The organism is Bacillus sp. EB106-04-04-XG123, from assembly GCF_058791855.1.
In genome coordinates, this window is record NZ_JBYTDZ010000003.1 from 396390 (window position 1) to 454060 (window position 57671).

General features: G+C 41.8%; 63 protein-coding genes (2 of these 63 cut by a window edge). 8 read left to right on the forward strand and 55 right to left on the reverse strand.

All coding sequences use genetic code 11. The annotated features are described in order from the left end of the window. Window positions 1-163, forward strand: partial view of a DUF2624 domain-containing protein gene (locus AC3WTB_RS12600; RefSeq protein ID WP_024423008.1) — the 3' portion only. 92 nt of this gene lie to the left of the window's left edge; only the last 163 of its 255 coding nucleotides appear in the window; its start codon lies beyond the left edge, outside the window; its stop codon occupies window positions 161-163. A gap of 48 nt (window positions 164-211) precedes the next feature. Here the strand turns inward: AC3WTB_RS12600 and AC3WTB_RS12605 are convergent, their stop codons facing one another. Both AC3WTB_RS12605 and AC3WTB_RS12610 read right to left on the reverse strand, forming a co-directional pair. Then, window positions 212-1105: a deoxyribonuclease IV gene (locus tag AC3WTB_RS12605; RefSeq protein ID WP_024427965.1), complete on the reverse strand. Its 894-nt coding sequence runs from the start codon at window positions 1103-1105 to the stop codon at window positions 212-214. A gap of 9 nt (window positions 1106-1114) precedes the next feature. Further along, on the reverse strand, window positions 1115-2434 hold the full coding sequence (locus tag AC3WTB_RS12610) for a DEAD/DEAH box helicase (protein WP_024423009.1): 1320 nt from the start codon (window positions 2432-2434) through the stop codon (window positions 1115-1117). A 155-nt stretch (window positions 2435-2589) separates the two neighbouring features. Between AC3WTB_RS12610 and vrrA the strand changes: the two genes are divergently transcribed. Continuing rightward, a complete protein-coding gene (gene vrrA / locus AC3WTB_RS12615; RefSeq protein WP_059374616.1) occupies window positions 2590-3294 on the forward strand; it encodes a VrrA/YqfQ family protein in 705 nt (234 codons plus the stop codon). 157 nt (window positions 3295-3451) lie between these two features. After that, entirely contained in the window at window positions 3452-4396 is a 945-nt protein-coding gene (locus AC3WTB_RS12620; protein WP_024423011.1) for a 4-hydroxy-3-methylbut-2-enyl diphosphate reductase, read from the forward strand. Between the two features lie 37 nt (window positions 4397-4433). On the opposite strand, the gene AC3WTB_RS12625 is transcribed toward AC3WTB_RS12620, so the two are convergent. The 25 genes from AC3WTB_RS12625 to rpsU form a co-directional block, all read right to left on the reverse strand. Further along, a complete protein-coding gene (locus tag AC3WTB_RS12625) occupies window positions 4434-5555 on the reverse strand; it encodes a Nif3-like dinuclear metal center hexameric protein (RefSeq protein WP_492333787.1) in 1122 nt (373 codons plus the stop codon). Continuing rightward, the gene (locus AC3WTB_RS12630) at window positions 5548-6264 is read right to left on the reverse strand and encodes a tRNA (adenine(22)-N(1))-methyltransferase (RefSeq protein ID WP_073979119.1); all 717 of its coding nucleotides are present in this window, start codon (window positions 6262-6264) and stop codon (window positions 5548-5550) included. The genes AC3WTB_RS12625 and AC3WTB_RS12630 overlap by 8 nt, the downstream gene beginning before the upstream one ends. Before the next feature lie 120 nt (window positions 6265-6384). Then, a complete protein-coding gene (gene cccA, locus AC3WTB_RS12635) occupies window positions 6385-6744 on the reverse strand; it encodes a cytochrome c550 (RefSeq protein WP_034280134.1) in 360 nt (119 codons plus the stop codon). Window positions 6745-7045: 301 nt separating this feature from the next. Continuing rightward, window positions 7046-8167 carry an RNA polymerase sigma factor RpoD gene (gene rpoD / locus AC3WTB_RS12640; RefSeq protein ID WP_008342392.1) on the reverse strand — a complete coding sequence of 374 codons (1122 nt, stop codon included), beginning with the start codon at window positions 8165-8167 and terminating at the stop codon, window positions 7046-7048. A 205-nt stretch (window positions 8168-8372) separates the two neighbouring features. Beyond that, the gene (gene dnaG, locus AC3WTB_RS12645) at window positions 8373-10202 is read right to left on the reverse strand and encodes a DNA primase (RefSeq protein WP_024423015.1); all 1830 of its coding nucleotides are present in this window, start codon (window positions 10200-10202) and stop codon (window positions 8373-8375) included. A 33-nt stretch (window positions 10203-10235) separates the two neighbouring features. Then, on the reverse strand, window positions 10236-10736 hold the full coding sequence (locus AC3WTB_RS12650) for a YaiI/YqxD family protein (protein ID WP_024423016.1): 501 nt from the start codon (window positions 10734-10736) through the stop codon (window positions 10236-10238). A 261-nt stretch (window positions 10737-10997) separates the two neighbouring features. After that, window positions 10998-11819, reverse strand: a complete 822-nt coding sequence (locus AC3WTB_RS12655; protein WP_008342399.1) for a pyruvate, water dikinase regulatory protein — start codon at window positions 11817-11819, stop codon at window positions 10998-11000. Window positions 11820-11844: 25 nt separating this feature from the next. Then, a complete protein-coding gene (gene ccpN / locus AC3WTB_RS12660) occupies window positions 11845-12483 on the reverse strand; it encodes a transcriptional regulator CcpN (RefSeq protein ID WP_039180035.1) in 639 nt (212 codons plus the stop codon). A gap of 167 nt (window positions 12484-12650) precedes the next feature. Next, on the reverse strand, window positions 12651-14696 hold the full coding sequence (gene glyS / locus AC3WTB_RS12665; protein ID WP_492333788.1) for a glycine--tRNA ligase subunit beta: 2046 nt from the start codon (window positions 14694-14696) through the stop codon (window positions 12651-12653). Then, a complete protein-coding gene (glyQ, locus tag AC3WTB_RS12670; RefSeq protein WP_012010611.1) occupies window positions 14689-15576 on the reverse strand; it encodes a glycine--tRNA ligase subunit alpha in 888 nt (295 codons plus the stop codon). The genes glyS and glyQ overlap by 8 nt, the downstream gene beginning before the upstream one ends. A 330-nt stretch (window positions 15577-15906) precedes the next feature. Beyond that, window positions 15907-16677, reverse strand: coding sequence for a DNA repair protein RecO (gene recO, locus AC3WTB_RS12675; protein ID WP_047202320.1), 771 nt, complete (start codon window positions 16675-16677; stop codon window positions 15907-15909). A 35-nt stretch (window positions 16678-16712) separates the two neighbouring features. Further along, window positions 16713-16856, reverse strand: a complete 144-nt coding sequence (locus AC3WTB_RS12680; RefSeq protein ID WP_003217288.1) for a YqzL family protein — start codon at window positions 16854-16856, stop codon at window positions 16713-16715. A 148-nt stretch (window positions 16857-17004) separates the two neighbouring features. Further along, window positions 17005-17910, reverse strand: a complete 906-nt coding sequence (era, locus tag AC3WTB_RS12685) for a GTPase Era (protein ID WP_007501305.1) — start codon at window positions 17908-17910, stop codon at window positions 17005-17007. Further along, window positions 17903-18301 (reverse strand): cytidine deaminase, encoded by a 399-nt coding sequence (locus AC3WTB_RS12690; RefSeq protein ID WP_008356263.1) that lies wholly within the window; start codon window positions 18299-18301, stop codon window positions 17903-17905. The genes era and AC3WTB_RS12690 overlap by 8 nt, the downstream gene beginning before the upstream one ends. A 113-nt stretch (window positions 18302-18414) precedes the next feature. Continuing rightward, the gene (locus AC3WTB_RS12695; RefSeq protein WP_048238914.1) at window positions 18415-18801 is read right to left on the reverse strand and encodes a diacylglycerol kinase family protein; all 387 of its coding nucleotides are present in this window, start codon (window positions 18799-18801) and stop codon (window positions 18415-18417) included. Beyond that, a complete protein-coding gene (gene ybeY, locus AC3WTB_RS12700) occupies window positions 18779-19258 on the reverse strand; it encodes an rRNA maturation RNase YbeY (RefSeq protein WP_024423021.1) in 480 nt (159 codons plus the stop codon). The genes AC3WTB_RS12695 and ybeY overlap by 23 nt, the downstream gene beginning before the upstream one ends. Continuing rightward, complete coding sequence (locus AC3WTB_RS12705) at window positions 19259-21370, reverse strand: HD family phosphohydrolase (RefSeq protein ID WP_492333800.1); 2112 nt, start codon at window positions 21368-21370, stop codon at window positions 19259-19261. It abuts the gene before it with no gap. A gap of 114 nt (window positions 21371-21484) precedes the next feature. Next, window positions 21485-22444 carry a PhoH family protein gene (locus AC3WTB_RS12710; RefSeq protein WP_099663454.1) on the reverse strand — a complete coding sequence of 320 codons (960 nt, stop codon included), beginning with the start codon at window positions 22442-22444 and terminating at the stop codon, window positions 21485-21487. 3 nt (window positions 22445-22447) lie between these two features. Continuing rightward, a complete protein-coding gene (gene yqfD / locus AC3WTB_RS12715) occupies window positions 22448-23638 on the reverse strand; it encodes a sporulation protein YqfD (protein WP_058839064.1) in 1191 nt (396 codons plus the stop codon). A gap of 18 nt (window positions 23639-23656) precedes the next feature. Further along, on the reverse strand, window positions 23657-23938 hold the full coding sequence (gene yqfC / locus AC3WTB_RS12720; protein ID WP_012010618.1) for a sporulation protein YqfC: 282 nt from the start codon (window positions 23936-23938) through the stop codon (window positions 23657-23659). A gap of 203 nt (window positions 23939-24141) precedes the next feature. Next, window positions 24142-24639 carry a YqfB family membrane protein gene (locus AC3WTB_RS12725; protein ID WP_064497619.1) on the reverse strand — a complete coding sequence of 166 codons (498 nt, stop codon included), beginning with the start codon at window positions 24637-24639 and terminating at the stop codon, window positions 24142-24144. A 31-nt stretch (window positions 24640-24670) separates the two neighbouring features. Beyond that, window positions 24671-25663: a flotillin-like protein FloA gene (gene floA / locus AC3WTB_RS12730; protein WP_024423026.1), complete on the reverse strand. Its 993-nt coding sequence runs from the start codon at window positions 25661-25663 to the stop codon at window positions 24671-24673. A gap of 27 nt (window positions 25664-25690) precedes the next feature. Further along, window positions 25691-27004 (reverse strand): NfeD family protein, encoded by a 1314-nt coding sequence (locus AC3WTB_RS12735; RefSeq protein WP_492333789.1) that lies wholly within the window; start codon window positions 27002-27004, stop codon window positions 25691-25693. Between the two features lie 141 nt (window positions 27005-27145). Further along, window positions 27146-27595 carry a GatB/YqeY domain-containing protein gene (locus AC3WTB_RS12740; protein WP_492333790.1) on the reverse strand — a complete coding sequence of 150 codons (450 nt, stop codon included), beginning with the start codon at window positions 27593-27595 and terminating at the stop codon, window positions 27146-27148. A gap of 14 nt (window positions 27596-27609) precedes the next feature. Further along, entirely contained in the window at window positions 27610-27783 is a 174-nt protein-coding gene (gene rpsU / locus AC3WTB_RS12745) for a 30S ribosomal protein S21 (RefSeq protein ID WP_003152957.1), read from the reverse strand. 182 nt (window positions 27784-27965) lie between these two features. Between rpsU and AC3WTB_RS12750 the strand changes: the two genes are divergently transcribed. Further along, window positions 27966-28895, forward strand: coding sequence for a Na/Pi symporter (locus AC3WTB_RS12750; RefSeq protein ID WP_492333791.1), 930 nt, complete (start codon window positions 27966-27968; stop codon window positions 28893-28895). 41 nt (window positions 28896-28936) lie between these two features. On the opposite strand, the gene mtaB is transcribed toward AC3WTB_RS12750, so the two are convergent. From mtaB to gpr, 12 genes are all read right to left on the reverse strand, one after another. Beyond that, the gene (gene mtaB / locus AC3WTB_RS12755) at window positions 28937-30295 is read right to left on the reverse strand and encodes a tRNA (N(6)-L-threonylcarbamoyladenosine(37)-C(2))-methylthiotransferase MtaB (protein WP_024423030.1); all 1359 of its coding nucleotides are present in this window, start codon (window positions 30293-30295) and stop codon (window positions 28937-28939) included. Next, on the reverse strand, window positions 30295-31065 hold the full coding sequence (locus AC3WTB_RS12760) for a 16S rRNA (uracil(1498)-N(3))-methyltransferase (protein ID WP_377970113.1): 771 nt from the start codon (window positions 31063-31065) through the stop codon (window positions 30295-30297). The genes mtaB and AC3WTB_RS12760 overlap by 1 nt, the downstream gene beginning before the upstream one ends. 23 nt (window positions 31066-31088) lie before the next feature. Then, complete coding sequence (gene prmA, locus AC3WTB_RS12765; protein WP_024423032.1) at window positions 31089-32024, reverse strand: 50S ribosomal protein L11 methyltransferase; 936 nt, start codon at window positions 32022-32024, stop codon at window positions 31089-31091. A gap of 22 nt (window positions 32025-32046) precedes the next feature. Then, window positions 32047-33180, reverse strand: a complete 1134-nt coding sequence (dnaJ, locus tag AC3WTB_RS12770; protein ID WP_024427952.1) for a molecular chaperone DnaJ — start codon at window positions 33178-33180, stop codon at window positions 32047-32049. A 165-nt stretch (window positions 33181-33345) separates the two neighbouring features. Next, the gene (gene dnaK, locus AC3WTB_RS12775) at window positions 33346-35184 is read right to left on the reverse strand and encodes a molecular chaperone DnaK (RefSeq protein ID WP_048238923.1); all 1839 of its coding nucleotides are present in this window, start codon (window positions 35182-35184) and stop codon (window positions 33346-33348) included. A 24-nt stretch (window positions 35185-35208) separates the two neighbouring features. Further along, complete coding sequence (grpE, locus tag AC3WTB_RS12780; RefSeq protein WP_058839059.1) at window positions 35209-35766, reverse strand: nucleotide exchange factor GrpE; 558 nt, start codon at window positions 35764-35766, stop codon at window positions 35209-35211. Between the two features lie 63 nt (window positions 35767-35829). After that, window positions 35830-36861 (reverse strand): heat-inducible transcriptional repressor HrcA, encoded by a 1032-nt coding sequence (gene hrcA / locus AC3WTB_RS12785; RefSeq protein ID WP_003217350.1) that lies wholly within the window; start codon window positions 36859-36861, stop codon window positions 35830-35832. Between the two features lie 81 nt (window positions 36862-36942). After that, window positions 36943-38082, reverse strand: a complete 1140-nt coding sequence (gene hemW / locus AC3WTB_RS12790; RefSeq protein ID WP_106025014.1) for a radical SAM family heme chaperone HemW — start codon at window positions 38080-38082, stop codon at window positions 36943-36945. 113 nt (window positions 38083-38195) lie between these two features. Next, window positions 38196-40034 (reverse strand): translation elongation factor 4, encoded by a 1839-nt coding sequence (gene lepA / locus AC3WTB_RS12795; RefSeq protein ID WP_024423038.1) that lies wholly within the window; start codon window positions 40032-40034, stop codon window positions 38196-38198. Window positions 40035-40175: 141 nt separating this feature from the next. Next, on the reverse strand, window positions 40176-40508 hold the full coding sequence (locus AC3WTB_RS12800; protein WP_058839057.1) for a YqxA family protein: 333 nt from the start codon (window positions 40506-40508) through the stop codon (window positions 40176-40178). Between the two features lie 13 nt (window positions 40509-40521). Then, window positions 40522-41730 carry a stage II sporulation protein P gene (locus AC3WTB_RS12805; protein ID WP_107163341.1) on the reverse strand — a complete coding sequence of 403 codons (1209 nt, stop codon included), beginning with the start codon at window positions 41728-41730 and terminating at the stop codon, window positions 40522-40524. Between the two features lie 66 nt (window positions 41731-41796). After that, window positions 41797-42912 (reverse strand): GPR endopeptidase, encoded by a 1116-nt coding sequence (gene gpr / locus AC3WTB_RS12810; protein ID WP_144494441.1) that lies wholly within the window; start codon window positions 42910-42912, stop codon window positions 41797-41799. Between the two features lie 198 nt (window positions 42913-43110). On the opposite strand from gpr, the gene rpsT reads away from it, so the two are divergent. Then, the gene (gene rpsT / locus AC3WTB_RS12815) at window positions 43111-43377 is read left to right on the forward strand and encodes a 30S ribosomal protein S20 (RefSeq protein ID WP_024423042.1); all 267 of its coding nucleotides are present in this window, start codon (window positions 43111-43113) and stop codon (window positions 43375-43377) included. Window positions 43378-43510: 133 nt separating this feature from the next. On the opposite strand, the gene holA is transcribed toward rpsT, so the two are convergent. Continuing rightward, the gene (gene holA / locus AC3WTB_RS12820) at window positions 43511-44530 is read right to left on the reverse strand and encodes a DNA polymerase III subunit delta (protein WP_047201921.1); all 1020 of its coding nucleotides are present in this window, start codon (window positions 44528-44530) and stop codon (window positions 43511-43513) included. Window positions 44531-44767: 237 nt separating this feature from the next. Here holA and AC3WTB_RS12825 point away from each other — a divergent pair, with 237 nt between their 5' ends. Continuing rightward, a complete protein-coding gene (locus AC3WTB_RS12825; RefSeq protein WP_012010638.1) occupies window positions 44768-44902 on the forward strand; it encodes a YqzM family protein in 135 nt (44 codons plus the stop codon). A 39-nt stretch (window positions 44903-44941) separates the two neighbouring features. Here AC3WTB_RS12825 and AC3WTB_RS12830 read toward each other — a convergent pair whose 3' ends face one another. From AC3WTB_RS12830 to AC3WTB_RS12840, 3 genes are all read right to left on the reverse strand, one after another. Then, window positions 44942-47269 (reverse strand): DNA internalization-related competence protein ComEC/Rec2, encoded by a 2328-nt coding sequence (locus AC3WTB_RS12830; RefSeq protein ID WP_330545456.1) that lies wholly within the window; start codon window positions 47267-47269, stop codon window positions 44942-44944. Continuing rightward, the gene (locus AC3WTB_RS12835; protein ID WP_058839053.1) at window positions 47262-47831 is read right to left on the reverse strand and encodes a ComE operon protein 2; all 570 of its coding nucleotides are present in this window, start codon (window positions 47829-47831) and stop codon (window positions 47262-47264) included. The genes AC3WTB_RS12830 and AC3WTB_RS12835 overlap by 8 nt, the downstream gene beginning before the upstream one ends. 65 nt (window positions 47832-47896) lie before the next feature. Further along, complete coding sequence (locus tag AC3WTB_RS12840) at window positions 47897-48526, reverse strand: helix-hairpin-helix domain-containing protein (RefSeq protein WP_330545317.1); 630 nt, start codon at window positions 48524-48526, stop codon at window positions 47897-47899. A 90-nt stretch (window positions 48527-48616) separates the two neighbouring features. Here AC3WTB_RS12840 and comER point away from each other — a divergent pair, with 90 nt between their 5' ends. Further along, complete coding sequence (gene comER / locus AC3WTB_RS12845; protein ID WP_260774366.1) at window positions 48617-49465, forward strand: late competence protein ComER; 849 nt, start codon at window positions 48617-48619, stop codon at window positions 49463-49465. Window positions 49466-49513: 48 nt separating this feature from the next. On the opposite strand, the gene AC3WTB_RS12850 is transcribed toward comER, so the two are convergent. Genes AC3WTB_RS12850 through AC3WTB_RS12885 form a run of 8 tightly spaced genes read right to left on the reverse strand, consistent with a single transcriptional unit; the run spans window position 49514 to window position 54532 of the window. Then, window positions 49514-50257, reverse strand: coding sequence for a class I SAM-dependent DNA methyltransferase (locus AC3WTB_RS12850; RefSeq protein ID WP_126681566.1), 744 nt, complete (start codon window positions 50255-50257; stop codon window positions 49514-49516). Beyond that, window positions 50254-50610, reverse strand: a complete 357-nt coding sequence (gene rsfS / locus AC3WTB_RS12855; RefSeq protein WP_003217467.1) for a ribosome silencing factor — start codon at window positions 50608-50610, stop codon at window positions 50254-50256. The genes AC3WTB_RS12850 and rsfS overlap by 4 nt, the downstream gene beginning before the upstream one ends. Window positions 50611-50623: 13 nt before the next feature. Further along, window positions 50624-51187 carry a bis(5'-nucleosyl)-tetraphosphatase (symmetrical) YqeK gene (gene yqeK, locus AC3WTB_RS12860; protein WP_048238932.1) on the reverse strand — a complete coding sequence of 188 codons (564 nt, stop codon included), beginning with the start codon at window positions 51185-51187 and terminating at the stop codon, window positions 50624-50626. Then, window positions 51177-51746 (reverse strand): nicotinate-nucleotide adenylyltransferase, encoded by a 570-nt coding sequence (locus tag AC3WTB_RS12865; protein WP_058839048.1) that lies wholly within the window; start codon window positions 51744-51746, stop codon window positions 51177-51179. Before AC3WTB_RS12865 ends, yqeK begins: the two co-directional genes overlap by 11 nt. 13 nt (window positions 51747-51759) lie before the next feature. Then, window positions 51760-52050 (reverse strand): ribosome assembly RNA-binding protein YhbY, encoded by a 291-nt coding sequence (gene yhbY, locus AC3WTB_RS12870; protein ID WP_008342507.1) that lies wholly within the window; start codon window positions 52048-52050, stop codon window positions 51760-51762. After that, window positions 52044-52886, reverse strand: a complete 843-nt coding sequence (aroE, locus tag AC3WTB_RS12875; RefSeq protein ID WP_492333792.1) for a shikimate dehydrogenase — start codon at window positions 52884-52886, stop codon at window positions 52044-52046. The genes yhbY and aroE overlap by 7 nt, the downstream gene beginning before the upstream one ends. A 21-nt stretch (window positions 52887-52907) precedes the next feature. Continuing rightward, a complete protein-coding gene (gene yqeH / locus AC3WTB_RS12880; protein ID WP_075611666.1) occupies window positions 52908-54008 on the reverse strand; it encodes a ribosome biogenesis GTPase YqeH in 1101 nt (366 codons plus the stop codon). A gap of 2 nt (window positions 54009-54010) precedes the next feature. Further along, on the reverse strand, window positions 54011-54532 hold the full coding sequence (locus AC3WTB_RS12885) for a YqeG family HAD IIIA-type phosphatase (protein ID WP_008356191.1): 522 nt from the start codon (window positions 54530-54532) through the stop codon (window positions 54011-54013). Between the two features lie 361 nt (window positions 54533-54893). Here AC3WTB_RS12885 and AC3WTB_RS12890 point away from each other — a divergent pair, with 361 nt between their 5' ends. Then, entirely contained in the window at window positions 54894-55034 is a 141-nt protein-coding gene (locus AC3WTB_RS12890; protein WP_003217327.1) for a sporulation histidine kinase inhibitor Sda, read from the forward strand. 135 nt (window positions 55035-55169) lie between these two features. On the opposite strand, the gene AC3WTB_RS12895 is transcribed toward AC3WTB_RS12890, so the two are convergent. From AC3WTB_RS12895 to AC3WTB_RS12910, 4 genes are all read right to left on the reverse strand, one after another. Then, window positions 55170-55319: a hypothetical protein gene (locus AC3WTB_RS12895; protein WP_162842499.1), complete on the reverse strand. Its 150-nt coding sequence runs from the start codon at window positions 55317-55319 to the stop codon at window positions 55170-55172. A 78-nt stretch (window positions 55320-55397) separates the two neighbouring features. Further along, window positions 55398-56126, reverse strand: a complete 729-nt coding sequence (locus AC3WTB_RS12900) for an SGNH/GDSL hydrolase family protein (protein WP_257218397.1) — start codon at window positions 56124-56126, stop codon at window positions 55398-55400. Between the two features lie 84 nt (window positions 56127-56210). Beyond that, window positions 56211-56951 (reverse strand): polysaccharide deacetylase family protein, encoded by a 741-nt coding sequence (locus AC3WTB_RS12905; RefSeq protein WP_047201930.1) that lies wholly within the window; start codon window positions 56949-56951, stop codon window positions 56211-56213. A 171-nt stretch (window positions 56952-57122) separates the two neighbouring features. Continuing rightward, window positions 57123-57671, reverse strand: partial view of a response regulator aspartate phosphatase gene (locus AC3WTB_RS12910; protein WP_041086294.1) — the end only. Its footprint extends 573 nt past the window's final position; the window shows 549 of its 1122 coding nt (coding positions 574-1122); the start codon falls outside the window, past its right edge; the stop codon is at window positions 57123-57125.

Sequence of the window (57671 nt, forward strand, 5' to 3'; positions counted from 1 at the left end):
AACGTCACATCAAGCAGCTGAGGTTGCCAAACTCATGAACGGGAAAAACATCAATATTTTTAATGATTCAGAGCGTAACCGGCTTCTTAAGCAAGTGGAAGCGATTACTTCTAAACAGACAGCACAGACTGTGAATGATTTGTTTAACCAGTTTACAAGTTAAGCAAAAAAGGGCCGCATTTAGCGGCACCTCATCATGTTGCATCCTTTTTTATTGACCCGTAATTTTATCTAGTAAGCCTTCATCAAATTGCTTTTCTTTCAGCATCGCAATTTCGAATTTGTAAGGTGGTTTTTTGTTCTTTTTATCTTCACCTACATAAGGCGTTTCTAGAATTTTCGGCACATCTTGAAGCTGGGGATGATGCACAATATAGCTCAGTGCATCGAAACCAATTTCACCAAAACCGATATTTTCATGTCGGTCTTTTCTTGCGCCTTGTACGTTTTTACTGTCATTAATATGAAGAACTTTGATTCGGTCAATGCCGACAATTCGGTCAAATTCTTCTAACACACCATCAAAGTCGCTCACAATCGGGTAACCAGCATCGTGCGTGTGACACGTATCAAAGCAGACAGAAAGAGCTTCGTTATGTGTCACTCCATCGATAATTTGGGCAAGCTCTTCAAAGCTTCTTCCGCACTCTGAGCCTTTTCCTGCCATTGTTTCAAGTGCAATTTGAACTTCTTGACCTTTCACAATGACTTCGTTTAAGCCTTCAATGATTTTTTGAATCCCTGCTTCTGCCCCTGCTCCAACATGCGCACCTGGGTGAAGAACAATTTGCCTTGCACCTAGCGCTTCCGTACGCTCGATCTCAGAGCGCAGGAAGTCTACGCCAAGCTCAAATGTCGCGGGATTCACCGTGTTTCCAATATTGATAATATACGGAGCATGGACGACTATATCTGTCATGCCGTGCTCTTTCATATGCGCTTGTCCAGCTTCAATATTGAGGTCCTCGATTTTTTTGCGGCGCGTATTTTGCGGTGCACCTGTATAAATCATAAACGTATTCGAACCATAAGAGGCAGCTTCCTCACTCGCTGCAAGAAGCATATGTTTTCCGCTCATGGATACATGTGAACCAATCTTTAACAATGTTTCCCCCTACTTTCCATTACGCTTTGACTTTCTACGTTCCTGTCTTTTGATTTTATCCATCTCACGTGTCATTTTCTTTTTATATCCAGGTTTGACGGCTTTCGGTTTTCTCACAAGACGTTTTGCTTTTTCTTCAATTTCATTTGGTGCTTTTTTACGTCTTTGACGCTTCAGACGGTCATCGGCATCTCGCCATTCGCCATGAACAATGGTTTTGTTTTCAAACACAACGCCCATTTTCTCAATTTGAATGAGTGCATCCTCATCAGCCAGTTCATAAATGGTCATAGCAATTCCAGATGAACCAGCACGAGCTGTTCTTCCAACGCGGTGCACATAAAAATCAAGATCAGATGGAAGTTCATAGTTAATCACGTGGCTGACGCCTTTAATGTCAATTCCGCGAGCTGCAAGATCAGATGCCACAATATAAGTGAACTCCAAATCTTCAATTTGTTTCATGACTTTTTTACGTTCGCGCGGCGTTAATCCGCCATGAAGCACACCGATTTTCATTCCTTTTTCTTGTAGGAACGATGCGATTTCATCAACAGTTGTTTTTGTATTGGCAAAAATGATCCCTAAATATGGCTGTACATTCGTCACCATTTCATGGAGCAATTTTAATTTATCACGCTGTTTAGATGGAACTAAAATATGCTGAATGTTTTCAGCTGTAATCCGTCTTGGTTCAACATGCGCATACTTTGGATTGTCCATATATTTTTTCAGGAAAGGCTTTAGTTTTTCTGGGATGGTTGCAGAGAACACAAGCATTTGCAGCTGTTCTGGCATTTGTGCACCAATACGGTCCACATCTTCTAAAAATCCCATATCCAGCATTAAATCCGCTTCATCAATGACAAGAGAGGTCGCTTTGTAAACATTCAGCGCCTGCTCATGAATGAGGTCAGCAATACGTCCAGGTGTGCCGACCACCAAATGCGGCTGGTTTTTTAGCTTTTGAATTGATTTCTGCTTGTCCGTTCCGCCAATGTAAAGCTTCGCTTTGATCTCTTCTTCTGGAGAAGCATTCTTTAAAATCGTTTGAGCTTCTTTGAAAATTTGATTGGCTAATTCTCTTGTAGGCGCAGTAATCACGACTTGTACCTGCTCTTTGCTTGGATCAATTGAATGAATCAGCGGCAGTAAGTACGCATGAGTTTTTCCTGTTCCTGTTTGTGACTGGCCAATCACGCTTTCTCCTTTTAAAACAGCAGGGATGATTCTTTTTTGAATATCAGTCGGCTCATAAAAGCCTAGTTCATGAATAGCATCTATAATAAAAGGCTTTAATTCATATGTCGTAAATTTTGTTTCTTTCATGTTTTCACTCCTTAAGGCAATGCCTTTTTGCTCATCTCCTCATTATAGCTGATTTTCAGTAAAAAAACCATGTCCGCTTTTCCTACAGGAAACCAATTGATGCTTCCTTGCATAACCTATGAAGAGAAAGAGAATGCAGTAAGGGAGGTACAAGTATGTTAGGGCAAAGGCCTATGGGCGATTTTCAGCCGCGCCGCCCCTCACGCCGGCACCTTGGAAATGGCGGACAGCCCCGAATGTTTCAAAGAGGGCAGCAGCCTCCTATCCAACAGCCTTTTCAAGGGCAAGGCAATCCATTTCAGCAAATGATGCCTCGCTCCCCGTCTGTACAGGGAGGCGGTTTACCCGGGATGGGCGGAATTCCAGGAGGTGAGAGCCGTGCACTAGGCGGCGGAGCAGGAATTAAAGGCATGCTCTCTAAATTTCTTCCTGGCGCAGGAGGAGCTGGAGTCTCTGGAGGTGGTGCGGGATTACAAGGAATCCAGAGCTTCACGAATCCTGCGACTCTCTCAAGCATGTTAGGAAATGTTCAAAAAGTGCTCGGGATGGCGCAGCAATTTACGCCAATGATTCAGCAATACGGTCCTTTAGTGAGAAACTTACCTGCAATGATTAAACTGTACAGCCAGCTTGGCAGTGCGGACGATGATGAAGCAAATGCAAATGACGATGATGCAGAATCAACGGAGACCAGCGCGGAAACAGAAGTGCCCGAGGAAGAAGCACAACCTGATGAAATAGAAGAAAATGTTGAACCCGAAGACATCCTTGTCAAAAAAGCAGCACCACACACATCACCTGCTTCTGAAGCAAAACCGAAAAAAAGATCTGGCAGCTCTGTTCCAAAACTATATGTCTAGTGATCTTTTAACGGCGAAGTGTTCACTGCGTATAACAATCTTTGATATATACGCTTACTTTGGCTATAATGGAAGCAAGAGAATGATAAAAAGCCGTTTTTTACGGCTTTTTATATTGTTCTTCTCTAGCAGCACTTCCCTACAGGAGGACGAATAAATGAATGTAATTAAAATATCGCCGCGTGGCTATTGCTATGGCGTTGTGGATGCAATGGTCATTGCTAAAAATGCCGCACTTGATAAGAATTTGCCACGCCCCATTTATATATTAGGTATGATTGTGCACAACAAACATGTCACTGATGCCTTCGAGGAAGATGGAATCTACACACTGGACGGACCAAACCGCTTAGACATTTTAAAGCAGGTAGAAAGCGGAACAGTCATTTTCACGGCTCACGGCGTTTCTCCTGAGGTTCGTCAAATCGCAGAAGAAAAGGGCCTTGTCGCCATTGATGCGACCTGTCCTGATGTCACGAAAACCCACGAACTCATTTCAGAGAAAACAGCCGATGGCTATGACATTATTTATATTGGGAAAAAAGGTCATCCTGAGCCAGAAGGAGCTGTCGGAGTAGCCCCTGACAAGGTACATCTTGTCGAAACAGAAGCCGATATTGAGGCGCTCGATTTAACATCAGAAAAACTTCTCATCACGAACCAAACGACGATGTCTCAATGGGATGTCCACGATCTGATGGAGCTGATTAAAGAGAAATACCCTCACGTCGAGTATCATCAAGAAATTTGCCTTGCGACACAGGTGCGTCAGGAAGCTGTCTCGCAGCAAGCTGGTCAAGCCGATTTAACCATTGTTGTCGGCGATCCAAAAAGTAATAACTCCAACCGTCTCGCACAAGTGTCAATGGAGATAGCCGGAACGCAGGCTTACCGTATTGGCGATTTAAGTGAACTCAAGCTGGAATGGCTGCAGGGCGTCAAAACCGTTGCTGTTACTGCTGGTGCTTCAACACCAACACCTATTACAAAGGAAGTCATTCGTTTCTTAGAAAACTATGAACCGGATGATGAAACGACTTGGAAGATTGAACGGACCGTTCCTCTTTCTAAAATTTTACCTCGCGTCAAAACAAAGAAATAAGAAAACGTCAGAGCGGATATGCTCTGACGTTTTTTGTTTACATAAATTGAAATGGGTTTGTGTTTGATTCAGAAACAAAGAGCTGTACGTCATACTTTTTATCTGCACATAGCGATTGAAGCTTCGCCTTTACGCCCTCTTTCATAATCTTTTCAGCATAATGCCCTGGGTCCACTACGTTCAGCCCAAGCATCATGGCATCATGCGCAACATGGAAATAAAGGTCTCCTGTCACATACACATCTGCACCCATTCTTTTCGCTTGATGGATGTATTTATTTCCGTCTCCGCCAAGCACCGCCACTTTTTTCACTACAGCGTCTTGATCTCCTACAAAACGAGCACCATTCACATCTAGCTTCGTTTTCACAAATTGTGTGAAATCTCTAAGTGTCATAGGCTCATTTAGCTCTCCAATACGGCCAAGGCCTTTTTGAATAGGAGGAAGATCTGTCGTGTGTACACTATAGGCGACTTCTTCATAAGGATGTGCTTTGATCATGTCGCGAATCACTTGTTTTTCTATACTTGCTGGGAAAATGGTTTCAATCCGCACTTCTTTCACAAATTCTAATTGACCCGACTCCCCAATAAACGGCTTAGCTTCTTCTGATGGCAAAAAGCTGCCTGTCCCTTCATTTGAAAACGCACAATGGCTGTAGTTGCCGATATGTCCTGCGCCCGCATTTCCTAAAGCTGTCCGGATGGCCTCTTCAAACTCTTCAGGGACATACAAAGCAAGCTGTTTGATTGGATCCTCGTATGTCGGCACTAACACACTTGTGTCCTCAAGCTCTAAAGCCTCAGCAAGCAAGTCATTGACTCCGCCATCAGCTACGTCTAAATTCGTATGTGCCACATATACCGCAATATCATGTTTGATGCATTTTTCAATGATCCGTCCAGCTGGCTGATCTGTCGCTACATGTTTTAATGGACGAAAAATCGGCGGATGGTGCGCAATAATGAGATCCACTTTTCGCTCGATCGCCTCATCTACTACATTCTCTAATACATCTAGGGTGATCATCACATTACTTATTTTTTTATTTAATGTTCCAATCTGGAGACCAATTTTATCAGCTTCCATGGCATATGCCTTTGGTGAAAATTGTTCAAACAATTGGATGATTTCATGCCCGTTTACTGTTTTAGCCAACAGTCAAAACCTCCTTTAACGTCTTTATTTTCGCATTCAGCTCTTCAAGGCGCTCTTTGTTTTCTTCTGTCCGTGCTGCCTGCTGAATTTGACTTTCTATCTTCTCCATATGCTGAAGCTCTTGCATCCACTTGCGCTGGAAGACATCATTTTGCTCTTTCGCAAGAAACGGACCAACGAGCATGCCTGCTTCAAGTGACATTCCTTCATAAGCTTTATCTTTATCGCCTTTTTCTGCGATGATGATTTCGTATATTTTGCCGTCCTCTTCTAAAATGACTTCATCCATCAATTCATACCCCTCTTGATAAAGCCATAAACGAATATGGTGGGCATGGATATTCGGCTGAAGAATGAGCCGCTCATGGCCTGCGAGCTTATGCCTTCCATCATTTAGAATGCTTGCGATGAGTGCCCCGCCCATACCTGCAATCGTCACTGCATTCACTTCGCCTTTTTCAATGACTTCAAGGCCATTTCCTTTTCTGACCGATATTTGTTCATCTAATTCAAGTCTATGTACTTGCTGCTGCGCCGATTGGAGCGGTCCATCGGTAATTTCACCAGCAATGGCTTTCACTGCTTTTTGATGCAGGATCGCATAGCATGGCAAATAGGCATGGTCTGAGCCGATATCAGCGAAGACTGCCTCATCTGGTAAAAAGTCTGCGACTTTTTTTAATCGTTTGGATAAATTCATTTCATTCATACGTATCACTACTTTTCTTTAATGTTCATACTTGTCTATCTTATATAAATTATGGACTTTTTAAAAGTCGTTTTCAAATGAAAAAAGCTCTTCTTTTGAAAAAGAGCTTTTTGTGTACGGTTATTTAATTTTAGATACCCATTCCGCCATTTCATCGAGCTTTTCATTCGGAATCAGCCCGCCTGGCATCCCGTTGCCGCCTTCTTGAATTTTCTTCTTGATGTCAGCTACTTCAAGCTTGTCTCCAACACCTTTTAAAGCAGGACCTGCTCCGCCTTCATAGTTTTCCCCGTGACAGCTTAGACAGTTCTGTTTATACAATTCTTCCGGCGTCGCATTTGCTGTCTCTTCTTGCTTTTGCTCTTTGCCCCCTGAGGCAATTTTTTCTTCATCTTTCAGCCCCTTCATTGATAAGAAAAAAGTGAGTCCAATACCTAAAATGGCAATCAATAAAAATGGTATAAGTGGATTCCGTTTCATTTCTTTCATCCTCCCCTTTGTGAAAACCCCTTTGAGACTATGCAAACAATTCTAATTCTACTTTAATTTTACAAAAAGTAAACGAATTATGATACAAAACTTTGGTCAAGTTCACAGATTAGACAAAAATGATTCAAGATGAGAAACGAAGCCTTCAGCACATTTAGATGTATTTTTTATACATCTTTTCTCTAAGAACGTTGCAAATTCATTTGTTATTCAGTAAAATATAATCAGATTGAAAAAAGCGTTTTCATTTTTGATAAGAAAGAACGGATCTCTTTCAAGATCCGTCCGGTTTCTACTCTAAGAAGTCTTTTAATCGTTTACTTCTGCTTGGGTGTCTTAATTTACGAAGAGCTTTCGCTTCAATTTGTCGGATACGCTCTCTTGTTACGCCGAACACCTTACCAACCTCTTCTAACGTGCGTGTTCTTCCGTCGTCTAGTCCGAAACGTAGTCTCAGCACATTTTCTTCACGGTCCGTCAGCGTGTCTAATACATCTTCAAGCTGCTCTTTTAAGAGTTCGTACGCAGCGTGGTCAGATGGAGATGTCGCCTCTTGGTCTTCGATAAAATCACCAAGATGCGAGTCATCTTCTTCACCAATAGGTGTTTCTAAAGATACAGGCTCTTGCGCAATTTTAAGAATCTCTCTTACCTTTTCTGGAGTTAAATCCATGTCTTCAGCAATTTCTTCAGGCGTTGGTTCTCTGCCTAAGTCTTGCAGAAGCTGTCTTTGAACACGGATCAATTTATTAATGGTTTCCACCATATGAACCGGGATCCGGATTGTTCTCGCCTGATCGGCAATCGCACGTGTGATCGCCTGTCTAATCCACCAAGTCGCATATGTTGAGAATTTATATCCTTTGCGGTAATCAAACTTCTCAACCGCCTTCATCAGACCCATGTTTCCTTCTTGAATCAAGTCAAGGAACAGCATACCACGACCGACATAGCGTTTCGCAATGCTGACAACGAGACGAAGGTTCGCTTCCGCTAATCTTCTTTTTGATTCCTCATCGCCCTCTTCGATCTTTTGAGCATACGTAATTTCTTCTTTAGCAGATAACAAATTGACGCGTCCGATTTCTTTTAAGTACATACGAACAGGGTCATTGATTTTGACACCTGGTGGTACGCTTAAATCATTCAGGTCAAATTCTTCTTCCGCTTTAGCCAGCTGCTGAACATTTGGGTCTTCTGTCTCTTCGTTTTCACTAATGAGCTCTACACCCTGTTCGCCTAAGTATTCATAGTATTCATCCATTTGGTCTGATTCAATTTCAAAGCTAGACATACGCTCTGCAATTTCTTCGTATGTTAAAACGCCCCGTTTTTTACCCGTTTCAGTGAGCTTATCTCTCACCTGTTCAAAGGTTAATTCAGTTTCGGTTTCGTGGGCTTGTTTATCAGCCATTATGGATCCCTCCTTCCAAAGCTTGCAACGAATTCTAAAGTAACTTGCGATTTGCTTCCGCCCTGCTTTTCTCTCTCTGTCAAACAGAAGACGAAGCAAATAGGAATAAAATAAATAATGATGAAGGCAAGATGCTTGCGGTCTTATGCTCCTCCCATAAAGGATTCATTGCCAGCCGTAAGTCCTGTCATTAATAATAGACGTATTACTTCAGCGAACGGTTCAACTGAATAATTTCTTTTGCAAGTGTTGCCGCTTTGAAGAAATCTTTTTGCCTCTCCGCTTCTGCACGTTCTAGTTCTTTTTCCTTTATCATTGACAAATTCCGATGATTCAACACTTTTTTTACATAATCACTTAATTCAGCTTCACTTAGTTCGTCTCCGACTTGAATCATCAATATATCCGTCAGCAGCTGATTCATGACATCATCTTCTATCCGGTTCATCAGATGCTGCGGCGTTGGTTCTTTGCCTTCTTCATACAAGGCATAAATGTACGTTGCCAGCGCCCTGTGCGAATCTATATTAAATTCAATCCCGATTCTGTCAAGTACTTTGCGGATCACGTCATCGCTTTTTAACATATGAGCAAGCAGCATTCGTTCTGCATTTTCATATGCCGGCCGCAGACGCTTTCTTCTCACTTGTGTTGACAGATGTGCACGCCGTTTTTCAAGCCCGTTTTCTTCCTGCGTGCTTTTGGTTTCTTGCCGCTGCTGCTTTTCAAACAGCTCCAGTTGTTCTTTTAATGAATCAAGTGAGATCGAAAACTCCCCAGCAAGCTGTTTCATGTAAATCTCTTGCTCCAAAGAGCCGTTTAACCGGCTGATTTCTCGGAGAACCTGCTTCATATAAGTAAGACGGTCTCCTTCGTCTGATAAGTTTTTTCCTCTTCGGAAAAAATTCATCTTAAACGTCATTAATGTCACACTTGCATCTATGATGTCATTCCTAAATTTCTCGCCGCCATATTTACGAATGTAGTCATCTGGATCAAGTCCATCTGGTATCATGGCAACGCGAACTTTACATCCTCTTTTTCCAAGCAAATCTGATGCTTTCATGGTCGCTTCGTATCCGGCCGTATCAGAGTCATAGCAAAGGATGATCTCTTCTACGTTCCGCCTGAGAAGCTTTACGTGCTCTTCTGTAAGAGACGTACCCATTGTTGCAACACTTTCACCGACACCTGATGTAACAGCTGAGATGACGTCTGCAAACCCTTCAAAAAGAACTGCGCGTTCGCGTTTGCGAATATGCATACGTGCGTCATGAAAGTGATAAAGCAGCTTACTTTTATGAAAAAGCGGCGTTTCAGGACTATTCATATATTTAGGCTGCTGATCACCAAGCGATCTTCCGGAAAAAGCGATGACCGTTCCATGATGATCATGAATGGGAAACATGACACGATCTCTAAAGCGGTCAAAAAAGCCTGTGCCGTTTTCACGTTGAATCAAAAGACCAGCCTTCTCCATCATCACAGGATCAAATCCTCGTTTTTCTAAAAACTTGGTCACGAAATCCCAAGAATCAAGAGCATACCCGATCTCAAACTTGGCAATTGTTTCATCCGTAAAGCCTCTGGACCGTAAATAATCGAGTGCGTTTTGACCTTCCTTTGTATTTACCAGCAAATGGTGGTAAAATTTCTTAAGAAGCTCATGGGCCTCAATCATTTTATGATCTGCTGTGTCCTCTTGCTGAGAGGAACTCATCTGAGCATTCGCCACCTGATCAGGCAGATCAATATGGTACTTATCAGCCACATGTGAAACGGCTTCAATAAATGAGTAGCCTTCCATTTGTCTGAGGAACGAAAACACATTGCCTCCTGCACCACAGCCAAAACAATGGAAGATTTGCTTATCTGCTGAAACAGAGAATGAAGGAGTATTTTCACCATGGAATGGACAAAGACCGAAGTAATTTCGACCTTGCTTTCTAAGCTGTACGTATTCTCCAATCACTTCGACAATGTCTGCGTTTTTTTGGATCTGCTCCAAAAGTTCATCTGGTATACGTTTGCTCATCCTAATAACACTCCGTCGTACATTATTCGCCTTTTAATTTAAAAATCCTTCATGATTCGACAGGATTTTTTGTAGTTGCGCCATAAATCGCTTCTTATCCTCTTCTAAAAGCTTTTTGGGACCTTTTCCGTATACACCTTTTCTTCGCTGTTTGCTGGAAACATGCCTGCGTTCCAAATCAAAATCAATTGTTTCGTTTGTGTACATTCGTCCTCTTTCAGACAGAACAATGACCTGTCTCGGAAGCAGTAAGGAGGCAAGACCAATGTCTTGGGTGACGACAATATCATGTGCGGCAGCTGAGTTGGCAATGACTAAGTCCGCTGCTTCCTTATGTGTATCTACAAACCGCCAATCTTCAAGTGGAGATCTTTTGGTTTGAAAATGCTCATATGAAGCAATGAATGTCACTGGTACTTGAAATTGAGATGCGACAGAAAGGATTTCGTCTTTTACAGGACAAGCATCTGCATCGACATAAATCGTCCTCTCTTTTTTACGTTCATTCAGGTGACTAATTCTCCATCCCTCCACCTTATTCCTGCTTTAGAGAAGCAAAAAGACCATACTTTTCCCCCATAAAGCAATCAACAGTAAAACTCATTTTGTCGAAAAGTTATGTTCAGAATCACTTGACTTCTGCCAATATTAGTTTATTCGTTCTTGACTTAACTTAAACCTAAAATCAATCATTTTATCACAATTTTTTATTATAATACAAATGCAGCAAATATGCTATTGTTTTTGTTTACCCGTTTCCCACCATAGGAAAAACCCAGGAGGAGCATCCTGAGTTTATTCGGAACCTCTTTTGGTCAGCATTTGATGAATGACATTTGCCGTTTCCTCAACTGCTTTATTCGATACATCAACAACTTGACAGTTAATGCGGTCAACCACTTTTTCAAAATACTCTAGTTCCTCTTTAATCCGCTCAATGTTCGCATAAATAGCGCGATCATTTAAACCAAGAGATTTTAAACGCTCTTTGCGAATATGATTTAATTTGTCTGGACTAATTTTCAAACCGATACATTTCTTCGGATCAACTGAAAATAGCTCTTCTGGCGGATCAACTTCAGGTACAATTGGTACGTTCGCTACCTTCAGCCGTTTATGCGCCAAATATTGAGATAATGGTGTCTTAGACGTGCGTGATACACCAATAAGCACAATATCAGCCTTTAGAATACCTCTTGGGTCTCTGCCGTCATCGTATTTCACAGCGAACTCGATGGCTTCTACCTTTTTAAAATAGTCCTCATCTAATTGACGTACACGACCCGGCTCATGTTTCGCTTCATTTCCATATGCCGTCTCCATTTTATCAATGAGTGGACCGATGATGTCATAATAAACAACACCGTTTGCTTCTGCTTCCTCGATTAAGAATTGGCGCATTTCTGGCACAACAAGAGTAAAGCAGACGATCCCATTATCTGCTTTCGCCAGTGAAATGACTTCTTTAATCGTACCAACATCCTCTACATACGGGATTCTTCTAATATTTGAATGGTCTGATGAGCCGCCATCAAATTGGCTAAGTGCCGCTTTGACCACGAGCTCTGCCGTTTCTCCTACTGAATCTGATACCACAAAAATTACGCGATTACTCATAACATCCCCTCGCAGTCTTCTGTCATTAGATTATTTCGTTCTCCGATAAGCTGACAAGTATTTTCGTCATGTTTGTTTTCGTGATTCTTCCGACCACTTCAAAGCCTTTTTCCGTATCTTTTATCACAGGAAGTGCATCTATTTGCTTTTCAATCAAGTGCTTCGCCACATCCATAATGAAATCTTCTTTGCGGCAAACGGTGATGTTCGGCATTCTTGTCATAATAATATGGACAGGGATAGATGGAAGCTCCTGTTTCCCTATACTTGCGCGAAGGAGGTCTTTTCTTGATAACACGCCTGTTAAAATAGAGTGATCATCCACAACGAATAATGTGCCCACATCCTCTAAAAACATCGTACAAATCGCATCATAAACCGAAACATTCTCATGTATCACCACTGGAATGGATTGAAAGTCTTTCACTTGAAGTTTTTTCAGCTTATCTGCGAGAAGCTGCGTGCCTGTTTTTCCTGTGAAAAAGTAGCCGACCCTTGGTCTTGCTTCTAAAAAGCCTGACATTGTTAAAATGGCTAAATCCGGTCTGAGGGTCGCCCTTGTTAAGTTCAGCCGATCGGCGATATGCTCTCCAGTGATCGGACCATTCTCTTTGACAATCTGTAAAATCTGCTCTTGCCGTTTATTTAACTCGATTGTACTCACCACCTTTAAATAGAGAGAGCGAAATCTTTATTTTATGTATATCATTTTCATAACTCATCATATTATAGCGCATCTTTGTCCGAATGAAACAAAAATCCACTCAAAAACCGTGAATTAAATGAGTAAAAAACGATTGCCCTTCGGAAAAGGCAACCGTTCTTAGGTATTTATTTTACAATTAAATTGTTCATATTCGCAAATGATTGAATCACTTTGGCCAGTTTGACCATCTGTGCCAAACGATTTCGCTTCAGTTTTTCATCATCCGCATGAACCATTGTGTGATCGAAATAATGAACGATCGGTGTTTTTAACGTATCCAGCGCCTCAAGTGCCAAGCTGTATTGTCCTGCTGCTACATGGTCCTTGACAGCTTTCTCTACTTGCTGATACGCCTCAAACAGCTTTTGCTCATGTTCATTTTCAAACAGTTCAGGCTGAATCTCTGTGTCTTCGCCTTTTTTACTGATTGAAATGACACGTCCCAATGCTTCAGCCGTTTCTTTGAAGCTTTCTTGTTTTACACTCTCTTCAAGAACAGCTGCTTTTTTGACGACTGCATATGGCTCAATATTTTCAACATCAAGCACTGCATCAACAACATCATGGCGGATATGCTCTGCTTGAAGAACATATTTTAAACGATGCGTTAAAAATTCAATTAGAGCAGCTTCATGTTCTGTCTTTACTTGAGCAAGTGCTAACAGCTCTTTAAATGAAATATTCCAATGACGGTCGAGCAGGATTTGAACGATACCACTCGCTTGTCTTCTAAGTCCATAAGGATCTTGAGAACCTGTAGGGATCACATCGATTGAGAAGAATGAACAAATAGAGTCGAGCTTATCTGCTACTGCCACAATCGCACCAATCAAAGTAGACGGCGCCTCGTCTCCAGCAAAGCGCGGCATATAATGCTCGTTAATGCTTCTTGCCACTTCTTCATGTTCACCAAGAGCTCTTGCATATTTCTCACCCATGATTCCTTGTAATTCAGGGAATTCATAGACCATTTGAGTCACAAGGTCAAACTTCGAAATACTTGCGGCTCTAGCCACACGTTTAGTTGTTTCGTCATCTGCTCCGACATGCGCCGCTAGACGGGTTGCAATGTCTGTCACTCTCTTCAGCTTGTCGCCGATTGTTCCAAGTTTCTCATGGAATACCACTTTATCAAGCTTTTTAATATTGTCTTCAATCACTAGTTTTTCGTCTTCTTTATAGAAGAATGCAGCATCCGATAAACGTGCGCGAAGTACTTTTTCGTTCCCTCTTGCGACATTTTCCAGCGCCTCACTGTTTCCATTTCTGACTGTAATAAAATGCGGCAATAATTCTCCTTGCTCATTTTTCACAGGGAAGTAGCGTTGATGCTCTTTCATTGTTGTCACCAATACTTCTTCCGGCAATGCAAGAAACTCCTCTTCAAAGGAACCAGACAGCACAGTTGGATATTCTACAAGATCGTTCACTTCTTCTAGAAGTTCAGGATCAACAGGAATGACCCAGCCTTTTTCTGAAGATAGTGCATTTAGCTGTTCAGTAATTAATTGTTTTCTTTTATCTGAGTCTGCAATCACAAATTGATCGCGCAGAGTTTGTTCATAAGAAGCAGGTGAGTCAATGCTGGCTGTCGTACCAAGGAAACGATGTCCTCTTGTTTCACGGCCGCTTTTCACCCCGGCAATTTCAACAGGTACAATCTCTTGTCCAAATAAACAAACAATCCATTTAATCGGACGGATATAGCGTAAATCTTCGCTTCCCCATCTCATGTTCTTTGGAAAGCTTAATGAAGCAGCGATCTCACCTAACGCTGGGAGAAGGTCTTTGACTTGCTTCCCTTCTTGAAACTTTTGGACATGGACATAATCCACTCCTTTGATCTCTTTGAAATAGAGATCATCTGTTGAAGCACCTTGGCCCCGGGCGAAGCCTTCAGCAGCTTTTGTCCAATTGCCTTCAGCATCTTGGGCAATCTTTTTAGCTGGACCTTTTGCTTCTTCTTTGATGTCTTCTTGTTTTTCTGCAACACCTTTCACAAGTACAGCAAGACGTCTTGGTGAGTTGAATAAAGCAGTCTCTTCGAATGAAATATTTTGCGTTTCAAACCATGCTTTTACTTTCTCACCTAGCTGTTTTGTGCTTTCTGGCATGAAACGAGCCGGCATCTCTTCTAAGCCGATTTCAAGTAATACATCTTGTTTATTCATGAGAAGCCGCCTCCTCTTTTAGCATAGGGAATCCCAATTTTTCGCGTTCTTCATAATAGGTTTTGGCTACTTTTCTTGCTAACTGACGCACTCTTCCGATATAACCAGTCCGCTCAGTCACAGAAATAGCGCCCTTTGCATCGAGCAGGTTAAACGTATGAGAGCATTTGAGGACATAATCGTATGCCGGGTGAACAAGTCCTTTGTCCATTTGACTGTGTGCTTCTTTCTCATAGGTTGTAAATAGCTCGAACAGCATGTCAGTATTAGATGTTTCAAATGTATAAACAGAGTGCTCATATTCAGCCATTAAGAATAAATCTCTGACCGTAAATCCGTCTGTCCATTCAAGATCGAAGACATTTTCTTTGTCCTGGATGTAAGAAGCAAGACGTTCAATACCGTATGTGATTTCAACAGAAACGGGCTTACATTCTAATCCGCCGACTTGTTGGAAATACGTGAATTGCGTAATTTCCATCCCATCAAGCCATACTTCCCAGCCAAGTCCTGCACAGCCAAGAGATGGATTTTCCCAGTTATCTTCCACAAAACGAATGTCATGTTTCAGCGGGTCAATGCCAAGTGCTTTCAATGATTCAAGATATAGTTCTTGAATATTGTCAGGTGATGGCTTAATGATCACTTGAAATTGATGATGCTGATACAATCTATTTGGGTTTTCTCCATATCTGCCATCAGCTGGGCGTCTTGAAGGCTCTACATATGCTACCTTCCATGGCTCTGGGCCGATGCTTCTGAGGAACGTGTATGGACTCATCGTTCCGGCACCTTTTTCTGTGTCATAAGCCTGCATTAATACGCAGCCTTCATTTGACCAATGCTTTTGCAGCGTCAAAATCATGTCTTGAATATTCAATGATCGCACCTCCATCTTTTCTACACCAACCGCTATGTATGGCGGGTGGGATTAGAACCTTGTAAGAGAACACAAAAACTCCCGTCTCTATGCTCGCAAGGTTCTTTGCAAACATAGGGACGAGAGTTTTTCCCGCGGTTCCACCCTATTTGCTGGTGTCGTAGCATCCAGCCGCTTTGTTTTACGCTGCTCAAGAATGCCTTTCGTTACGCCTCCATCCTTAGCTCACACCGCCCTAAGGTCGCTTTTTATGGATTTTACGTAAGTACTTCTTTCTGTCAATGCAACATATTTTATCTTAGATGATCTTACAAAAAGTCATGGGAGATGTCAACTTTTGTTTTCGTCACCCATTAGCTTTTTCATGGATTCCATCTGATTCATGAATTTTTTTGATTTTAAATAGAGGCCGGAATATTCGTCATAGTAGTGATCAAGCACTTGACGAATTTCTTGTTTCGTCTGAGGCTTCACATCAACCTGACCAAGCCTTGATAAATCAAAATAATGAAACAAACGGAGCAGCCTTGCAGCTGCGGGGGATAAGGGCAGTTTATATGGATCTTTCGAAAAACAATTTTGACAAATAAAGCCGTTATCTCTTATCGAGAAATGGAACTGCCCTTCTTTTTGACCACAGTGAACACATTGATCAAGTTCAGGCTTCATCCCCATCACTGATAACATTTTAACCTCTACGATAAATAAAATAATATCAGCATCTGTGCCTTCGTTGAGATGACGCAGAGATTGAAGCAGAAGCTCAAACAAATAAGGGTTTGGCTTTTTTTCTTCTGTCCCTTTATCAATCAATTCCGTCATATATGCGGCATATGCGGTCAGAAATAAATCTTCCCGAATGGCCCGCATACTTTCAATCATTTCGCCTTGCTGGAGCGTTCCAAGTCCTGTTGATGATTGGATAAGAAAGGTGCCGTATAAAAACGGCTGGCTTATGGCTGACAGGCGGCTGTTTGATTTTTTTGCGCCTCTTGCCATCACGCCAATTTTTCCATGTTCTCTAGTGAGCAGCGTGACAATTTTGTTTGTTTCGCCATAATCTGTTGTTCTAAGGACGATTCCTTCACTTTTAATGAGCATTTGTCTACACTCCGAGCGCTGGAGGGGGTCAAGAATTATAAAATTGGAAAATCAAATCGTGCTATTTCTTCTTCAAGTACATCGGGTCTTTCCAGGTTCTCCTTTTCTAACTCTTTGAAAAGCAGATACGTGTCAACGCTTCCTGTTTGTGAAAATACGTTCCATGTAAAATTCAACATAAAAACCCCACCTTTCTTTATTAGAAGCAGCAACGCTACATCCAACATATTAATTTTATCTTGACCAGGCTACCTCCATTTCATGATAAACAATTTTTACTAATCGAACCGCACCATTGTCAGATTTACTGACAAATGCAGCGATTTTTTAATATTCGTCTTCTCTAAATCCGAAGTCACGAAGGTGAGTGGATTTATTACGCCAGTCCTTCTGAACTTTGACCCAAAGCTCTAAATACACTTTTGAGCCTAGAAGTGCTTCAATATCTCTGCGCGCTTTTTGTCCCACTTCTTTTAACAAGCTGCCTCGTTTACCAATGACGATCCCTTTTTGCGAATCACGTTCTACGACAATGGTTGCCGCGACATGGATCTTGCCATTTTCATCTGGCTTAATTGATTCAATCGCAACCGCAATACTGTGCGGAATCTCTTCTCTCGTTAAATGCAGCACTTTTTCACGAATTAATTCAGAAATAATAAACCGTTCTGGATGATCTGTTACTTGATCTGCCGGATAAAATTGAGGGCCCTCTGGAAGATAACCTTCAATCTGCTGAAGAAGCGTGTCGATATTGTTTCCTTCAAGAGCTGAAATTGGCACAATTTCCTTGAATGGATAACGTGTGCGGTATTCATCAATTAAAAGGAACAGTTCATCTGGATGAATTTGGTCAATTTTATTCACGACAAGGAACACCGGTGTAGATGTTTGCTTTAGTCGTTCAATGATGAATTCATCACCTTTGCCATAGCCTTCCTGTGCGTTGATCATAAATAAGATCAGGTCGACTTCCTTCAGTGTATTTTGAGCCACCCTCATCATAAAATCACCAAGCTTATGCTTAGGTTTATGAATCCCCGGTGTATCGATAAAGATCGTTTGTGATGTGTTCGTTGTCAGGACACCTTGCACTTTGTTTCGCGTCGTTTGGGGCTTATCGCTCATGATGGCGATCTTTTGTCCAATAACACGATTAAGAAAGGTTGATTTCCCTACATTTGGTCTTCCAATAATTGATACAAATCCTGATTTGAAGCTTTCGTTAGTCATTTAAATCCTCCGGTGAAAATGCTCCTGGCAATAGTTCGTTTACTGTTGTTTCGTATATATGTCCTTTTAAGTTCGTTAGAATCACTGGCATGTCAGGTGCACATAGCTCTGAAATGACCTGTCTGCATGCGCCGCACGGCGAAACAGGACGGTCTGTATCAGCCACCACTGCTAACATTTGAAAAGATGTAATGCCTTCTGAATAGGCTTTAAAAAGTGCTGTTCTTTCCGCACAATTACACATACCATATGCTGCATTTTCAATGTTGCAGCCGCCATACACTTTTCCATCATTCGACAGTAACGCTGCACCGACTTTGAATTTAGAATAGGGTACATATGCAAAATCTCTTGCTTTGATTGCTTCTGAAATCAACTCTTGTTTGTTCATTCCTAGTTCCCACTTTCAGAAGAAATGGTACCACTGTCACATTTATATTTTACATAATTCACGTGACATTTTCACGCCCATTTCTAAAAATGTTAATAAATAGTAATATTGTTCTATTGCATGATCTTCGGTAAGAAGATGATCAACCCAATCATAACCGAAATCGCGGCGTAAACGCAAACAGCGCCTGCCGCAGCGTCCTTCGCTCTCTCTGCAAGCGGGTGTCTTTCTTCTGTCATCAGATCCACTGTATGTTCAATGGCTGTATTGACAAGTTCAAGCGCAAACATCCCCCCGCATAGAAGAAGAACGATCAGCCATTCAAATGGTTCAATGCGGAACCAAAAGCCGCAGATCACCACGATGATGGCTGCGACTGTGTGAAATCGAAAATTCCGTTCATTCAAGAAAGTTCGCCATATTCCTCTAAATGCATAATAAAAACTCCGAAAAAAACGGGCGAGCGGCCTTCTTTTCTTACGATGATCTCGAAAGGCCATAATCATCCAAGATTTTTGTCTGTTTGGCGAACATTTCTTTTTCATCTTCCTCTGTCATATGATCATACCCGAGCAAATGAAGGAAGCCATGAATCGTTAAGAATCCAAGCTCTCTCATAAAGGAATGTCCATATTCCTCCGCCTGCTCTTTCGTTCGATCCACACTAATGATAATGTCACCAAGTACAGGCGGGATATCATCCGCTCCAATGATTTCAATCTCCCCTTCTCCTTCTTCTTCAAGTGCAAAGGAGATCACATCCGTTGGTGCGTCTTTTCCGCGGTATTCTTTATTGATTTGATGAATTTCTTCATTCGAAACAATCGTCACTGATACTTCCGCTTGATCCTTGACCTCAAGTTCGTCTGCAGCAAACTGAAGAAGCTTTTCCACTTCTTCAAGCTGCTCTTTTGATACTTGTCCTGTTTCATCTATTAAATCGATTAACAATGTCATTTACTTCACCTTCTGCTTCGGGGCATCTGGATATTCAATCCGAGAATGAAAAATCCCCTTTAATGTTGTACAAATCGTTTGGCTAATAATATTTAATTCTTTAAATGTCAGGTCACATTCACTAAATTGCCCGTCCTGCATTTTATCTGAAATAATGCCTTTGACAAGCTTTTCAATCCGCTCTGGATTTGGATTATGCATGGAACGAACCGCCGCTTCAACGCTGTCAGCCACAGAAATAATCGCTGCTTCTTTTGATTGCGGCTTTGGACCAGGGTAACGGAATTCTTCTTCTGTCACCTGATCATCACGCTCTTTTGCCTTATAGTAAAAGAACTTTAAAAGAGACTTTCCGTGATGCTGTTCTGCAATGTCAACAAGCTCTTCAGGAAACTTCTTTTCTCTCAGCATATCAGCCCCATCTGTCGTATGGGCAATAATAATATTTTTACTCAGCTGAGGAGAAAGCTTGTCATGCGGATTATCAATGTTCATTTGGTTTTCGATAAAGTATTGCGGTCTTTTCGTTTTTCCAATGTCATGATAATAAGCGCCGACCCTTGCTAAAAGACCGTTTGCACCGACTGCTTCACATGCAGCATCCGCTAAATTCGCCACCATGACACTATGATGATATGTACCTGGTGTCTCGGTTAAAATCTTTTTGAGCAGCGGATGATTTGGGTTAGATAATTCAATCAGCTTCATTGTGGAAAGAATGCCAAACATGCTCTCAAAAACAGGCATTAACCCAATGACCAAGATAGATGATGCAAACCCTGACACTATCGCCATTATGAGGTTCACACCGATTTCAAGCCCTGATGGTGAAGAGTTTTGGATCAGTGTAATGGATAAAACCACAAGTACATTCACCAGCGCCACCAAAAGCCCCGCCTGCAATATTTTTGATCTTGCATTATGTTTTCTTAAAAATAAAATACCCGCCATCCCGCTCATCAGATAATAGGCGCAGATCACATAGTTAAAGACGCCGGTTACTCCTTGATTAAACATCATACTGCCGCAAAGAGCAAATACAAGACCGGAGAAGATTGCTAACCGCTCATTAATGAGCAGTTTGATCAGCATCGTGCCAAGTGCCACTGGCACAACATAGCCTATCGTTGTATATTTCGTTTCCTGGAAGAGACTGAACACTTCCATAATAATTAAAATAATCGTAAAAATAAGCGAGTAGAGCAGTAATGACTTATTCTTATGGACAAGCGACTTTTTTCTCGATTCAAGGGAATGAATAATCGCTGCTAAGAACAGGCCAATTAATATGAAAAGACCACTTATAGGCTTAAATAAATTTGAGCTGTTTAATAGACCCGTGAGTTCTAATTTGCGATAAACTTCCCGGTCGATGAGCTCTCCTTCTTCAACTAAGATTTGCCCTTGCTTAATTTGCACTGGCTGAATATTATCAGCCGCTTCCTGTCTTTTCTTCTCTGTTGCCACTGGGTCAAATACATAGTTTGGGATGATCGCAAATTCACCGATTTCTTTCGCTGCATTTAAGTATTTTGATGGAATCGAATTGTTTTCAAGCTCTGTTTTGACTTGTTTTTTCTCATCTTGTAATTTCGCTGCTGTGATTTCTTTACTCATCAGTGAATTCACCACTGTGATGATGGAATCTTTAGTAAATGAGAGATTCTCATCACTTGCCTGAAGCAGTGCTTTGATGGATTGATCCGAAACAGCTTCCTGCATATCTGTTGTGAGCTTTTCTTTGACACGCTTGACCATTTCTTGATCTGATGGCGCTTTCTCTTTATCATCAGCTGCTTTCTTCTCTTCTTTAATGGCTTCAAAGAGGGATGAGATGAGGTCTACACGATTATCAGAATACGCTTTTTTGAGCGTATATTGATCTTCTACTTGATCTGTTGCTTCTTGTTTCTTTTCTTCTGTTGCTTCTTGATCATCAACAGTTGACGGAGAATAGATGGTCTGTTCGCTCACAGAAAATAAATCTAAGTCGAGCGATTCAGGCTTTACATGGAAGAAGAGCACCACGAATAAAATGGCTGCTAAAGCAGCGTACAGCAAAACATTTAAATAACGTGAGCGCTCCATTTTCTGAGGTTCTTTTTTAGACAGCAGTCTTTTGCGCTTACTGCCTTTTTGATTCTTTCTCAAGGAAAGTACCTCCTTTTTTACTTTAAACCACGATCGAAACAAAATGACCCGATGAAGACGATCGGGTCACTCAGTTCATTTTTGCTTTTCGTATGCGCCAATGATCTTCGCCACAAGCGGGTGTCTGACCACATCTGTCTGGTCTAATTCAATAAATGAGATGCCCTTGATATCTGCAAGCATGTCCTTTGCAGCCGCAAGACCTGACTGCATGCCCTTTGGCAGATCAATCTGTGTAATATCTCCTGTAATGACCATTTTAGAACCAAAGCCAAGTCTCGTCAAAAACATTTTCATTTGGGCAGGTGTTGTATTCTGCGCTTCATCTAAAATAACAAATGCATCATCAAGCGTCCTGCCTCTCATATAGGCAAGGGGCGCTATTTCAATCACGCCGCGCTCGATTAAACGTTCCGTATGATCACTGCCAAGCACATCATGCAAGGCATCATATAGTGGTCTTAAATAAGGATCTACCTTTTCCTTTAGATCGCCTGGTAAAAAGCCAAGACTCTCTCCTGCTTCAACAGCTGGTCTTGTCAGGATAATCCGTTTCACATGTCCATTTTTCAGTGAATGTACCGCATTGACGACTGCCAAATACGTCTTCCCTGTACCAGCTGGTCCAATTCCAAAGACCAGGTCATCTTTTTTCATCGCCGCAGCATATTCCCGCTGGCCGATTGTTTTCACCCTGATCGATTTTCCTTTGGCATTTTTCGTAATTTCATCTTCATACATATTTTCAAAATAATTCAGCTTGTTTTTTTGCGCCATTTTAATGGCATAGACGACATCCCGTTCAGATATCTCAATTCCTTTACGGATGAGATGTAAAAGAGATGTGATCAAACGGCTTACTGTATCTCTTGATGCTTCCTCACCAGAAACATACACTTTTTCTCCACGCGTAATAATGGAGACGTTCAGCTCGTTTTCCATTAGTTTCAGATAAGCATCTTGATTGCCAAATAAAGCAATCGCTTCGTTTGGACTATCCAATTTTTGTTGAATCTCAAGTAAATGTTCTGTCATTCTCTAGTCTCCCTGAACAATAGGTGTTGGTTGAACAATATCTTCTATTACTTGGTAAAGGATGATTAACTTAACTTTACCATTCCCTGTTGTCTCGTGCAAAACTTTTTCACTTTTCACCTCTCCTGTTTGACCTAGCTTCTCTTCTAATTCTTTTTTACCCATTTTAATCCCTGCTTGAACCGCTTCTTTATTTGTGTATTCTCGATTTATTTTCTCACTTTCGCGTGTGATTTCCTTTTCATAAGAGAATGGGAGCTGCATGTTTAAGAAATGAAGCGGATGAACTTCTGTTTCTGTTTTTGGCTGCTTAAAATCATCCTTTTTAAAAGAAAAGCCCCAAAATGGCAGTGAGCCTCCAAATGCGGAGAGCTTGTGCTTTGTCTTCATTTTACCCGTAAAGACGTCAAAAGATGTTCGAAGAGGGACAGAAACTTCAGAACGATACCACGTTTCACCATAGATTTTCGCTTTGGCTCCTACCGTTTTCTGCTGATCTTCGCTGCCAATGAGTCCAGAGACAAGCATCTGTCCTTTCTTTACATGTTCATCAACCGCGGCGAGCGGCTCCCCTTTTTCTACATACATTCTCGTGATGACAGCCTTTTTCTTGGCGACGATATGCTGAGGACTCGTGTATTTTTCTTTTTCGGGTTCATTTTTTTCCACAACTTTCATTTGAAAGGTTGTGCCGTTTAGTTCAACGCCGACCCATGTGATGCTTTGAATATTGGTTGTCAGGGATTTTTGAATTTTTTCAGGTGTTCCCATTAGAAACTGAAAACGTCCTTTTTGCACCCCAATGTCGTCTAAATGCTTTCTCATTTGATGTTCAGTTTCTGGATTGGCTCCTTTAATATCAATTTTCCATACCATGTTTGAAAGAGCCAATATCGTCACTAGAAAGCATACAATCCCAAGGGTAAATCCGATATTCTTCCTTGACCAAAGGAGTAGAAACGGAAAGCCCTTCTTTTGATGAAATGAACATGTCACATCATGATGTCTGCGTACCTTTCTGAAGGCATGTACATCTGATAGGCGAATAAATAAGCGCACGCTGTCTTGACGGCGGCTCACTTGAAACATTGTGATCCCCTGCCTCGTGCACTCATTGATGAGCCGCTCAATGCCATTTCCTTTGATCTCCACTTCCACTCTGCCAATAAAATAGCCGAACCATTTATTCTTCACGCTTCTCCCCTCCGTCAGTTAAGAATCAATATAACGGACCTCATCGATTTTCCCTTCCAATAAAATCTCTTCTGGCAAAATCGTTTTAATCACAAAATCTTTCCCTGAAATAATGCATTGTCCCTGTTTGAGCATCAGCCTTACCTCTTGATCACTGAAAAGCAGAAGCCCTTTATGGTTCTCTATGTAAATGTGGAGTCTGCCAACCATCGTAATACGGGGAAGATCCATCATCACGTCTGGAGGGATTTCAAGTGTTCTTGTCAGCCATGCTTTAAGTCGATTTTTTCTTTTTCCCATTCAATAAGAACCCCTTCCCACCTCATGTGTATGAGATCAAACTGAAAGATGGTGAGACTGATGAGAAAGCCTCTATATCATCCTATTCCTCAGGGGTTCATATCATGCTAATGAATCCCGTAAAAGAGCCGTTTCAGCATTTTCTTTATGAAAAATCGTTATCAGACAAAAAAAGCCCCCTTTTTTGAAGGGGACTTTCTTCTTTATCTTTTATATGGCCGTTTCATCGTTCTGTGCGGCTTTTTCGCGCGCGGCTCTCCAAATACTTCTCCAAGGATCATTCCTTGAACAATTGTATCTTGGTTCAGCTTCTCAATGATTTTTGGCCTCACTTCAGCAGATGCAGCCTTTGGCCTTGTCAGCTCTCTTTCAAGCGATTGAAACTCTTTGTTCAACTCGTTTTTTCTTTCTTCCATTTCGGCAAGTGTAGCCGTATAGCGATCTTGTAAGGACTGAGAAGTTTTTTTCTTCATCCCGCCATGATCATGTACATCACCGAAATCGTCCAGCTGATCCGTCACGACTGGATCTGGACTTGTTTGCTTTGTTTGTTTTTGGGCCACCGGCTTACGCTGAGGAGCGGGCTTCTTTTGCTGATTCTTCTCTTCGTTCTCCTCTTGTTTGCCGATTTTCCCAAAGACGGCAGAGATGATACCGATGATAATCGCAATTAGTAGCGGATTTTCAAATAGAATGTCCAATGGGCTCCCTCCTTAAAGCGTGAGAGGATGCTTATTTGTTTTCATTATCAGATGGACCTTTTGTCATTTTACCAAATGAATCTCTCATATCCGTATCAGCATCGATATTTTTAATGTTCATGTAGTCCATGACACCAATATTGCCTTCACGTAATGCTTCAGCCATTGCAAGTGGTACTTCAGCCTCTGCTTCTACTACTTTCGCGCGCATTTCTTCAACTTTCGCACGCATCTCTTGCTCTTGTGCAACAGCCATTGCGCGGCGTTCTTCTGCTTTCGCCTGTGCAATGTTTTTGTCTGCTTCTGCTTGGTCTGTTTGCAGAATCGCCCCGATGTTTTTACCGATATCCACATCTGCGATATCAATCGAGAGAATTTCAAATGCAGTACCTGAATCTAATCCTTTACCAAGAACCGTTTGAGAAATCATATCAGGATTCTCAAGAACCTTTTTATGATTATCTGATGAACCGATTGTGGAGACAATCCCTTCACCTACACGGGCAATAATTGTTTCTTCCCCTGCACCACCGACAAGACGGTCGATGTTTGCACGAACTGTAATACGTGCTTTTGCTTTGACTTCAATCCCGTCCATCGCAACACCAGAGATAAATGGTGTTTCAATGACTTTAGGGTTTACACTCATTTGAACTGCTTCTAGTACATCACGTCCTGCTAGGTCGATGGCTGCACAGCGAGCAAAGTTCAATTCGATATTCGCGCGTTGAGCTGCAATTAATGCGTTCACAACTCTGTCCACGTTACCACCTGCAAGATAGTGGCTCTCCAGCTGGTTAATCGTCACATCAAGACCCGCTTTATGTGCTTTGATGAGCGGGTTGACCACTCGGTTTGGAATGACTCGGCGCAGTCTCATTCCTACAAGTGTAAAAATGCTCACTTTTACGCCAGCCGCTAGGGCAGAAATCCACAGCATCACCGGTACAAAGGTGAAAAAGATCGAAAGAACAATCAAACCTGCTGCGATAATCACAAATAATAGTAAAGTAGATGGATCCATTTTATTCCTCCTCTAAAATCAGTATATCTATACTTTCCTCACGACAATGCGTGAGCCTTCCGCTTTCACAATTTTTACTTGTTCATCCTTATCGATAAATGCACCTTCTGACACAACATCAATACGCTCATCTCCGAATACGATCGTACCAGATGGACGAAGTGCGGTTGCTGTCACTGCGATTTGTCCAACAAGATCTTCTCTTGTTTCATTTGAGACATAACCGCTTTCCTTATTGGTTGAATCGGTTAAAATGAACTTTTTAAAAAATTTCATACGTTTCCCCAACACCTTTGTCAATAAAATAACTGCTATGATTGAAACAGCAGTGGCAATCAAGATGGAAATCGCCATTTCTGTAAAGCTTCCAGCTGCTAAAAATAAGCTGACAACGACACAGATCAGTCCAATGACACCTACGATTCCCCCTGGCAAAAACAATTCCAGAATGATGAGTGCAATCCCTGCTAAAAACAGGAACAACGTCTCATATCCTGCAAAACCTGCCACGAGATGACCATAAAAGAATAGAAGAAGCGCTGTCACTCCCATGGTGCCTGGTACCCCAAAGCCAGGAGAATAGAGCTCAACAATTAACCCTAAACTTGCAATGGATAAAAGGATCGGAATGACAATTGGGTGCGTAAGAAAACGCGCAACCTTTTCAGCAAAGCTCACTTCATCGTATTGAACAGAAGCGTCTGTTAATTTCAGCTTCTGAAGCAAGTCATCCATATTTTTTGCTTCACCTTCTGCATACCCGAATTGAAGCGCCCGGTCTGTGTTAAAGGTGAGCAATTCCCCTTTTGGTGCACCGGCTTCTTTTGCGTCTATATCTACATCCGCCATGGCAAGAGCATACTTTGGATCACGCCCCTGCTTTTCGGCAGCATCACTCATTTCAGCAAGCCATAGAGATTCAGATTTTTGATCGGCAGCATTGCCTTCTCCATCAATGATCGCAGCAGCCCCCATCTTTCCATTCGGGGTCATATAAATTTGATCGGCATTTAGCGCGATGAAGGCCCCGGCTGAAAGCGCTCTATGCTTGACAAACGCTGTCACTGGGATATCGGAAGCACGAATAGTATCTGCGATCTCAAGCGCTGCATCGACTGCACCACCCGGTGTATTGATGTCGAGAATAATATGCTTCGCCCGCTCCGCCTTTGCCTGCTCAAACGAACGTTCAATGAATTTAGAAAGTCCTTTTTCTACTGTATCTTCAATTGGGATAACATGAACTTTCTGATCTGCTGATTTCGCGGTCAATTGAACCCCTAATAACAAGCATATTATAAAACAACTGAAGAGAGCAATAGAAATTTTTATTTTTTTCATCTATTTGGTGATCCCTCCTCTCTTTCTTCCATTTTACTGTTCCTTTACATACGTTACAAATGTATCATAGGTTTCATTTTTATATGACAGAATCATGAGGGCATAAAAAAAGTACCCTTCTAACAATAGAAGGATACTTTTTTATTGAGACAGCTGCTCGCTGACAAGTCTGTTAATGACAGCTCCATCAGCTTTACCTTTTACTTTTGGCATAATAGCGCTCATCACTTTACCCATGTCAGCCTTTGAGGAAGCACCTGTTTCAGCAATCGTTTCTTTCACGATCGTTTGCAGTTCTTCTTCAGAAAGCTGTTCAGGTAAATAAACGTCTAATATGTCAATCTCTTTTTGAACTTTATCTACTAAATCTAAGCGATTAGCTTTCGAAAATTCATGGAGGGAGTCTTTACGTTGCTTAATCTCGCGGGAAAGGACGGTTAGTTCCTCATCGCCGGTCAAACTGTCTTTCTTAAGCTTAATTGCTTCATTTTGCAGCGAAGCCTTTACCATACGAATGACAACAAGCTTGTCTTTCTCACGGTTTTTCATCATATGCTTCATATCAGAATTTAATTGCTCAAGAAGACTCATAAAATCCACCCTCTTTAGAATTTACGTTTTCTAGCAGCTTCAGACTTTTTCTTGCGCTTTACGCTAGGCTTTTCATAAAATTCACGCTTTCTTGCTTCTTGCAATGTTCCAGTTTTGGATACACTGCGTTTAAAGCGACGAAGAGCATCTTCAAGCGATTCGTTTTTTCTAACGACCGTTTTTGACATTCTCTTTCCCTCCCTCCGAATACACCAATCGACTGCATTAAAAAAAGATATACATGCAAAACATGTACCTAGACATTATAATATAAGCCTTGTGTGAGGTCAACTAAGTGATTTGGAAATATATTTTCGTCATGAGCAGGTAGACAAGTCCATATATTCATTGGTAAGAGGAGGACTTTTCTATGATGGCGATCATTTATTTTTGTGCACTTATTTTCATTTTTTTATGGTCAATGGGTTTGCTGAGAAAAGGATTAATGGCGCTTGCGTCGTCTCGTATTGAGAAATCACTTCTTCTCTTTACAGATCACCCGGTCAAAGCATTCTTGGTCAGCATTGTGTTTACAGGGGTTCTACAAAGCAGTTCGGCATTTATGGTCATCGTCATTGGCTTTGTCAGTACAGGCATTCTCTCTTTTAAAAAATCAATCCCTATGATTCTTGGAACCAATATTGGCTCCACGTTTACGACAGAATTTATCGCCATTAAAATGGACGTGTTCATGTGGGTTTTGATCATAGCCGGTCTTGCATGCATCCTTTTTGGCAGGACATCTTTTAAACATGCAGGAAAAAGTTTATTTGGGCTCGGAATGATCTTTTTTTGCATTCAAGGCTTTTCAAAAATTGCAGGGATGATGACAAGCCAGCCTGAGACATTGCGCTTTCTTGAAATGATGCAGCATTCAGACTGGACAGCGCTGCTTTCGGGTACCATTTTCACAGCGATTGTTCATTCGAGCTCCGTCTGTATCGGTATTTTAATGGGATTTATGAATGAGGGAACTGTGGCACTTCAGGAAGGCATCAGCTTTGTGTTGGGGTCCAATATTGGGACATGTATTACGGCTGTGATGGCTGCGATATCTGGCGGCTACGCAGCACGTCAAACGGCTTATGCACACGTCGTGTTTAATGTGCTCGGTGTTCTTTTATGCCTTCCGTTTCTCGCTCTGATTACAGAGGTTGTCGCCCTTCTCGCAAGCTCACCCGCCCAGCAGATTGCGCATTTCAGCCTGCTGTTTAATGTGGCAAGCTCTCTCCTCTTCTTCCCGTTCATACGCCCTTTTCACGCATTGATCTTGTGTCTCATGCCGAGTCAGACAAAATAAAAGAAACCGGCTTGCCCTTTTGGCTGCCGGTTTTTTATCTATTATGAGGTCATTCTCACTTTGTCTGGCTGCACATCATCGCTGATACGAACGAATTGTCCTTCGTTATAAGGATAACCCGCTTTCGTAATTTTCACTTTGACCAATCGGCCGATCATGTCCTCTGTCCCTTCGAATACAACCTTCATATAGTTATCGGTATAACCAACATAAAGATTGTGGTTTCCTTCTTGTTCTTTGAAGGATTCTTCCGGAATAATTTCTAGCACATCACCTTCATATGCTGATGCATACTCTTTCGCAAGCTGGTCAGAAAGAGCGATCAAACGGTGAACACGTTCGTTTTTCACATTTTCATCCACTTGATCTTCCATTCTTGCAGCCGGTGTACCTGTACGTTTGCTGTAAGGGAAGACGTGCAGCTCAGAGAATTGATGGTCTTTGACAAAATTGTATGTTTCCAAGAACTCTTCTTCTGTTTCCCCAGGGAATCCTACGATTACATCAGAGGTGACAGCAAGTCCTGGCAATGCTTTTTTCAGCTTTGTTAAACGCTCTGCAAAGAATTCCATCGTATATTTACGGCGCATTCTTTTTAGCACAGTATTTGAGCCAGATTGAAGCGGGATGTGTAAGTGTCTGACAATTTTATCTGATTGATCAAGCACTTCAATCACTTCATCTGTAATTTGACTAGCTTCAATAGATGAAATACGGATTCGTTTTAAGCCAATAACACGTTCATCTAATTCTCTCAGAAGCTTCGCAAAGTTATAATCCTTTAAGTCTTCTCCGTATCCGCCTGTGTGAATACCTGTAAGCACAATTTCTTTATAGCCTGCATCAACAAGCTGCTGCGCTTGATTGATGACTTCTTCTGGATCGCGAGAACGAAGAAGGCCGCGTGCCCAAGGAATAATGCAGAATGTACAGAAGTTGTTACAGCCTTCTTGGATTTTTAATGAAGCGCGCGTTCTGTCTGTAAAAGCAGGAACATCAAGTTCTTCAAACACACGTGCTTTCATGATATTGCCAACCCCGTTGATCGGCTGTCTTTCTCTGCGGTATTCTTCTATATAACCTAGTAATTTATGTCTGTCCTGTGTTCCAACCACAATATCAACACCAGGAATCGCCATGATTTCTGCTGGAGATGTTTGCGCATAGCAGCCGGTTACACAAATGACACCATCCGGGTTATGACGAATGGCTCTTCTAATGACTTGGCGGCTTTTCTTATCGCCTGTATTCGTGACCGTACATGTATTAATGACATATACGTCTGCTTTTGATTCATACTCTTTTCTTTCATAGCCAGCTTCTTTAAACAGCTGCCAGATCGCCTCTGTTTCATAGTGGTTGACCTTACAGCCAAGTGTATGGAACGCTACTGTTCCCATCATGATTCACCTCTTAATAACTCTGTTTGATAAGATATAGCGGAAAGCGCGTATAAAGGAGCGGTTTCCGTTCTTAAAATGCGTGGTCCGAGCCCGCAAATGACTGCACCAAGCGTTTCAAGCTCTTCAATCTCCTTTTCTGCCAAACCGCCTTCAGGGCCAAAAACCACTAGCAAGGTTTGTCCGCTTTTCATCTGTTGAAGCACAGTTTGAAAGCGGCTTTGCTCTCCTTCTTTCGATGATTCTTCGTATGCAACGACACATTTATCGAATTCACCAGCTAATTGCGTCAGCTCTTTAAACGTTGATACCGAATAAACACGCGGAATGATATTCCGGTAGGACTGCTCTGCTGCTTCTTTCGCGATTTTCTCCCAGCGCTCTCGTTTTTTATGTGACTTTTTTTGGTCAAGCTTTGTAATAGAACGAGCCGCTTGAAATGGGATAAAAGCACTTGCGCCAAGCTCTGTGCCTTTTTGGATAATGAGCTCAAGCTTATCTCCTTTTGGAAGACCGCTTGCGATCGTCACCCGAATTGGAAGTTCTCTGTCTTGATTTGTCCAGCTTTCAAGGTGACAAATCACTTCTTCCTTTGTTATTGTATCAATTTTACTGAGCGCTTCAAAGCCGTCTGTCGTTAAACAAAGGATTTCCTGCCCTGCTTTCATCCGCATGACATTGGAAAGATGGTGTACATCTTCACCTTTTATGACGATGGCTCCCTTTGCAGTCACTTCTTCTTTCGTGAGGTCGATAAAATATCGTTGCATACGTGTCCTGACACCTACTCGCTTTATTTTTTCGCTATAATGCTGACCCAATCTTCCATTGACAGCACTTCAACAATATCAAAACCTGCTTCTTCTAATGCTGTTTTGACTTGTAATTTCTTTTGTCCAATGATGCCTGATGTAATGAAATAGCCATCTTTCTTCAATAGGTCATAGGCTTGATCTGTAAAGCGCAAAATCACTTCTGCCAGAATGTTGGCGACAATCACATCACGCTCACCTGAAATCCCATCAAGCAAGTTGTTTTGTTTAACCGTCACTTGGTCACTTACACCATTTAGTTCGATGTTTTGCTTCGCACTTTCTACCGCAACGGTGTCGAGATCAAAGGCTTGAATGTCCTTTGCACCAAGCATTGCTGCTGCCACACTTAAAATTCCAGAGCCTGTTCCAACATCAATCACCGTATCGTTTTCCTTTACATAGCGCTCAAGCGCCTGAATACAAAGGACGGTTGTGGGATGCGTACCTGTTCCAAATGCCATTCCAGGGTCCATTTCAATAATCAGTTCATCAGAATGAACCGGTGTATATTCTTCCCACGTTGGAACGATGGTGAATTTTTCAGAAATTTTCACAGGATGATAGTATTTCTTCCATGCGGTGGCCCATTCTTCTTCATTTACTTCACAAATTGACAGTGTATTGCGTCCAAGGTCAATATCGTATAGAAGAAGATTGTTGATGGCTTCTTTGATCTCATCTACCGTTTCCATCAAAAAGCTGTTCATTGGAAGATAGGCTTTGACAATGACACCTTCATCCGGATAGTCATTCGGATCGAGCTGGTAGATCTCACCGTATACATTTTCACGTTCCTTGACTAAATCAAGCGGGTCCTCAATCACGACACCACTTGCACCTGCTTCATGCAAAATATTGGTGATCGGTTCCACCGCTTCATTTGTTGTATGGACGCTAATTTCTGACCACTTCAATACTACCAACTCCTTATCCGTCTTACTCGCCTTTAAATGCGCGTTTTACCTTATCGAAAAAGCTCATTTCTTGTTCGTCCGGTTTATTTCCGCTCACTTCAGCAAATTTTCTAATGATATCTTTTTGATTGTCTGTTAAATTTGTCGGTGTGACGACACGTACAACAATATGCTGATCGCCTTGGCCGTAGCCGCGTACATTTTTCACACCTTTTCCTTTAAGTCTAAACTTCGTGCCAGTTTGAGTGCCAGCAGGAACTTTTAATTTTACTTTTCCGTGTAATGTCGGCACTTCAATTTCGTCACCTAATGCAGCTTGGGCAAAGGTGAGCGGCATCTCGCAGTAAATGTCATCTCCATCACGTTCGAAGAATTCATGCGCACGCACATGGAATACAACGAATAGATCGCCTGGAGGTCCTCCATTTACACCTGGTTCACCTTGACCAGATACTCTGAGCTGCTGACCATCATCAACACCTGCAGGGATCGTCACGTTAATTTTCTTACGCTTACGCACTTTGCCAGATCCGCCGCATGTTGAACATTTATGATCAATTTGTTTCCCTGTTCCGCTGCAGTAGTTACATACTCTGCGGTTGACCACTTTACCAAACGGAGTGGATTGCTCAACATTTAATTGACCAGATCCTCCGCAATGTGAACAGGTTTTCGCCTGCGTACCAGGCTTTGCACCTGATCCATGACATGTTTCACAAGATTCTTCACGAGGGATTTCAATGGTTGCTTCTTTTCCAAATGCCGCTTCTTCGAATGAAAGCGTCATTGTATATTGCAGGTCCGCTCCTTGGCGTGGTGCATTTGGATCTCTTCTTCTCGCTCCGCCGCCAAAAATACTAGAGAAGATGTCATCAAAGCCGCCGAAGCCGCCAAAGTCTCCTCCTCCACCAAAACCGCCACCGCCAAAGCCTTGGTTTGGATCGGTATGACCGAACTGGTCATAATGCGAACGCTTTTGATCATCAGAAAGGGTTTCATAGGCTTCTTTTACTTCTTTGAATTTCTCATCTGAGCCAGCTTCTTTATTAATATCAGGGTGATACTTTTTTGAAAGCTTGCGGTATGCCTTTTTGATTTCGTCCTTTGAGGCGCTCTTACTTACGCCAAGCACTTCATAGTAATCACGCTTACTCATCTCTTCACACTCCCGATTTTCTCACATAAATACGATTGTATCATTTTGATTTAACTTTTTTCAATTCCTTTCATCGTTGAAAAGAAAAAAAGTCAAAGCCAAGAGATCCTGACTTTGACTTTCTGACGAGTACGTTTCAGCAGTCTTTTTCAAAAGTAAAGGTGATTATTTTTTCTCTTGATCGTCGTTTACTTCTTCGTATTCTGCATCCACTACATTGTCATCTGCTTTTTGAGCACCTTCAGCGCCTTCTTGCTGAGCTTGTGCTTGTTTTGCAGCTTCTTCATAGAGCTTTGTCGTTAATTCTTGAACGATTGTTTGCAGCTCATCTTTTTTCGCTTTGATGTCTTCAAACTCGCCTTTTTCGATCGCAGCTTTTAGTGCATCTTTCGCGTCGTTTGCTTTTTTCACTTGCTCTTCATCGATTTTGCCTTCTAGATCTTTTAATGTTTTTTCAGTTGTAAACACTAATTGATCTGCTTCGTTGCGCACTTCGATTTCTTCTTTTTTCTTCGCATCTGCTTCAGCATTTTCTTCTGCTTCTTTAACCATTTTTTCGATCTCATCATCAGAAAGACCTGAAGAAGATTTGATTGTGATGTTTTGCTCTTTGCCTGTACCCATATCTTTCGCACGTACGTTGACAATACCGTTTTTATCGATATCAAATGATACTTCAATTTGTGGTACGCCGCGTGGTGCTGGCGGGATATCAGTCAATTGGAAGCGGCCTAATGTTTTGTTATCTGCAGCCATTGGGCGCTCACCTTGCAAGACATGGATATCTACAGCTGTTTGGTTGTCAGCAGCCGTTGAGAATACTTGAGATTTACTTGTTGGAATTGTTGTATTACGTTCAATCAGCTTCGTGAACACGCCGCCCATTGTTTCAATTCCTAAAGAAAGTGGTGTTACGTCGAGAAGAACAACGTCTTTGACATCTCCTGTGATCACTCCACCTTGGATCGCTGCACCAAGTGCAACAACTTCATCAGGGTTTACACCTTTATGAGGCTCTTTGCCTGTTTCTTTTTTGATTGCTTCTTGTACTGCAGGAATACGAGTTGATCCACCTACAAGGATGACTTTATCAATCTCGCTAGCAGATAAACCAGCATCTTTTAGTGATTGACGTACTGGTGTCATTGTACGCTCTACAAGATCTGCAGAAAGCTCTTCGAATTTAGCACGCGTTAACGTTAATTCAAGGTGAAGAGGTCCTGCTTCTCCAGCTGTGATAAATGGCAGTGAAATTTGTGTAGAAGATACACCTGAAAGATCTTTTTTCGCTTTTTCAGCAGCATCTTTTAAACGCTGAAGCGCCATTTTATCTTTAGAAAGATCAATGCCATTTTCTTTTTTGAATTCTGCCACTAGGTGATCAATGATGACTTGGTCAAAATCGTCTCCACCTAGACGGTTGTCCCCAGCAGTTGAGCGCACTTCAAAGACGCCGTCTCCAAGTTCAAGAACTGACACGTCAAATGTACCGCCGCCAAGGTCGTATACAAGGATCGTTTGATCTTCATCTGTTTTATCTAAACCATACGCAAGTGCAGCTGCTGTTGGTTCGTTGATGATACGTTCTACTTCAAGACCGGCAATTTTACCAGCATCTTTTGTTGCTTGACGTTCTGCATCGTTGAAGTAAGCAGGAACAGTGATAACTGCTTTTGTTACTTCTTCGCCAAGATAGCCTTCAGCGTAAGATTTAAGGTGTTGAAGAATGATTGCAGAGATTTCCTGCGGTGTATAGTTCTTGCCTTCAACTTCTACTTTATAATCTGTACCCATATGTCTTTTAACAGACATGATTGTGTTTGGGTTTGTAATTGATTGACGTTTTGCTACTTCACCCACTTGGCGCTCTCCGTTTTTAAAAGCGACAACAGATGGTGTTGTACGTGCTCCTTCAGCGTTTGCAATGACTTTTGGCTCGCCGCCTTCAAGTACTGCAACACATGAGTTTGTTGTTCCTAAGTCAATCCCAATGATTTTACTCATATTCGATGACCTCCCATTATGTAGTTATTGATTTACTTTTACCATTGATGGACGAATAACTCGATCTTTGAGTTTATAGCCCTTTTGCAATTCTTCTACAACGATATTTGAATCATAATTTTCATCTTCAACTTGCATGACGGCTTGATGAAGGTTTGGATCGAACTCTTTGCCGACAGCTTCAATTGGTTCAACGCCTTCATTTTTCAACGCTTCTACCAGCTGGCGGTAAACCATTTGCATTCCTTCTAACAAACTTTTCGTCTGCTCATTGTCTGGATCAATTCCAAGCGCTCTTTCAAAGTTATCGAGAGCTGGGAGAAGATCACTGACAACATGTTGAGAACGATATTTTTGCACGGTCTCCACTTCAGTTCGAGCACGGCGTTTATAGTTTTCAAAATCTGCTTGAACACGCAGAATTTTGTTTTCTTTTTCATCTAGAAGCTGTTGCAATTCATCGATTTTTTCTTGGAAGGCAGACTGTTCATCATGTGTTACTTCCTCATTATCTGCTTGAACTGCTTCTTCTTGTGCTTCAACCTCTGCTTCTTGCTCAGGTGTCTGTTTTTCTTCTGACATTGTGTTCACCTCCCTCAAAAGATTCAAAAATACGAAGGGGCTATGCCCCTATCTTTTATCACCCTACTCATCATACAAATTGGAAAGTGCGTTTGACAAGTCTTTTGATACATGATGCAAGAGACTGACAACCCTGCCATAATCCATACGGGTTGGACCGATGACAGCAATGGAGCCGAGTGATTTTTGATCAATCGAATAAGTGGCTGTGATTAAGCTACAGTTCTCCATCGCTTCCAAATTGTTTTCTGAACCGATTTTAATGGTGATTCCTTGCTGATTTGGATGAAACAGCTGCATGACATCATTCTTTTGCTCAATAAGCATCATGAGTGAACGAATGCGGTCAATGTCATGAAACTCTGGCTGATTCAACATATTAATCTTCCCGCCAAAGAAAAGTTTTGATTCATTTTGAGTCGATGTAAATGTATTGCCGAGCGCATCTAAAATATGATCATAATCTTTTAAATGCGTGCGAAGAAGCATCACAACTTCTTTATACATTCTGTCCTTCAGCTGATCCATCGGGACTCCGGCTAGGCGGCTGTTTAAAATATTCATCAGCTTCTCAATATCGGAGACATCGAGATGCTCAGAGAAGGTAATGGTTTTGTTTTCAACATGTCCGCTGTCTGTAATCATGATTGCCACTGCTTTGTTCGGCTGAACAGGGACAAGCTGAATTTGCTTTAATCGATTTTCACTTAGCTTTGGACCAAGCACAATCGATGTATAGTTTGTGAGATCTGATAAAATTTCCGCCGATTTTTGAACCGTCTTTTCCAGCTCAAAAATTTTCTCCTGAAAGGCCGACTGGATGAGCACAAGCTCTTTAGACGACAGTTTTCGCGGAGAGAGCAAATGATCTACATAATAACGATATCCTTTTTCGGAAGGAATTCTTCCTGATGAAGAATGGGTCTTTTCAATAAAACCAAGTTCCTCCAAATCAGCCATTTCGTTTCTAATCGTCGCAGAGCTGAATGTAATGTCTTCTTTTTTAGAAAGAGTCCTTGATCCAACTGGCTGCGCCGAACGAATAAAGTCATTAATGATGACTTGCAGAATCAAAAGCTGACGATTTGTTAACATCATCATCACCCCTGTTAGCACTCTCTTTCAACGAGTGCTAATTGTATAAACAAAATTACCAAACTCAAATTAAAATGTCAATTATAACTCACCGAGAAACGCTTGAAATACTTCATTCCCTAACAATTTTCCTTTTCTTGTTAAACGGATCCCAATGTCATCTTTTACAATGAGGCCTTTTTCTTCTAATTCTTCAAGAACAGTGGGAAAAAGTGCTTCTGGTGCAGTACCATATTTTGCTTGGAAATCAGCACTTTTCACTCCTTCGATCTTTCGAAGACCTAAAAACATTTCTTCTTCAATTTGCTCTGCTTTTGTGACCTGATGTGTTTCCTTATACGGGAACCCTGTTTGGTCAATCAGCTCCAAATAATGTTTCACCGGCCCTGCGTTCACATTTCGGACGCCATCTACATACCCGTGTGCGCCTGCACCAAAACCGAAGTAATCTTCATTGCTCCAATAGGTCAGGTTATGCTGGCTTTCAAAGCCAGGTTTGGCGTAATTGCTAATTTCGTACTGCTTTAATCCATGGCGCTCCATTTCATCCATCACAAGCTCATACATTTCAGCCTCACGTTCTTGCGGCGGTAAATGAAGTTTTCCCTTTTGCATTAAGTTGTAAAAAACGGTTTTCGGCTCGACGATGAGTGAGTAAACCGAATAATGCTCTGCCCCCAGCGAGAAAGCCGTCTCAAGTGAATTCATCACATGATGCTTTTCTTGATGCGGCAAGCCAAACATGAGATCGAGGCTAATATTGTCAAATCCAACCGCTCGAGCTCGCTCAAAGGACGTAAGGACATCCTTTTTTTGATGAACTCGTCCGATTTTTTTGAGCAAATCGTCTTCAAAAGTTTGAACACCAAAACTCAGCCGATTGACACCGGCTTCTTTTAACACATGCAGCTTCTCGAGTGATAATTCATCTGGGTTCGCTTCCACTGCAAATTCAATCAGGTTTTTTGTCGGCTTTAATACACGGTGAATGCTGTTCATGAGCTTGTCTAGCTGGCTGACAGTCAGTGATGTCGGGGTTCCCCCGCCAATAAAAATCGTCTTGAGTTCCTGCTCGCCCTTTTGTTCGATTGTATGCTGCATCTCTTTTTCAAGAGCCGCTAAGTATTCATCGACTGGCTGCGTTTTAATGAAAAATTTATTGAAATCACAATAGTGGCAAATGTGCTCACAAAATGGAATGTGAATGTATGCTGCTTTCATTTGATGACACCTTCTTTACAGGTAAAGAGCCGCAGTTTATCGCTGCGGCGCCTTTGTTTGTTATCGACTATAAACGTCAAGGCGGACATTGTAAAGCAAGCAGCCTTGAGGTGTTATTTTTTCGGTGTGCTGTCATCCATCTTCAGCACGGCCATAAATGCTTCTTGCGGGACTTCAACAGAGCCCACTTGCTTCATGCGCTTTTTCCCTTCTTTTTGCTTCTCAAGAAGCTTTCTTTTCCGGGAAATGTCTCCACCATAACATTTGGCAAGCACGTTTTTACGCATCGCTTTAATGGTGGAACGTGCAACAATTTTTTGACCGATTGCCGCTTGAACTGGCACTTCAAAGTGCTGGCGTGGAATCAGTTCTTTTAGCTTTTCTACGATGATCTTGCCTCGTTCATATGCATAATCGCGGTGAACAATAAAGGAAAGGGCATCGATTTTTTCGCCATTCAGCATGATATCCATCTTCACTAATGTCGATGGACGATAGCCAATCAGCTCATAATCAAAGGACGCATAGCCTTTTGTGTTGGACTTTAGCTGATCAAAGAATTCATATACGATCTCTGCCAAAGGAATTTCGTACACAATGCTCACGCGGTTCGCATCAAGATACTGCATATCAATGAAATTTCCGCGCTTTCCTTGGCAAAGCTCCATCACAGAGCCTACATAATCGTTCGGCACCATCATTGTTGCTTTTACATATGGTTCTTCAATTCGCTCAATCTTTTGCGGATCAGGCAGATTGGACGGGTTATCTACGACGATTTTTTCTCCATCTGTCATATATACATCATAAATAACACTTGGCGCTGTCGTAATCAGATCAATTTTAAATTCACGTTCAATCCGTTCTTGGATGATTTCCATATGAAGCATTCCAAGGAAGCCGCAGCGGAAACCGAAGCCAAGTGCTTGGGATGTCTCTGCCTCATATTGAAGTGAAGAATCATTTAATTCAAGCTTTTCTAACGCTTCACGTAAGTCATTGTATTTCGCTGTATCAATCGGATAAAGTCCGCAGTATACCATTGGGTTTAGCTTTCTGTATCCTGGCAGCGCTTCTTTCGCAGGGTTTTCCGCACTTGTGATCGTATCCCCTACACGTGTATCACCGACATTTTTAATCGCAGCTGTTAAGTAGCCAACATCCCCAACAGTTAGTTCGTCTGTTGGCATGGCTTTTGGTGTGAATACGCCGACTTCAAGGACTTCAAATTCTTTCCCCGTCGCCATCATTTTAATTTTCTGACCAGGTCTGACGGTTCCTTCAACAATTCGTATGTACGCAATAACGCCGCGATACGCATCGTAAAGAGAATCAAAAATAAGGGCTTGAAGTGGTGCTTCTGGATCTCCAGCAGGTGCCGGCACCTTTTCAACGATTTGTTCTAAAATATCCTCGATTCCAATACCCGCCTTAGCAGAGGTGAGAACAGCTTCAGACGCATCCAACCCGATGACATCTTCAATTTCTTCTCTTACACGCTCAGGCTCTGCACTCGGCAGATCGATTTTATTGATAATCGGAAGAATTTCTAAGTTGTTATCAAGAGCTAAATAAACGTTCGCAAGTGTCTGTGCTTCAATTCCTTGTGCTGCATCTACTACGAGAATCGCACCCTCACAGGCAGCTAGGCTTCGAGATACCTCATAGGTGAAGTCGACATGCCCTGGTGTATCAATCAGGTGCATGATATATTCTTCTCCATCCTTCGCCTTATACTTCAGCTGGACAGAGTTTAGTTTAATCGTTATGCCGCGTTCACGCTCTAAATCCATGGAATCAAGTAATTGTTCTTTCATTTCCCGTTGAGTAATCGCCGCTGTTTTTTCCAAAATACGGTCCGCCAATGTGGATTTCCCATGGTCAATATGGGCGATAATGGAGAAATTTCGAATTCTTGATTGCCGTTCTAATCGTTTTTCTTTATCTGTCACAATCTATCACTCCTACTATAAAACGCGGGTTGCGCTAGGTTAGATTATATCAATAGGGCTGTAAAGATTCAATCGAAATCAAGAAAAGCCGCTTATCGGTCAGCGGCTTTGATTAAAAGGGTGATATCTCATGAAATTCGTTTATTTCCCATTCACCCAATCATAAAGAGAACGGGCTGCATTTGTCATACCATCAGACAGGGCTTTTCCTGCTTTGGAAAAGGCATTAAAGCCTTCTATTTCCTCGAGCTGCTTTTGTTTTTCGGCAAGATCCTTTTCTGTAACAGCCGTTCCTAAGATAGAAGCTTCCTTTTCTTCATCGTCGTTCATTTGAATGGAGAAAGCTCCTTTTAATTGCGGATCATGGTAGCCCTTCATTTGCAGCATGCCATTATTCGCTTGCTGCATTCCTAAAAAGACACCAAACAGCAAGACCAATCCTAAAATAATGGTTTTTCCAATAAATGAGCCCATACCCGTCACCACCTTAAGAGCGTTTTTTCTCATCCTTTGCTTTGCCGTCCACCTTTTCCGCGTCCCAGAAAATGTCGCTGAATACATCAGCTGCTGCATTGGATGCATTTCTTAATTCTTCCATATTATTATCTACTCCGCCAAATTCTAAAAGAAGGGCTTTGTCAGATAAATCTTGATTATAGATTCCATTATCGCCAATTTCTCCTTTGGCAAACACGCCGACACTAAGACCTTTATATTTTTTCTCCATCAAATGGTGGAACTCTGTCGCAAGCTTTAAGTTTTTCTCATAGCTTTGATTCTTCTTCCCAACAACAAACGCAATTCTCGCATATTTCTTCCCTTTGATTTCGACAGTCGTATCTTTCTTTCTTCTTGAGTCCCGGTGAATATCAATTAAATAATCGAGGTCATCATTTTTCGCTAAGGCTTCTTTCACGACCAATCTTGATTCATTATAAGACTGCGGATACTTTAATCCTTTTTTCACGAGTCTTTTTTCAATTTCCGTTTTGTCGACTGTATTGCCGATTCCTTGCTGATCAAGCGCCTTTCCAAACATGTCGCCGACAAGGGTAACATTCACTTTTGAGTGCCGTGCATTATTTGGGTTCGTTTCTCCTTTTAAAAATGGTAAATATGATTCCGTATTATGTGTGTGATAAATGTACACAGCTTTTCGTTTTCCTGTTGACCGGTCCGGTTCTTTGGCAGGCTTTTTCGGCCCATCTTCATCCAGCTTGTCCAGTTCAGCTAAATTTGCTTCTTTTTCATCTTGGATCACTTCACTCGGAGGCGGCGATTCCATTGGCATGTTGGTATAGTCTGTGCCTTCACCCGCTAAGATGATTTTTGTATCAAAATGTTCAAAGCCTGGAAGTTCTCTTCCTAGAAAACTGCGCGGGTCTTCTAAATTAATACTGGTTGCAAGCTTCAGTGACAGCCCAGAGAAATGAAATCCTTTTTGAGCTTCTGGAACTGCTGAGGCGAAATATTGGTTTTCCATGCCCATTAATGTGGCAAAAAATGCGCCAGAGAGCTCATCTGCTACACCATATAACGAGGCTTGCGGCCTCAGCTCAGGTTTTAAAGATGTTAAAGCCCCTGACATCACAAACACCACAACAAGAGCGGCAATAAATAAGAAAATACTTTTGACTACTTTCGTTCCATTAATCGCAACGACCAACTGTCGAGGACGGCGGGGTCTTTTTTTCATGATTTACTCCCTCCAGCACGCTTTCTAGTAATTACACTATGAGCGAGCTAGAGAAAGTAGAACCGATTAATGATTATATGAACCCTTGTTATCTTGAGTGATTTTTTGATGAAGCGCTGTGTTTAATCCGTTGGCAAGTACGTTTGCCATATCATCAATGAATGTATCGACTTCTTTAGGCGTGACCATTAAATTTTGTCCGAGCGGCGCAAGCACTTCATGGATTAGCTGCCTTTTCTCTTCTTCTGGAAGGGTTCCTACGATGCCTAAGAATGATTGACGTGTTTCCTCATCTGGCAAGTCTTCTTCGTTAAGCACTTTTTTCTTCCCGAATGTCAAACCAGCCGGCACAAGAGAGCGGGATGGTCTATCATCTTTTAGTTCTCTACCAAAATGCTTTAAGACATAATCAATTGTGTCACTAGCAATCGTTACTGCATCCACCACTGTCGGAACGCCAATTGCAATCACTGGGATACCTAATGTTTCTTCACTTAATTCTTTTCGCTTATTCCCTACACCAGAACCGGGATGGATACCTGTATCAGAAATTTGAATGGTTGTATTCACTCGTTCCACCGCACGAGCAGCAAGGGCGTCGACAGCAATGACAAAATCAGGCTTAGACCGCTCAATCACACCTTGGATAATGTCACTTGTTTCAATACCGGTCAGTCCCATCACACCTGGCGACAAAGAGGAAACTGGGCGATAGCCTTCTTGAACATTTTCCGGCTGTAATTCAAAGAGATGACGGGTCACAAGCAGGTTTTCGACTGTGAGAGGACCTAGTGCATCTGGCGTGACATTCCAGTTTCCCAGTCCTACTACAAGGCAGCTCGCATCTGCCTGAATGCCTCTGTCTTTTAAAAACTGAGCAAAATGACGGGCAAAGACTTGGACGACTTTTTCTTGCATTTCAGAGTCTTTCTCCCGAATGCCTTGCGCTTCAAACGTCAAGTAGGTCCCTGCCTTTTTGCCAGTCAGCTCCTCCCCTTCTTTCGTGATTTCTACAGTACGGATACGGATGCCTTGCTCATCTTTTTCCTTTTCGACGATCCCTTGGATCCCGTCCTTTTTGACGACATTCGGATCGTTCTCTTGTTCTAGTATCTCTTTTGTTTCAACAGCGAGGTCTGTCCGGATTTGATAAACGCTTAAATCGAGCTTCTGTTTCTCCATAAAAAGACTCCTTCCACCAAGTAATTAACAGTAGTCTTTCCATCTCTTGAAAGAAACATTCGAGCACGTCATCAATGAAAAATACTTTACATTTATATTGCATTCTAAAGGTGTGTTTGATAGAATACAATTTGTTCTATTGTGAAGATTTAACCTTAAGACAATTGTGTTTAGGTTGTATCTTAGGAGGTGAAACACATGCCAAATATTAAATCAGCGATCAAACGTACAAAAACGAATAACGAACGCCGTGCACATAACGTAACAATCAAGTCTGCGATGCGTACTGCGATTAAACAAGTTGAAGTTTCTGTAGCTAACAACGATGCTGAGCAAGCAAAAGCTGCTCTTGCTTCTGCTGCAAAACGCATTGACAAAGCCGTTAAAACTGGTCTTGTACACAAAAACGCAGCTGCGCGTTACAAATCAAGACTTGCTAAACAAGTAAACGGACTTTCTGCATAATGCTTGCAACGCCTCAGTAATGAGGCACCTGTTTAACTGTACGTCCGTCCTGACCGGCCGAGCCTAAGGACAGACTGGCAATTATACATCTAAACAAAAACGACCCTCTTTTTAGAAGGTCGTTTTTTTATGTTCAAGCGCCTAACAATCGAAGCAGGAACAATTCTAACAGCAGCTGCTTGTCCTTTTTACCCGTTTTCATTTCATAATCAATCGTTGAAAGCTCTTTGACGATCTGCTTGAGCTCTTCTTCTGAAAACAGTCTTGCCTGATCCATGGCAAGTTTGACCCGGAATGGGTGGACTTTTAGATTTGAAGCAATTTGTTTTTGTCCATATCCTTGCTGAGCGAAATACTTCGTCTGCAAAATCAATCGAAATTGAGTTGAAATAAGTGCTAATATTTTAATGGGTTCCTCATTTTGCTTCAAGAGGTCATAAAACATCTGCATGGCCTCAGAGCGGCGTCTGTTTACGATTTGATTAATCAGCTCGAAAATATTTTGCTCCAAGCTTCTTGCAACGAGCTGATTGACATCTGCTAACTCAATTTCTTCCCGCTCTCCAATATATGTACTTAGCTTCCGAACCTCTTGGAATAGAGAGGATAGACTTCCGCCGCATAACATCACAAGCTGCTCAGCCGCTTCAGATGTAATCATCTTTCCTTCTGTCTTCACCAGTGTGATGGTGAAATCAGTTGTTTCTTTTGGGTTTAATTCTTTCGCCTCAACAACAGCAGCTTTCTTTTTTAGCAATTTGGTGATTTTTTTACGCTCATCCAGCTTTTCATACGGTGCTAATAACACGAGAATGGTATAGGGCGCTGGCTTTTCTAAATAAGCTTCTAATACAGAAAGCTCATGCTCGATCTTTTCCTTTTTCTTCTCAGCTGTAAGAAAATAAGGATTCTTGATCACGACGAGACGTCGTTCTCCCATAAACGGAAATGTTTCTGCATCCGTCACAGCCTGTTCAAGCGGCACCTCTTCCATATCGAAGATGGAGTAATTAAAATCTTTCGTTTCCTCGTCTACTACAGCTTGTCTCAATTTAGCGGCGGTTTCTTGCAGTAAATATGTTTCTTTCCCATATAAGCAATAAACGGGATGGATATCCCCTCGTTTTAAATTGTTCCATACATCAAAGACCATCAATTGAATCCCTCTCTTTCACTTCCTCCTCTATCCTAAAGTGTGTGAAGACATTAGTAAAGAGGAAGCTGAAAGTGCCGCCTCCTCATTTATAGTAAACGTCCGGCGCAAGCTCCCGGGTCAGCCTGCTGTCAGACGATATTCATAAAATGATCATGAAAATGGAAAACGGTTACTTTACCTTCTAGCAATTCCAAATGAGTTCAAGTATACTAAAATTAGCCAGGAGGGATGAAAATGAATGAATTTGAAAAAAATGTTCAAAGCAAGCGGAATGATGTGACCGACTCAGCCGTTGGTTTTATCGTCACATTCGGATTTTTCGCCTCAATGTTTATTTTGGCAACTATTATACACCTCGTTGGATCTTAACTTCATGAAGGTTACACGACTGCCGTTTTGGCAGTTTTTTTATTGAGTTTGTAAGATATCATATGGAGGGTGAGTGTAAAACGTTCCTTCCTCATCGAGAAATTCATACGTCACACTCCCGTCGGTATCTGTACGATACACCTTCATTTGCTGATCCTTTAATTTTTTCAAAACTTCCTGATGTGGATGCTGATAACGATTGCGTTCACCTGCTGAAATGAGTGCATGTGAGGGCTTGAGATGCTGAAGCCATTCTTCGCTTGTCGACCCTTTACTCCCGTGATGTCCAACCTTTAAGATATCTGCCCGCAGATGAGGAAAGGCTTCTATAATGTCTCGCTCCCCTTCTTGTTCAAGATCTCCAGTGAGCATAAACCGCTTCCCGCCTAGAGTACATGTCAAAACGAGTGAATCATTATTCTTAGTTGTCACTCGATCACGAGACGGATGAAGAACGTCAAATATTTGCTCTCCAATCTGAAGCTGATCTCCTCTCTCTAATTCATCAATCATGATCCCTTGATCAGCTGCTTCTTTTAACAGCTCCGCATCCTCTGGACTCCGTGCAAAGCCTTTTGGAATGGCCAGCCGCTTTACTTTATTTCCCTTGATTAAACGAACTGCTTCTCCCATATGGTCTTGATCCGCATGCGTCAGAATAAGGACATCAAGTTTCGCTATTCCTTTAGAATGCAAAAACGGGATCAGCGTTTGATCACCGATCGTAGACACTTTTCGTCTTTTTTTCCACGGTTCTTCTTCAAAAGAAAGTCTGCCTCCCGTGTCCACAAGCAGGTGCCCCTTTCGATAGGGCAGCTGAATAAACAAACTATCCCCCTGTCCTACATCCAGCATCGTCACTTCCCCTTTTTCGAAAAAATTCGGGGTGAAATAGTGAACACTCAAGACACCAATGAGAAAAAGGAGCGGCACAGCATAGGACTTCACAGACGTTTTGCACTCCATCACAACTAACAGAACAATTAAGGCACTCACCTCAAGAACAATATGCCACCAAGTTGACTTCATAAAAATCAAGTTGAATCCATCAAAATCAGCCATATAGGCTGACAATTGATGACTAAGCTGGATCACCGAATCAAGCAGTTGAAACAATGTTTGTCCAAGCGGAAGATAAACGATCGTCAAAAGAAAAAAGAGTAAGGATAATGGCATGACGATCGTCGTAAAAAAAGGAACAAATATCATGTTCAAAGGAACGCTCAGTAAAGAGAATTGATGAAAATGATATAAAAGAACAGGGAGCGAAGCAAGCTGTGCAATAAAGGAAATCAGGAATAATTGCATGACCGAACTTTTTGGTTTTGATAAAATCCTCGTCGATAACAAAATAAAAAACGTCACCACGAAGGAAAGCTGAAATCCGATATCAAATAAATAAAGAGGATGAATCGCTAATAAGAGTAAAAACGTTGCACTTAATACCACAGCAGAAGGCTGTTTCAATTCTTTTGGCAGACTAGTCATCACTAAATAGATTCCTGCCATGAGACAAGCTCTTAAAACAGATGGTGCAGCACCTGTCAAACAAGCATAAACAGGAAGAAAGCATAATAGAAGAATACGTGCTGTCTCTCTTGTCACACCCACACGAAGGAGACACCAAAATAAACATGCAAGAAGCGCTTGCACATGCAGTCCTGAGATCGCTAGTAAATGAATAATGCCGAGCATTTGATAATCTCTTAATGTGTCAGGTTCTATCAACTCACGATCGCCAAAAATAAGTGCCTGTACAATGCCAACAGAGTGTTTTGGCACATGGTCCTCTAAAAATGTCAAACCCTTTTGCCTCATCGCTTGAAGATAGTAGGAAGAACCGCCTTTTTTTGTACAGTTTTTGATCGACTGCGGCAGAAAAATAGCGTCAATGCCTTTTGTTTTTAAAAATTGATCGTATTGAAACCCGTTAGGAATGGTGGCGTGTTTTGCTGGGCGAACATCACCTGTCATGTGACAGCTCATACCAGGTTCTACCTCTTTTAATGCCTCTTTTTCACGCTCTGTTTGAATTGTATAAAAAGTGGCTAGTCGTTCATGGTCTGTCGATACAGTCGCTGAAAAACGATTGCCATCTGTTTTCGGAATGCTTTCAATCACAACGGAATCAGATAGGAATTTTTCTTGTACGGGTAGCTCCGTTTCAAGAGACTCATGAACCATAAAAATAAGTATATAGACAGCCCCGCATAGGCTGGCCATTAAAAAGAGCTGAGGCATTTTTTTCAGTAGGCTGAGAAGTAATATGATGAGAAGAAAGAGAAGGAAATATATATGAAGATGATATGCAGCCAGAGCAATTCCAACAGCTGCTGAAATTGCCCCAAACGGCAAATATTTAAACATAGGAAGTAAATAATTGATTCGCCTTCTCATGCATATCGCGAATTTCTGTTTCGCTAAGTCCTGATTCACTCAGCTTCCCAATTAAATCTGCAACAAAGGCCAATTTTTCTTGATTTTTTAAGTCGATGATCATTTCTTCTAATTCAACTTGCTCCGTTTGAACACCCGCCTGCTCGAATAAATCAACGGCATATGGATGATTTTTATAATCCTTTGCATAGTACACTGTCCGTATACCCGCTTGAATGATGGCTTTACAGCACTGTAAACAAGGAAAATGTGTGACATATATTTCAGCATCAGCTGTAGGTGCTCCAAATTTGGCACATTGTAAAATAGCATTCATTTCCGCATGGATGGTGCGAACACAGTGATGATCAATGACATAGCACCCTACATCCGCACAATGAACATCACCGGCAATGGAGCCATTATACCCCCCTGCAATGATGCGCTTGTCCCTTACGATGGTCGCCCCAACAGCTAACCGCTCACAGGTGCTTCGTAAAGCAAGCAAATGGCTTTGTGCCATAAAATATTGATTCCATGAAATTCTTTCCACGAGCTGATCCCTCCAGAATGATGGTTGATATTAAGTGTACATGCCTTTCTTCTATACCGTCAATTCTACTTCACGGTCAATTGACTTTTCAGCCGTTCAATCGTCTTTTCCCCAAAACCTGAAATGTTCCGCAAGTCTTCAATTTGTTGAAAATCTCCGTGTTCCTCTCTATAGGTAATAATAGCTTCGGCTTTAGCTGGTCCTATGCCGTTAATGGTTTGCAATTCGGCTGCATTGGCCTGATTGACATTTACCCCCTCACTCTTTTCAACGTCCGTTGATGCGTCATCTGATGCTGTTTGCGTCTCTCTTTCCGCTTCCCCCTGCTTCCGAACATAAATCATCATACTATCCTCTAATTTTGCTGCTTGGTTGATTTCAATCGAGTCTGCTTTGCTAGTAAAGCCTCCTGCCCTTCGAATCGCTTCTTCTACCCGAGCATCAGATTGAAACGTATAAACACCTGGCTTTCTTACAGCTCCTTTGACTTCTACAAAAATCGTCGATGGCTCTTTTTCTGTCTTTTCTTGTTTGTCTTCTAATGTGACTTGTATGTCTTTATCTCCCTTCAATACATTTGGTTCTCTGCTGCCCTCCCCTTTTCCAATGAAAAAGAAGAGACCGATGATCATCACAACCATGAGCCCAGCTGCAATATAAAGACTGTATTTTTTTATCGGAATGAGTCGTTTCACTTACTCACGCTTCTTTCAATCATATTTTTTTACTGCTCGACATACTGTTTAGAAGATAACAGATCCTATGCGTCTAAGGAGGGAGAACGTTTGAATATAGGGTTAATCGGTACAGGAAACATGGGTACCATACTTACTGAGGCATTTATTGAATCAAAGGCAGTCAATCCCTCATCGATCACCATTACAAACCGAACCATTGAAAAAGCGTTCAATATAAAAAAGAACCATCCAGAGCTTGAAGTAACGAAGCAGCTTTCAGGGGCTGTCACGAATAAAGATTTCATTTTTGTTTGTGTCAAACCACTTGATATTTATCCACTTTTAAAAGAGCTGAATCCTCTTTTAACGGAGCAGCAAACCATTGTCATCATTACAAGTCCGGTTCATCCTGAACAGCTTCAGGATATCGTTCCTTGTCAAACAGCCAGGCTAATTCCAAGCATTACAAACCGCGCTTTATCAGGCGCATCACTTTTAACTTTTGGTTCATCCTGCAATGCCGCGACGAAAACAGCGTTAAGACAGTTAGCTTCGTGCATTTCAACACCAATTGAGATCCATCATTCGATTACAAGAGCTGCTTCCGATATTGTCAGCTGCGGTCCTGCTTTTATCAGTTTTCTCGTTCAGAAGATGATTGAAGCGGCCGTAGAAGAAACGGATATTTCTAAAGAAGAAGCCACCACCTTAGCAGAAGATATGCTGGTTGGACTTGGCCGTTTGATTGAAAAAAGAGTCTATACCCTTCCGACACTGCAAGCCAAAGTATGTGTGAAAGGCGGGGTCACTGGTGAAGGCATTAAAGCACTTGAAGCAGGTGTGCAAGATATGTTTCACCGCCTCTTTCAAAACACTCATGAAAAATTCGATGAAGATCTTGAAGCAGTTGCGCATCAATATCCACCAAGTGTGTTCACTGATGATCGCAGAAATTAATCATCTTTGCAACAAGCGAAAAAAGGGTTTTAAAAAACCATCGTTCTATTAAACGATGGTTTTTGGTTTCTTAGCTGAGATGAAATATCTTTCGGCAAATTCACCGGGGGCTTCATTTGTAAAATCAGCGGTCACTTCTATTTGTTCAAAACCAGCGGACTTAAGGAACGCTGCATATGTTTCAAATGGAAATGTGCGCTGTTCATGCGTCTCATCATAACGCTGATACATGTCTCCATCTTTTACAAAAAAGCTTAAATCATGAATGACCGAATACATGTCATCCCCTTTATCGCTCTGCCAAATATAGCTAATCTCTTCATCTTGATCTGCAAAAGTCGATCCCGGGAATACCTCTTCCATTTTATAAGGCGTATGAACATCAAAAAGTAAAACCCCATCTTCCTCTAAAAGCTGAAACATGTTTTTAAAGGTTTTTTTGACGTCATTTTCGTTTTTTAAGTAATTCAAGGAATCACAGCAAATAACTGCTGCCTGGAAGGCTTGCTCAAAGCCCGTAACCTCTCTCATATCTTGATGTAGAAATTGAATCGACTGCTTTTTCGCCTGGGCTTTTTGCTGCGCGAATGCCAGCATTTCTTCACTGAGGTCAATTCCTGTGACCTTGTGGCCCTTTTCAGCTAACCGAAGAGAAATCTCTCCAGTTCCACAGCCTACATCGATGATGGCAGCATTCGGCTTCATATACTGCTGGATCCATTGAACCCATTCATCATAAGGTGCATGTGTCATGAGCTCGTCATACACACCTGCAAACCCTTGATAAATCATGAGTTAATGCCAAGTGAAAGCGTTTCTCTCGGCGCATCTCCCCAAAGCTTTTCTAGATTGTAATATCCTCTTTCTTCTTTGTGGAACACATGGGCAATGACATCTCCTAGGTCAATCAATACCCATCTTGCTTCATCAAAGCCTTCCATCTTCTTTACTTCAATTCCACTTTCCTCTGCAAGATGTTTTACTTCTCTTGCAATGGCTTGCACTTGTTTATCAGAATTCCCGTGACAAATGAGAAAATAATCTGCAACAAGTGAGATTCCTTGCATATTAAGGGCAATAATATCCTCAGCCCGTTTATCATCGCATGCTCCTGCTGCGACGTTTAAAATTGATGATGAATCCATCCAAAATTCCTCCTTAGTTGTTCTTATGCACAAGCGAGTTGTAAGTAGCAAGCGTATCTGGAAAGACTGGCTGATTCTTTTTCATTAGAAAACTGATGGTGTTTTTTAATGATTGGATCAGTGCACGATCTAGATCATGTTCTGCTAACTCCCTTACTTCTTCGACACCAGGGAAATGTCGTCCTGGTTCTATATAATCTGCGACATAAATGACTTTTTCAAGTAAAGTCATGTCTGGTCTGCCGGAAGTATGAAATTCAATGGCTGTTAACACATCGTGATCATCAATTCCAGCTTCTTTTTTGACCAAATAGGCACCAACCGGGGCGTGCCAAAGCTCGGGCGAATATTCAAGCAATAAAGGGTTCATCTTCTCTTGCTCGATAATCCCCTTCATTTCTTCCTTTGGTCTAAATTTCGCATAATCATGAAAAATAGCGGCGATCTCTGCTTTTTTCACATCAGCACCGAACCGTTCCGCTAATGAAATGGCTGTTTCCATGACTCCAAGTGTATGTGTATATCTATGCTCTGTTAACTGCTCTTTGACACAGTTCAATGCTTCTTCACGATTCATATAAATGATGCTCCTTTATATAACGCTCAACAGCTTTCGGAATCAAATAATCAACAGGTTTCCCCTGCTCTATTCGCTGCCTAATCAATGTCGATGATACATCAAAAGCTGGAACATCTGCAAATAAAAGAGGATATGCCGTACTTCCAACGTAACCCGGTCTTTTCATCCCAATAAAGGTGATCATTTGAAGCAAGTCATCGATCCGATGCCATTTTGGCAAATACTCGACCATGTCCGCTCCTATCATAAAAAAGAACTGATCTTCTGGATGACGCTTCTTTAACAGATTGACAGTATCTACCGTATAAGACGGACCCTCCCGCTCCATTTCAATGAGCTCGAGCTGAAAATACGGATTTGACTGAATCGCCGCCTCCACCATGTTTATCCGGTGATGACTATCTGCTCGTTTCCGTCCTGTTTTATGAGGAGGCATATGGTTTGGGATAAACCAAATTTCATCAAGCCCAACTTGAATCCGCACCTCACTTGCCATCAGCAAATGCCCATTATGGGGAGGATCAAACGTACCGCCGAACAACCCTATTTTTTTCATATCGCATCCACCTTTACGGCAGCTTAATTTGTTTATTTTCCTTAGATTCTTTGTAAAGGACAATCACATTTCCGATCGTTTGAACGAGTTCAGCCTTTGCACCTTTTACAAGTGCTTTCGCAACTTCTGTTTTGTCCTCATCGCAATTTTGCAATACGCTGACCTTTAACAGTTCTCTTGCTTCAAGCGCCTCGGAAATTTGCTTGACCATATTGTCATTTACCCCGCCTTTTCCAACTTGAAAAATAGGTGATAAATGATGTGCTTGTGCACGTAAAAAACGTTTCTGCTTACCTTTTAACATGGTGTTCCTCCTAATTTCTCTATGACAATTGACTTCATTTTTCCGGCGTCAGGCGTAATGCCTGTCCACAGTTCAAAGGCTCTTACTGCTTGTCCAACAAACATGCCAACCCCATCTACTGTTTTCAAGCCTAAACCTGCTGCTTCACTAAGCAGTTTTGTTTCTATTGGATTATACACAATATCACAAACGACCGCTGTTTTTTTTGCGTTCGCTAAAGAAATCGGGGTTTCTTCAACATTCGGATACATGCCGATCGAGGTCGTATGGATGATGACATCATATTCCCCAAGTTGCTCTTCTGCTGTATTTAATGTGATTGCATGAGATGTGATTTTCACCTCTGCACTTTCAATTAAAGCTTCAGCTTTTTCAATGGTGCGGTTCGTAATATCAAAGCTCTTCGGTGCATACTGAGCAATTGTCGTATAAATCGCTCTTGCCGCTCCGCCAGCACCAATCAAGAGAAATGACAGCTCTGATAACGGCTGATCCAGGGCTTCAAGCAATGAATGAAGAAAGCCTTCTCCATCTGTATTGTACCCAACGAGCTGATCTCCTTCGAGCCGCACCGTATTGACGGCACCGAGGCGTTCAGCTGTTACATCAATTTTGTCAAGGTACTTCATGATTTCTACCTTGTGCGGAACAGTAACATTAATGCCGCTGATTCCTAACGCTTTCATGCCGCTAATCGCATCTTTCAGGTCATCATTTTCTACTTGAAAGCCATGATAATGTCCATCTATTCCAGCATCCTTTAGTGCTGCATTATGAATATCCGGAGACATTGAGTGGCCAACAGGGTTTCCGATTACTCCGTATAAAGGTTTCAAGGTCTCTCCCCCTTTGAACATTTAAATTAACGAACGTCTCATAAACACATGTACGCCTTTTGGCGCATAAACTTTGATTTGTTTGTCCGCATCATTTGCAGTGACCCAGCCTAAACCTGAAAAGACGATGTCCATTTTTGGCTGATCAATGGTAAAGGTATGTGGAACGAGCGGCGGGAAATCTTCCATACCCTCTTTTGATGGCGGTGACAGCAGTTCTCCTGCATGTTTTTCATATAAATCATCTGCGTTCTCCAGCTTTGTACGGTGAATGTTCAGCTCATTTGGCATATAGCAGACAAATGACGTTCTGCCGCCTTTTACGTAATCAAATCGAGCCAGTCCGCCAAAATAAAGCGTTTGTGCTTCATTTAATTGGAACGTTCTCGGTTTCAATTCTTTTTTCGGCGTTAAAATCTTCAAGTCATTTTTACTGACATAGTGTGCCATTTGATGTCGGTTGATGATGCCCGGCGTATCGAATAAAGCAGACCCGTCATCAAGCGGAATTTCAATCGCATCAAGTGTAGTACCTGGATATTGGGAGGTAGTAATGACATTCTCTTCTCCAGATACTTCTTTGATGATTCGATTGATAAATGTTGATTTCCCAACATTCGTACAGCCGACAACATAGACATTTCTTCCCTCGCGGTAATGATCAATCGCTTCCATCACCTCAGGTACGCCCTGGCCTCTGCTTGCACTAATTAAGAAAACATCAATAGGGTTTAATCCGTTTTCCTTTGCTTCCCGTTTCATCCAATGAATCAGACGATCTTTTTTCACGGATTTCGGTAAAATATCCACTTTGTTACCGACAAGTAAAATCGGATTACCGCCAACAATACGGCTCAGCCCATTGATCCAGCTTCCGTTAAAGTCAAAAATATCAACGACCTTCACAATGAGAGAATCTGTCTCTCCAATACTGTGCAATATATTTAAAAAGTCGTCTTCTGTTAAAGAAACATCTTGAATCTCATTGTAGTTCTTTAACCTAAAACAGCGCTGACAGATCACATCTTCTTTCAATAGAGATGCTGCCGGCGCATATCCTAATTGATCTTTATCTTCCGTCTGAATGGCTACACCGCAGCCAATACAAACAACCTTTTCCATTATTACTCTTCCTCCCACTGAATGTGGCCCTTACGCTTTAAGGCTCCTAAAATTCTGCGTTCAATCTGCCTGTTAAACTTTGTGAAAAATCCGTCCGAGGCAGCAACAGGAACGACCAAAATCGTATGGAAGCCATGACGATTCCCGCCAAGAACATCTGTCATGAGCTGATCCCCAATGACAACCACATCTTCTTTTTTCAACTGCATATCAGCGACTGCCTTATTAAAGGCTCTTCCCATAGGCTTTCTCGCTTTATAGATAAACGGGATATGAACCGGTTCAGAAAAAAGCTTGACCCTTTTTTCATTATTGTTCGATACAATCGTCACTTGTATCCCGTGATCTTTCATTTCTTGAAACCACTCAATTAAGCGCGGTGTCGCACTTGGACGGTCCCATTCTACTAGTGTGTTATCTAGATCAGTAATAATTCCTTTTACATTTCGTTCTTTTAATTTTTGCGGTGAAATGTGGAAAATACTTTTCACAAATTCATCCGGTAAGAAATACTTCTTTAGCACAATTTGCACCCTTTCTTCCATTGGTTTTCAGCGATTGTGTCGAATCAAATCACAATTTGTCTGTCTATCGAATACAATGAAAAAGTTTTCGACATATGATGAGGACCTTCAACAGGTGTGGATAATTTTACACACATTATCCACCTATATTTCATCACGCTTTCATTCAATTATAAACACTCTACCCACAAGTTATCCACTTAACCATGTGGATAACAGAACGATTGTTCTTGTTTCCCATTCATGGTAGATTAAAGGTACTTCAAAGACAGTCGATCAACCTATGATGATATGTCTTTTCCTCAAATTTTATGCCAACTTTTTCAGGGGAGGTGTTTTTCCCATCATATGGGTTTCTAGTATGAAAAAGCTGTCAGATGATTTACTTATAGAATCGTATTATAAAGCAAATGAAATGAACTTAAATCGCGACTTCATTGAATTAATTGAGACAGAAATGAAAAGACGTTCGCTCGGGCATATGCTCTCTGTTTCCTCTTAATTCCATATCACAGGAACCATGCCTCCCGAGCACTCTCCTTTTTTAAACTCAGGTGACTGATATTATATCACTTGCGCTATAGGCTTACTACTATTTTCCGTAAAAAACACCCCTTCTGATGAAAGAAGAGGTGTCTTAATTGCAAGGCTGTTCATTCCAAAACCATAACCCTCCGCCTACGACTAAAATGACCACAAGGAACACAACAAGAAAAGCGTAACCGATTCCTGCTCCTTGTGCTGGATAAGGCGAACACGCAGGGTAAGGATAAGGGCATCCCCACATATCAGTTACCTCCTTCTAGGAAGATATACTGTTAGACTATGCTGGATGGATGGTCTTGTTTAGGCAGATGGCCATCATTTAAAAATGTTTGATGACATCACGCTCTTTGATTTCGTTATAAATAATTCTCGCCCCTTTTGGTGTCATATGATTGCCAGAAGGGTCGATCAAGCCTGACTGAATCAGGGCATGATCACTATCTTCACCAGCTTCTCGGATGAAAGCTTTCCAGTTGTCGACAAGCGGCACCTGCTCATCCTTCGCTACTTCTCTCGTGATGTCATTATAAGAGTTTTGCCAAGCTCTTGCCCCGCCTCTCCCGGCAAAATAAGATGACTTATATCTAGAGTAATAATACAAGCCCTTTTTCCCGCCTTCTACAACAGGCACACAGGTCATGAGAATCGGGGTAATGCCTTCTTTTCTACTTTCAGAAATGAAGTAGGATAAATTTTCTTTAAACCTTTTTTTCGTCACTCGAGGATGTTTCCCGTCTAAAATCGCCGCATCATTCGTACCGAACATGATGAGAACGTAAGTTGGTTTCTGTTTTAAAATATCCTGCTTAAAGCGCAGTTTCGCGTCTTCAGTCGTCTGCCCGCCAATGCCTGCATTCTTCACTTGAATTTGGCCGCGCTCGACGTTTTTCATGAGATTCACCCATTTTTCAGATGTTGGATAATCTCGAAAGTCCCAGTTTGATCCTCTTGTATTACTGTCACCAAATGCAATGACGCTTTCTTGTACTGGCTTTGAGCACCCAGCAGCAACACATAATAGGATAAAAAGGAAAACATACTTCTTCACAACATTCACCTCCAAAAGCCCTCTTCATATAGTAAACGACAAGACTTTTTGTTTCAATGAATGACTGTTTTTGACGAATAATTACTATTGCAGTTGAACTGGCATATATGCTTTGTCATGGTGAAGCAGCTCACTTACTTTTACAAATTCATAGCCTCTCTTCTTTAATTCAGGAATCACCTGCTTTAATGCTTCTACCGTTTGCTTGCGATTTCCCCCGCCATCATGTAAAAGGATGATATCGCCGCCTTGAATATGATCAATAATTCGGCTTGCAATTTTATGTGCGCCTGGTCTTGACCAGTCCTTCGGATCTTGCGTAAAGGACCACATGACCACATCGTACCCTTGCTTTGACAGAATGCGGAATGATTTCATTGTTAAGCGTCCACCAGGAGGGCGAAATAATAAGGGACCGCCAGGCTGGAGTGAAGCGATATGAGCCGCTGATTCTTTTAATTCCCGCTTGATCTCCTTTGACGACAACAGGTCAAAATACGTATGATTCATCGTATGATTGCCGAGTTCATTCCCTTCGTCCACAATCCGTTCTGCGATCATCGGATATGCATGGATTCGGCTCCCTATCACAAAAAAGCTCGCATTCACTTGATGCTCCTTCAGCACATCCAATATTTGATTTGTATACACTGGGTGAGGTCCATCATCAAAGGTGATTGCAATCTTTTTCCGTTCCGCTCTCATGTCCCAAAAGGCACGTCCCGTTTTTTCAAGATCGACTCGTTTTAATGTACGTGCCTCTACTTTATTAGGAACAAAAGCACATAGCAGCCATATACACATTAAGATATGCAGCCCTTTCATTCGACCGCCTCCTCCACCGAACATCATTACCAATTAAATTGCCCGCTTTCTCATCAATTCATGCAAACCTCATGAGGATATCGACATCTTTTTCACATAAAAAAAGCCGGCCATACTGGCCCGCTCTTTGTGTTTCACGTTTGGTTTCTCTCTTCAACTGTCGAACGTTGCTTAGAATTCATACAGACACTCTCCTTCTTGGATTTGATTTTGAGCCCATAATAATTTCTGATAATACTGGTTGGACTTTTTGTATTGTTGAGAGGCTTCTAAGGCTGTCGCAATTTCTAGTGAGATATCCTCTATATAAGAGTATAGGCTAAGTTTTTCCAAATAATCAATGGTTTTTTGCAGTTGGTCTTCATTGATTTCCTGAACATATAAAGCATCCAGATACTCAAACATATGACAGAACAGCTGGTCTTCATGCTTCTTTGCAGCCAATTTCCCAGCTTCTAATATGCGCAGCGCATCCGCCTGTTCATTCTGTCTAAAAAGCAGCTTCGCCAGCGTATAGAGCGTATGTGGAAGCGTTGGAAGCAGCTCTTTGCGGGCAAGATCAGCGGATTCCGTTAAATATCGTTCCGCTTCCTCTCTATAGCCAAGCTCGCCATAACATTTTCCTAAATTATAGAGCGCTGAACTGTATATGCGCGGGTGATCAATTTGAGATGCGAGCTGTTTTGCCTTTTTTAAATGAGGCAGTGCCCGGTCTTTTCG

Excerpts from the sequence above, each read along its gene's own strand:
- AC3WTB_RS12610 (WP_024423009.1), bottom strand. The coding sequence starts at position 2,434 with ATGAAAGAAACAAAATTTACGACATATGAATTAAAGCCTTTTATTATA.
- vrrA (WP_059374616.1), top strand. The coding sequence starts at position 2,590 with ATGTTAGGGCAAAGGCCTATGGGCGATTTTCAGCCGCGCCGCCCCTCA.
- AC3WTB_RS12620 (WP_024423011.1), top strand. The coding sequence starts at position 3,452 with ATGAATGTAATTAAAATATCGCCGCGTGGCTATTGCTATGGCGTTGTG.
- AC3WTB_RS12630 (WP_073979119.1), bottom strand. The coding sequence starts at position 6,264 with ATGAATGAAATGAATTTATCCAAACGATTAAAAAAAGTCGCAGACTTT.
- cccA (WP_034280134.1), bottom strand. The coding sequence starts at position 6,744 with ATGAAACGGAATCCACTTATACCATTTTTATTGATTGCCATTTTAGGT.
- rpoD (WP_008342392.1), bottom strand. The coding sequence starts at position 8,167 with ATGGCTGATAAACAAGCCCACGAAACCGAAACTGAATTAACCTTTGAA.
- dnaG (WP_024423015.1), bottom strand. The coding sequence starts at position 10,202 with ATGAGCAAACGTATACCAGATGAACTTTTGGAGCAGATCCAAAAAAAC.
- AC3WTB_RS12655 (WP_008342399.1), bottom strand. The coding sequence starts at position 11,819 with ATGAGTAATCGCGTAATTTTTGTGGTATCAGATTCAGTAGGAGAAACG.
- glyS (WP_492333788.1), bottom strand. The coding sequence starts at position 14,696 with ATGAATAAACAAGATGTATTACTTGAAATCGGCTTAGAAGAGATGCCG.
- recO (WP_047202320.1), bottom strand. The coding sequence starts at position 16,677 with ATGCTCATTAAAAGTGAAGGAATCGTCCTTAGAACAACAGATTATGGC.
- AC3WTB_RS12680 (WP_003217288.1), bottom strand. The coding sequence starts at position 16,856 with ATGTTGAATTTTACATGGAACGTATTTTCACAAACAGGAAGCGTTGAC.
- era (WP_007501305.1), bottom strand. The coding sequence starts at position 17,910 with ATGACTAACGAAAGCTTCAAATCAGGATTTGTATCAATTATTGGAAGA.
- AC3WTB_RS12690 (WP_008356263.1), bottom strand. The coding sequence starts at position 18,301 with ATGAACAAACAAGAGTTGATTTCAGAAGCAATCAAAGCAAGAGATTTT.
- AC3WTB_RS12695 (WP_048238914.1), bottom strand. The coding sequence starts at position 18,801 with ATGGCCTTTCGAGATCATCGTAAGAAAAGAAGGCCGCTCGCCCGTTTT.
- ybeY (WP_024423021.1), bottom strand. The coding sequence starts at position 19,258 with ATGACATTGTTAATCGATTTAATAGATGAAACAGGACAAGTATCAAAA.
- AC3WTB_RS12710 (WP_099663454.1), bottom strand. The coding sequence starts at position 22,444 with ATGACAGAACATTTACTTGAGATTCAACAAAAATTGGATAGTCCAAAC.
- yqfC (WP_012010618.1), bottom strand. The coding sequence starts at position 23,938 with ATGGGAAAAAGAAAAAATCGACTTAAAGCATGGCTGACAAGAACACTT.
- floA (WP_024423026.1), bottom strand. The coding sequence starts at position 25,663 with ATGGATCCATCTACTTTACTATTATTTGTGATTATCGCAGCAGGTTTG.
- AC3WTB_RS12735 (WP_492333789.1), bottom strand. The coding sequence starts at position 27,004 with ATGAAAAAAATAAAAATTTCTATTGCTCTCTTCAGTTGTTTTATAATA.
- AC3WTB_RS12740 (WP_492333790.1), bottom strand. The coding sequence starts at position 27,595 with ATGAGTCTTCTTGAGCAATTAAATTCTGATATGAAGCATATGATGAAA.
- rpsU (WP_003152957.1), bottom strand. The coding sequence starts at position 27,783 with ATGTCAAAAACGGTCGTTAGAAAAAACGAATCGCTTGAAGATGCTCTT.
- AC3WTB_RS12750 (WP_492333791.1), top strand. The coding sequence starts at position 27,966 with ATGATGGCGATCATTTATTTTTGTGCACTTATTTTCATTTTTTTATGG.
- mtaB (WP_024423030.1), bottom strand. The coding sequence starts at position 30,295 with ATGGGAACAGTAGCGTTCCATACACTTGGCTGTAAGGTCAACCACTAT.
- AC3WTB_RS12760 (WP_377970113.1), bottom strand. The coding sequence starts at position 31,065 with ATGCAACGATATTTTATCGACCTCACGAAAGAAGAAGTGACTGCAAAG.
- dnaJ (WP_024427952.1), bottom strand. The coding sequence starts at position 33,180 with ATGAGTAAGCGTGATTACTATGAAGTGCTTGGCGTAAGTAAGAGCGCC.
- dnaK (WP_048238923.1), bottom strand. The coding sequence starts at position 35,184 with ATGAGTAAAATCATTGGGATTGACTTAGGAACAACAAACTCATGTGTT.
- grpE (WP_058839059.1), bottom strand. The coding sequence starts at position 35,766 with ATGTCAGAAGAAAAACAGACACCTGAGCAAGAAGCAGAGGTTGAAGCA.
- hrcA (WP_003217350.1), bottom strand. The coding sequence starts at position 36,861 with ATGTTAACAAATCGTCAGCTTTTGATTCTGCAAGTCATCATTAATGAC.
- hemW (WP_106025014.1), bottom strand. The coding sequence starts at position 38,082 with ATGAAAGCAGCATACATTCACATTCCATTTTGTGAGCACATTTGCCAC.
- AC3WTB_RS12800 (WP_058839057.1), bottom strand. The coding sequence starts at position 40,508 with ATGGGCTCATTTATTGGAAAAACCATTATTTTAGGATTGGTCTTGCTG.
- AC3WTB_RS12805 (WP_107163341.1), bottom strand. The coding sequence starts at position 41,730 with ATGAAAAAAAGACCCCGCCGTCCTCGACAGTTGGTCGTTGCGATTAAT.
- gpr (WP_144494441.1), bottom strand. The coding sequence starts at position 42,912 with ATGGAGAAACAGAAGCTCGATTTAAGCGTTTATCAAATCCGGACAGAC.
- rpsT (WP_024423042.1), top strand. The coding sequence starts at position 43,111 with ATGCCAAATATTAAATCAGCGATCAAACGTACAAAAACGAATAACGAA.
- holA (WP_047201921.1), bottom strand. The coding sequence starts at position 44,530 with ATGGTCTTTGATGTATGGAACAATTTAAAACGAGGGGATATCCATCCC.
- AC3WTB_RS12825 (WP_012010638.1), top strand. The coding sequence starts at position 44,768 with ATGAATGAATTTGAAAAAAATGTTCAAAGCAAGCGGAATGATGTGACC.
- AC3WTB_RS12830 (WP_330545456.1), bottom strand. The coding sequence starts at position 47,269 with ATGTTTAAATATTTGCCGTTTGGGGCAATTTCAGCAGCTGTTGGAATT.
- AC3WTB_RS12850 (WP_126681566.1), bottom strand. The coding sequence starts at position 50,257 with ATGATTTATCAAGGGTTTGCAGGTGTGTATGACGAGCTCATGACACAT.
- rsfS (WP_003217467.1), bottom strand. The coding sequence starts at position 50,610 with ATGGATTCATCATCAATTTTAAACGTCGCAGCAGGAGCATGCGATGAT.
- yqeK (WP_048238932.1), bottom strand. The coding sequence starts at position 51,187 with ATGAATCGTGAAGAAGCATTGAACTGTGTCAAAGAGCAGTTAACAGAG.
- AC3WTB_RS12865 (WP_058839048.1), bottom strand. The coding sequence starts at position 51,746 with ATGAAAAAAATAGGGTTGTTCGGCGGTACGTTTGATCCTCCCCATAAT.
- yhbY (WP_008342507.1), bottom strand. The coding sequence starts at position 52,050 with ATGTTAAAAGGTAAGCAGAAACGTTTTTTACGTGCACAAGCACATCAT.
- yqeH (WP_075611666.1), bottom strand. The coding sequence starts at position 54,008 with ATGGAAAAGGTTGTTTGTATTGGCTGCGGTGTAGCCATTCAGACGGAA.
- AC3WTB_RS12890 (WP_003217327.1), top strand. The coding sequence starts at position 54,894 with ATGAAAAAGCTGTCAGATGATTTACTTATAGAATCGTATTATAAAGCA.
- AC3WTB_RS12895 (WP_162842499.1), bottom strand. The coding sequence starts at position 55,319 with ATGTGGGGATGCCCTTATCCTTACCCTGCGTGTTCGCCTTATCCAGCA.
- AC3WTB_RS12905 (WP_047201930.1), bottom strand. The coding sequence starts at position 56,951 with ATGAAAGGGCTGCATATCTTAATGTGTATATGGCTGCTATGTGCTTTT.